Source organism: Paraburkholderia tagetis, assembly GCF_022213065.1.
Lineage (GTDB): Bacteria > Pseudomonadota > Gammaproteobacteria > Burkholderiales > Burkholderiaceae > Paraburkholderia > Paraburkholderia tagetis.
Genome location: NZ_JAKLJA010000013.1, coordinates 112,687 through 170,357, shown reverse-complemented (window position 1 = coordinate 170,357; position 57,671 = coordinate 112,687). Strand labels below are relative to the sequence as shown.

General features: G+C 62.4%; 51 protein-coding genes and 1 tRNA gene (2 of these 52 only partly in view). 29 read left to right on the top strand and 23 right to left on the bottom strand.

The features are described 5' to 3' along the window. Window positions 1-10 carry the 5' end (the start) of a diguanylate cyclase domain-containing protein gene (locus L5014_RS17820; protein ID WP_338019300.1) on the bottom strand. It extends 1,022 nt beyond the left edge of the window, so 10 of the gene's 1,032 nt are visible here — the first part of the coding sequence; it begins with the start codon at window positions 8-10; its stop codon lies beyond the left edge, outside the window. Beyond that, window positions 1-327, bottom strand: the 5' portion of a protein-coding gene (locus L5014_RS17815) for a hypothetical protein (RefSeq protein WP_238465051.1). The gene continues 6 nt to the left of window position 1, outside the view; the window shows 327 of its 333 coding nt (coding positions 1-327); the start codon lies at window positions 325-327; its stop codon lies off the left edge, out of view. Before L5014_RS17815 ends, L5014_RS17820 begins: the two co-directional genes overlap by 16 nt. A gap of 54 nt (window positions 328-381) precedes the next feature. Then, window positions 382-1,752, bottom strand: a complete 1,371-nt coding sequence (locus L5014_RS17810) for an MFS transporter (protein WP_238465050.1) — start codon at window positions 1,750-1,752, stop codon at window positions 382-384. A gap of 389 nt (window positions 1,753-2,141) precedes the next feature. Here L5014_RS17810 and ehuR point away from each other — a divergent pair, with 389 nt between their 5' ends. From ehuR to L5014_RS17755, 11 genes are all read left to right on the top strand, one after another. Beyond that, window positions 2,142-3,554, top strand: coding sequence for a MocR-like ectoine utilization transcription factor EhuR (ehuR, locus tag L5014_RS17805; protein ID WP_238465049.1), 1,413 nt, complete (start codon window positions 2,142-2,144; stop codon window positions 3,552-3,554). Window positions 3,555-3,749: 195 nt separating this feature from the next. Further along, entirely contained in the window at window positions 3,750-4,781 is a 1,032-nt protein-coding gene (gene eutB / locus L5014_RS17800) for a hydroxyectoine utilization dehydratase EutB (protein ID WP_238465048.1), read from the top strand. After that, window positions 4,771-5,796 (top strand): cyclodeaminase, encoded by a 1,026-nt coding sequence (locus tag L5014_RS17795; protein WP_238465047.1) that lies wholly within the window; start codon window positions 4,771-4,773, stop codon window positions 5,794-5,796. Before eutB ends, L5014_RS17795 begins: the two co-directional genes overlap by 11 nt. Window positions 5,797-5,805: 9 nt before the next feature. After that, window positions 5,806-7,050, top strand: a complete 1,245-nt coding sequence (gene doeA / locus L5014_RS17790) for an ectoine hydrolase DoeA (protein WP_238465046.1) — start codon at window positions 5,806-5,808, stop codon at window positions 7,048-7,050. 5 nt (window positions 7,051-7,055) lie between these two features. Further along, entirely contained in the window at window positions 7,056-8,099 is a 1,044-nt protein-coding gene (gene doeB / locus L5014_RS17785) for a N(2)-acetyl-L-2,4-diaminobutanoate deacetylase DoeB (protein ID WP_238465045.1), read from the top strand. A gap of 5 nt (window positions 8,100-8,104) precedes the next feature. Continuing rightward, complete coding sequence (locus L5014_RS17780) at window positions 8,105-8,596, top strand: Lrp/AsnC family transcriptional regulator (RefSeq protein ID WP_238465078.1); 492 nt, start codon at window positions 8,105-8,107, stop codon at window positions 8,594-8,596. Window positions 8,597-9,392: 796 nt separating this feature from the next. Beyond that, window positions 9,393-10,871 carry an NAD-dependent succinate-semialdehyde dehydrogenase gene (locus tag L5014_RS17775; protein WP_238465044.1) on the top strand — a complete coding sequence of 493 codons (1,479 nt, stop codon included), beginning with the start codon at window positions 9,393-9,395 and terminating at the stop codon, window positions 10,869-10,871. A 21-nt stretch (window positions 10,872-10,892) separates the two neighbouring features. Continuing rightward, window positions 10,893-12,287 carry an aspartate aminotransferase family protein gene (locus L5014_RS17770; RefSeq protein WP_238465043.1) on the top strand — a complete coding sequence of 465 codons (1,395 nt, stop codon included), beginning with the start codon at window positions 10,893-10,895 and terminating at the stop codon, window positions 12,285-12,287. A 301-nt stretch (window positions 12,288-12,588) separates the two neighbouring features. Continuing rightward, complete coding sequence (locus tag L5014_RS17765) at window positions 12,589-13,074, top strand: Hcp family type VI secretion system effector (protein WP_238465042.1); 486 nt, start codon at window positions 12,589-12,591, stop codon at window positions 13,072-13,074. A 12-nt stretch (window positions 13,075-13,086) separates the two neighbouring features. Continuing rightward, window positions 13,087-13,605, top strand: a complete 519-nt coding sequence (locus tag L5014_RS17760) for a DUF2778 domain-containing protein (protein ID WP_238465041.1) — start codon at window positions 13,087-13,089, stop codon at window positions 13,603-13,605. Beyond that, window positions 13,586-13,846 (top strand): hypothetical protein, encoded by a 261-nt coding sequence (locus L5014_RS17755; protein WP_238465040.1) that lies wholly within the window; start codon window positions 13,586-13,588, stop codon window positions 13,844-13,846. The genes L5014_RS17760 and L5014_RS17755 overlap by 20 nt, the downstream gene beginning before the upstream one ends. Window positions 13,847-13,961: 115 nt before the next feature. Here the strand turns inward: L5014_RS17755 and L5014_RS17750 are convergent, their stop codons facing one another. Both L5014_RS17750 and L5014_RS17745 read right to left on the bottom strand, forming a co-directional pair. Then, window positions 13,962-15,839, bottom strand: coding sequence for a methyl-accepting chemotaxis protein (locus L5014_RS17750; RefSeq protein ID WP_238465039.1), 1,878 nt, complete (start codon window positions 15,837-15,839; stop codon window positions 13,962-13,964). 160 nt (window positions 15,840-15,999) lie between these two features. Then, complete coding sequence (locus tag L5014_RS17745) at window positions 16,000-16,470, bottom strand: Lrp/AsnC family transcriptional regulator (protein ID WP_238465038.1); 471 nt, start codon at window positions 16,468-16,470, stop codon at window positions 16,000-16,002. 122 nt (window positions 16,471-16,592) lie between these two features. On the opposite strand from L5014_RS17745, the gene L5014_RS17740 reads away from it, so the two are divergent. The 4 genes from L5014_RS17740 to L5014_RS17725 all read left to right on the top strand — a co-directional run bounded on the left by L5014_RS17740 (window position 16,593) and on the right by L5014_RS17725 (window position 18,723). Further along, window positions 16,593-17,363, top strand: a complete 771-nt coding sequence (locus L5014_RS17740; protein WP_238465037.1) for an AzlC family ABC transporter permease — start codon at window positions 16,593-16,595, stop codon at window positions 17,361-17,363. Then, window positions 17,356-17,682, top strand: coding sequence for an AzlD family protein (locus L5014_RS17735; RefSeq protein WP_238465036.1), 327 nt, complete (start codon window positions 17,356-17,358; stop codon window positions 17,680-17,682). The genes L5014_RS17740 and L5014_RS17735 overlap by 8 nt, the downstream gene beginning before the upstream one ends. Before the next feature lie 21 nt (window positions 17,683-17,703). Then, on the top strand, window positions 17,704-18,546 hold the full coding sequence (locus tag L5014_RS17730) for an alpha/beta fold hydrolase (protein ID WP_238465035.1): 843 nt from the start codon (window positions 17,704-17,706) through the stop codon (window positions 18,544-18,546). Between the two features lie 92 nt (window positions 18,547-18,638). Continuing rightward, window positions 18,639-18,723, top strand: a tRNA-Leu gene (locus tag L5014_RS17725). Between the two features lie 171 nt (window positions 18,724-18,894). Here the strand turns inward: L5014_RS17725 and L5014_RS17720 are convergent. The 3 genes from L5014_RS17720 to L5014_RS17710 are packed head-to-tail and all read right to left on the bottom strand — an operon-like array spanning window position 18,895 to window position 20,658. Continuing rightward, window positions 18,895-19,167: a pentapeptide MXKDX repeat protein gene (locus tag L5014_RS17720; protein ID WP_238465034.1), complete on the bottom strand. Its 273-nt coding sequence runs from the start codon at window positions 19,165-19,167 to the stop codon at window positions 18,895-18,897. Window positions 19,168-19,214: 47 nt separating this feature from the next. Continuing rightward, window positions 19,215-20,000 (bottom strand): molybdopterin-dependent oxidoreductase, encoded by a 786-nt coding sequence (locus L5014_RS17715; RefSeq protein ID WP_238465033.1) that lies wholly within the window; start codon window positions 19,998-20,000, stop codon window positions 19,215-19,217. A 19-nt stretch (window positions 20,001-20,019) separates the two neighbouring features. Continuing rightward, window positions 20,020-20,658, bottom strand: a complete 639-nt coding sequence (locus tag L5014_RS17710) for a cytochrome b/b6 domain-containing protein (RefSeq protein WP_238465032.1) — start codon at window positions 20,656-20,658, stop codon at window positions 20,020-20,022. A 163-nt stretch (window positions 20,659-20,821) separates the two neighbouring features. On the opposite strand from L5014_RS17710, the gene L5014_RS17705 reads away from it, so the two are divergent. From L5014_RS17705 to L5014_RS17690, 4 genes are all read left to right on the top strand, one after another. Next, on the top strand, window positions 20,822-21,514 hold the full coding sequence (locus tag L5014_RS17705) for a DUF1223 domain-containing protein (protein ID WP_274389405.1): 693 nt from the start codon (window positions 20,822-20,824) through the stop codon (window positions 21,512-21,514). A gap of 180 nt (window positions 21,515-21,694) precedes the next feature. Continuing rightward, on the top strand, window positions 21,695-22,528 hold the full coding sequence (locus L5014_RS17700; RefSeq protein ID WP_238465030.1) for an ABC transporter substrate-binding protein: 834 nt from the start codon (window positions 21,695-21,697) through the stop codon (window positions 22,526-22,528). An 11-nt stretch (window positions 22,529-22,539) separates the two neighbouring features. After that, window positions 22,540-23,280, top strand: coding sequence for an amino acid ABC transporter permease (locus L5014_RS17695; RefSeq protein ID WP_238465029.1), 741 nt, complete (start codon window positions 22,540-22,542; stop codon window positions 23,278-23,280). Continuing rightward, window positions 23,277-23,984 (top strand): amino acid ABC transporter permease, encoded by a 708-nt coding sequence (locus tag L5014_RS17690; RefSeq protein WP_238465028.1) that lies wholly within the window; start codon window positions 23,277-23,279, stop codon window positions 23,982-23,984. The genes L5014_RS17695 and L5014_RS17690 overlap by 4 nt, the downstream gene beginning before the upstream one ends. 633 nt (window positions 23,985-24,617) lie before the next feature. Here L5014_RS17690 and L5014_RS17685 read toward each other — a convergent pair. From L5014_RS17685 to L5014_RS17650, 8 genes are all read right to left on the bottom strand, one after another. Then, window positions 24,618-26,372: a ShlB/FhaC/HecB family hemolysin secretion/activation protein gene (locus L5014_RS17685; protein WP_238465027.1), complete on the bottom strand. Its 1,755-nt coding sequence runs from the start codon at window positions 26,370-26,372 to the stop codon at window positions 24,618-24,620. A 24-nt stretch (window positions 26,373-26,396) separates the two neighbouring features. Next, entirely contained in the window at window positions 26,397-26,924 is a 528-nt protein-coding gene (locus L5014_RS17680; RefSeq protein ID WP_238465026.1) for a hypothetical protein, read from the bottom strand. Then, a complete protein-coding gene (locus L5014_RS17675) occupies window positions 26,921-27,208 on the bottom strand; it encodes a hypothetical protein (RefSeq protein ID WP_238465025.1) in 288 nt (95 codons plus the stop codon). The genes L5014_RS17680 and L5014_RS17675 overlap by 4 nt, the downstream gene beginning before the upstream one ends. Beyond that, a complete protein-coding gene (locus L5014_RS17670) occupies window positions 27,205-27,984 on the bottom strand; it encodes a hypothetical protein (RefSeq protein ID WP_238465024.1) in 780 nt (259 codons plus the stop codon). The genes L5014_RS17675 and L5014_RS17670 overlap by 4 nt, the downstream gene beginning before the upstream one ends. A 1-nt stretch (window position 27,985) precedes the next feature. Continuing rightward, window positions 27,986-28,255, bottom strand: a complete 270-nt coding sequence (locus L5014_RS17665; RefSeq protein ID WP_238465023.1) for a hypothetical protein — start codon at window positions 28,253-28,255, stop codon at window positions 27,986-27,988. Next, the gene (locus tag L5014_RS17660; protein WP_238465022.1) at window positions 28,252-29,607 is read right to left on the bottom strand and encodes a hypothetical protein; all 1,356 of its coding nucleotides are present in this window, start codon (window positions 29,605-29,607) and stop codon (window positions 28,252-28,254) included. The genes L5014_RS17665 and L5014_RS17660 overlap by 4 nt, the downstream gene beginning before the upstream one ends. A 272-nt stretch (window positions 29,608-29,879) precedes the next feature. After that, entirely contained in the window at window positions 29,880-30,017 is a 138-nt protein-coding gene (locus L5014_RS17655; RefSeq protein ID WP_238465021.1) for a hypothetical protein, read from the bottom strand. Window positions 30,018-30,027: 10 nt separating this feature from the next. Further along, a complete protein-coding gene (locus L5014_RS17650) occupies window positions 30,028-38,751 on the bottom strand; it encodes a two-partner secretion domain-containing protein (protein WP_274389404.1) in 8,724 nt (2,907 codons plus the stop codon). 481 nt (window positions 38,752-39,232) lie between these two features. On the opposite strand from L5014_RS17650, the gene L5014_RS17645 reads away from it, so the two are divergent. Then, complete coding sequence (locus L5014_RS17645; protein WP_238465019.1) at window positions 39,233-40,276, top strand: GlxA family transcriptional regulator; 1,044 nt, start codon at window positions 39,233-39,235, stop codon at window positions 40,274-40,276. Between the two features lie 66 nt (window positions 40,277-40,342). Beyond that, window positions 40,343-40,555 carry a hypothetical protein gene (locus L5014_RS17640; RefSeq protein ID WP_238465018.1) on the top strand — a complete coding sequence of 71 codons (213 nt, stop codon included), beginning with the start codon at window positions 40,343-40,345 and terminating at the stop codon, window positions 40,553-40,555. 87 nt (window positions 40,556-40,642) lie between these two features. Here L5014_RS17640 and L5014_RS17635 read toward each other — a convergent pair whose 3' ends face one another. After that, complete coding sequence (locus L5014_RS17635) at window positions 40,643-41,905, bottom strand: multidrug effflux MFS transporter (protein WP_238465017.1); 1,263 nt, start codon at window positions 41,903-41,905, stop codon at window positions 40,643-40,645. A 238-nt stretch (window positions 41,906-42,143) separates the two neighbouring features. Here L5014_RS17635 and L5014_RS17630 point away from each other — a divergent pair, with 238 nt between their 5' ends. After that, window positions 42,144-43,007, top strand: a complete 864-nt coding sequence (locus tag L5014_RS17630) for a 2OG-Fe(II) oxygenase (protein ID WP_238465016.1) — start codon at window positions 42,144-42,146, stop codon at window positions 43,005-43,007. Next, entirely contained in the window at window positions 43,004-43,738 is a 735-nt protein-coding gene (locus tag L5014_RS17625) for a 2OG-Fe(II) oxygenase (protein WP_238465015.1), read from the top strand. Before L5014_RS17630 ends, L5014_RS17625 begins: the two co-directional genes overlap by 4 nt. A gap of 134 nt (window positions 43,739-43,872) precedes the next feature. Here L5014_RS17625 and L5014_RS17620 read toward each other — a convergent pair whose 3' ends face one another. Further along, entirely contained in the window at window positions 43,873-44,319 is a 447-nt protein-coding gene (locus L5014_RS17620; protein WP_238465014.1) for a CBS domain-containing protein, read from the bottom strand. Window positions 44,320-44,588: 269 nt separating this feature from the next. On the opposite strand from L5014_RS17620, the gene L5014_RS17615 reads away from it, so the two are divergent. From L5014_RS17615 to L5014_RS17605, 3 genes are all read left to right on the top strand, one after another. After that, the gene (locus tag L5014_RS17615; RefSeq protein WP_238465013.1) at window positions 44,589-45,182 is read left to right on the top strand and encodes a chemotaxis protein CheB; all 594 of its coding nucleotides are present in this window, start codon (window positions 44,589-44,591) and stop codon (window positions 45,180-45,182) included. A gap of 89 nt (window positions 45,183-45,271) precedes the next feature. Then, window positions 45,272-49,363 (top strand): CheR family methyltransferase, encoded by a 4,092-nt coding sequence (locus tag L5014_RS17610; RefSeq protein WP_238465012.1) that lies wholly within the window; start codon window positions 45,272-45,274, stop codon window positions 49,361-49,363. A 39-nt stretch (window positions 49,364-49,402) separates the two neighbouring features. Then, the gene (locus tag L5014_RS17605; protein WP_238465011.1) at window positions 49,403-50,008 is read left to right on the top strand and encodes a helix-turn-helix domain-containing protein; all 606 of its coding nucleotides are present in this window, start codon (window positions 49,403-49,405) and stop codon (window positions 50,006-50,008) included. A 93-nt stretch (window positions 50,009-50,101) separates the two neighbouring features. On the opposite strand, the gene L5014_RS17600 is transcribed toward L5014_RS17605, so the two are convergent. Further along, window positions 50,102-50,788: a hypothetical protein gene (locus L5014_RS17600; RefSeq protein WP_238465010.1), complete on the bottom strand. Its 687-nt coding sequence runs from the start codon at window positions 50,786-50,788 to the stop codon at window positions 50,102-50,104. Between the two features lie 115 nt (window positions 50,789-50,903). Continuing rightward, window positions 50,904-51,377: a hypothetical protein gene (locus L5014_RS17595; protein WP_238465009.1), complete on the bottom strand. Its 474-nt coding sequence runs from the start codon at window positions 51,375-51,377 to the stop codon at window positions 50,904-50,906. Between the two features lie 552 nt (window positions 51,378-51,929). Between L5014_RS17595 and L5014_RS17590 the strand changes: the two genes are divergently transcribed. Next, a complete protein-coding gene (locus L5014_RS17590) occupies window positions 51,930-53,390 on the top strand; it encodes an MFS transporter (RefSeq protein ID WP_238465008.1) in 1,461 nt (486 codons plus the stop codon). A gap of 63 nt (window positions 53,391-53,453) precedes the next feature. Here the strand turns inward: L5014_RS17590 and L5014_RS17585 are convergent, their stop codons facing one another. Together L5014_RS17585 and L5014_RS17580 are read right to left on the bottom strand one after the other, a co-directional pair. Then, a complete protein-coding gene (locus L5014_RS17585) occupies window positions 53,454-53,738 on the bottom strand; it encodes a hypothetical protein (protein ID WP_238465007.1) in 285 nt (94 codons plus the stop codon). Further along, entirely contained in the window at window positions 53,719-54,174 is a 456-nt protein-coding gene (locus tag L5014_RS17580; RefSeq protein WP_420800085.1) for a DUF2778 domain-containing protein, read from the bottom strand. The genes L5014_RS17585 and L5014_RS17580 overlap by 20 nt, the downstream gene beginning before the upstream one ends. Window positions 54,175-54,444: 270 nt before the next feature. Between L5014_RS17580 and L5014_RS17575 the strand changes: the two genes are divergently transcribed. Both L5014_RS17575 and L5014_RS17570 read left to right on the top strand, forming a co-directional pair. Next, window positions 54,445-56,340: a potassium transporter Kup gene (locus tag L5014_RS17575; RefSeq protein WP_238465077.1), complete on the top strand. Its 1,896-nt coding sequence runs from the start codon at window positions 54,445-54,447 to the stop codon at window positions 56,338-56,340. 207 nt (window positions 56,341-56,547) lie between these two features. After that, window positions 56,548-56,745, top strand: a complete 198-nt coding sequence (locus tag L5014_RS17570; protein ID WP_238465006.1) for a DUF1328 domain-containing protein — start codon at window positions 56,548-56,550, stop codon at window positions 56,743-56,745. A gap of 35 nt (window positions 56,746-56,780) precedes the next feature. Here L5014_RS17570 and L5014_RS17565 read toward each other — a convergent pair whose 3' ends face one another. Next, on the bottom strand, window positions 56,781-57,644 hold the full coding sequence (locus tag L5014_RS17565; protein WP_238465005.1) for an AraC family transcriptional regulator: 864 nt from the start codon (window positions 57,642-57,644) through the stop codon (window positions 56,781-56,783). Between the last annotated feature and the right edge of the window lie 27 nt (window positions 57,645-57,671).

Here is a 57,671-nt window from a genome sequence, read left to right as displayed (position 1 = left end):
ATGCGCCCAAAAAACCCTGCCCGGGCCAAGAATGAGAATGCGCCTCGCCCATGCCAACTCCCCCGTTCGAATCGTGATTTTATCGACCGGCAGTTTAACTCGTGAAAACGGCTTGTTGGCGATGCAACCGGTTCCGTCCGGCGCGAATGGCCGGATATTGGCGCGATGGCGAATGCCGTGAATGCCGTGAATGCCGTGAATGCCGTGAATGCCGTGAATGCCGTGAATGCCGTGAATGCCGTGAATGTTGCAAATGTCGCGAATATTGCGAAAGGGACGGGAAACAGAAAAGGCGCTTTCCCCTATGTACGGCGAATTGCCGGGCATAAGGGAAAGCAACCTGCTCGCGCGAAAAAATTACCGCGTGAGCCGCAAAAAGCGTCAAGCGTGCCGGGCCGTGTGACCGCGATCGCCCAACGGTCGCGCTTCGTCGTATTCCTGCGAAATATCCTTGTTCGTGTAGTCGCCCATGCGCCAGGCGGCCACGAGACTCACCACGCCGCACACGAAAATATAAGCGGCGATTGCATAGCCCGTGTGGTAATAAGCAAAGAGCGCGGTGGCAATCAGCGGCGCGGGTCCGCCGGCAATCACGGAAGCGAGTTGATACCCGAGCGAGGCACCGCTGTAACGCAGCCGCCCCGTGAACGACTCGGCGATCAACGCGGCCTGCGGTCCGTAAAGCATCGAGTGCGGCACCAGCGAAAGCACGACAGCCGCGAAAATCAGCACTGGATTACGGGTGTCGATCATCGCAAAGAAAATAAAGCCGAATATGCCGGCGCAGGCAGCGCCGATCATATACATGCGCTTGCGTCCAATCAGATCGGACACGTGACCAAAGAATGGGATGGTGAAAAATTCCAGCACGGCGGCGGCCAGCACGGCCGAAAGCATCAGGTCGCGCGAGGCGCCGAGCGTCTTCACGCCATAGGCGAAAACGAAGGCCGTGAAAATATAGAACGGCGCCTGTTCGGCCATGCGTGCGAATGCCGAGAGCACAATGTCTTTCGGCTGGCGGCGAATGACCTCCATCGCCGGCGCTTTCTCGACCTTATGTTCGGCAAGCAGCTTCGCGAAGATCGGCGTTTCGAGAATGCTCAGGCGAATGTAGAGGCCGATTGCGACCAGGATGATGCTCAGGAAGAACGGCACGCGCCAACCCCAGGTGATGAAACTGCTGCCGGAGATCTGGCTGACGGCCAGCACCACCAGGTTGGAGACGAACAACCCCGCCGGCACGCCGAACTGCGGCCAGGAAGCGACGAAGCCGCGGTGCTTGTTGGTGCGCGCCCATTCCATCGACATCAGGACCGAGCCGCCCCATTCGCCGCCCACGCCCACGCCTTGAATGAAGCGCAGCACGGTGAGCAGCACGGCGCCCCAGATGCCGATGGACGCATAGGTCGGAACAAAGCCCACGGCGAAGGTGGCGAGCCCCATCAGCAGCAACGTGACGATGAGCGTGGCCTTGCGGCCGACGCGGTCGCCGTAGTGGCCGAAAATGGCCGCGCCAACCGGCCGTGCAACGAAGCCCACGGCGTAGATCAGAAACGCCTGCAGCGTACCGACGAGCGGATCCGATTCAGGAAAATAGAGCTTCGCGAAGACGAGGCCGGTGACAATGCTGTAGAGAAAGAAGTCGTACCACTCGATTGTGGTGCCGATCGTGCTGGCAATCACAGCACGGCGTAATTGACGCTGGGCTTCCTGTTCCGATAGAAAAAGCGCTTCCGATTTTTCATCACTCATTTCGCACCCCCAAAAATTAAGGGCGATAGGAGCTGGTGACTCATTGCGTGGCGAGTGGTTTCGGAGCGAGACGAATGCGCGCCACGTGGCGAGCGCGATGACTTTATCGGCAGCTATGCGCACGATGCACGCGACGGGTCGCCAGGGTGGTTTCACAATGATATATCACGTCGTGATGCATTGTGAATCCGCATGAGTTGCGCAAGAAACTCTCCCGCGCCACGGCATTCAGCGGGTATCGAGGGTAAATACCGATCTGTCGACAAACTGCGGCTGCGCATCGAGTCCGCTTATTGACCGATGCATTTTTTTTTGCCGATTGCACTAGGACAATTATCGACCGCCCCGATTTTGAGCGACCATGAGCGTTTACGGAGGAGCTCAATGAGATGGTGCGGGTGACGGTTTCAAGCAAATGGCACGACGCTGTGGAGGCCGTGCACGGCGCGGAGTCCAAATACAAACGGCTGGTGAAAGCCATCGCGCTCGACATCGAGAGCGGCACGCTCGCCTCGGGCGTGCGGCTCGCGCCGCAGCGCGAAGTGGCGGCGGCGCTCGGCATCAGCGTGCAGACGGTGACCAACGCCTACAAGGAGCTGGAGCGGCAGGGGCTGATCCGCTGCGAGGTCGGGCGCGGCAGCTTCGTGGCGGCGCGCGTGACCGAGGCGATGTCGAATTACATCCTCGACACGGCGGAGCGCGAGATCGTCGACTTTTCGATTGCGCGCATCATTCACACGCCCGAGCACGATGCGGCCTGGCGCGAGGTCTGCGCCACGCTCGCGACGCTCGATGACCAGCCGTGGATCCGCTCGTTTCGGCCCATCGCCGGCTTCGAGCATCATCGCCAGGCGGGCGCCGCGTGGCTCGCCTCGCTGAACATGCCGGTCGAGCCGGAGTCGCTGCTGATCACCAATGGCGCGGCGCAGGGCATTTTTCTCGCACTCGCCTCCACGGTCGGCCCCGGCGACACGGTGCTGTGCGAGAGCCTCACGGACCATGGCGTGATCGGTCTCGCAAATGTGCTGGGGTTCACGCTCAAGGGGCTCGAACTCGACGAGCACGGCATCCGGCCCGAGCATTTCGAGGAGATGTGCGACAGCGAGCGCGTGAGTGCGCTGGTCTGCACGCCGACCTTCAACAACCCGACGATGTCGGTGATGCCCGACTCGCGGCGGCGCACCATCGCGCGCATTGCGGAGCGCTATGGCGTCTACGTGATCGAGGACGACGTCTATGGCGCGCTGCCCGCGAAGACCTGCACGCCCATCGCGAGCCTGATTCCGGAGCTGGCGTTCTACTGCACGAGCATGACGAAGTCGGTGCTCACGGGGTTGCGCACCGGCTATCTGGCGATGCCGCGCCGGCTGGCGTTGCGGGTCGAGAGCGTGCTGCGCGTGAGCAGCTGGATGGCGACTTCGCCGATTGCGGAGATCGCCACGCGCTGGATCCAGGACGGCACTGCGCGGCGCCTCGTGGAATTGCAGCGCGAGCGCCTCGCGGCGCGCCAGGCGATGGTGCGAGAAACGCTCGGCGAATATGTGCTGGGCGCGCATCCGAACGCTTTATCGGCCTGGTTGCGCGTGCCCGATTATTGGCAGGCCGAGCGCGTGGTGCGCGAGTTGCGCAACCGGCAGATTGCCGTGACCTCGCCCGATCCGTTTATCGTCGGCAGTACGCCGCGGCCCAATGCAGTGCGGATCTGCCTCGGCGCCGAGGCGGGCGACGCCGCGTGCAGGAATGCGCTGAAGACGATTGCGGGCGTATTCGAGCAGTATCCGCACGTGCACGATTTCAGCTGAGAGCGTGGCGGGGCAAAGTCGATGCGCGCCCTGCACGCGATTCCACGCGACACCAGGCGACACCAGGCGACTCCACACGATAGCCCAGGGAAAGGCCTGGGCGAATGCGGGGTGCGGATTGTACCAGGACATTAGGAAGCCCGCTTTGGAACATTAGACTGGTTCGCACTGCATCACTCACGGAATGTGCGTTTCATGTCGCCGCCGCTTTCATCACCGCCGCTTTCATCACCGCCGCTTTCATTACCGCTCACGCTTGCCGACGTTTATCGCGCACGTCAGCGCCTCGCCGGGCGCGTCGCGCTCACACCGCTCGTGCCGTCGCCGTCGCTCTCCGCACGCATGGGCGCGCCGGTCTACCTCAAGCTCGAAACCGTGCAGCCGACCGGCAGCTTCAAGCTGCGCGGCGCAACCAACGCCATCGCGCAACTCGCCGAGCAAGGCGCGACGCGCGTGGTCACCGCATCGACAGGCAATCATGGCCGCGCGCTCGCCTATGCCGCGCGCGCGCTCGGCATCGAGGCGGCTGTTTGCATGTCGGCGCTCGTGCCGCGCAACAAGGTCGATGCGGTCGCCGCGCTCGGGGCGCGCGTGGTGATCGCGGGCAAGAGCCAGGACGAGGCGCAACTCGCCGCGCGAAGCCTCGTGCGCGACGAAGGCTATGCGTTCGTGCCGCCGTTCGACGACCTGCGTGTGATTGCGGGGCAAGCCACGATCGGCCTCGAAATTCTCGAAGCATTGCCCGATGCGGCCACGCTCATTGTGCCGCTGTCCGGCGGCGGGCTCTTTGGCGGCGTGGCGTTCGCGGCGAAGCAGATCCGGCCGTCGATTTCGACAGTCGGCGTTTCGATGGTACGCGGCGCGGCCATGCATGCGAGCCTCGCGGCGGGGCATCCGGTAGACGTTGAGGAACGCGAAACATTGGCTGACTCGCTGGGCGGTGGTATCGGACTCGAGAACCGCCATACATTCGCGCTTACGCGCCTGCTCGCGGACGACGTGGTCCTGCTCGACGAGGCCTCCATCGCACGCGGCATTGCTCATGCGTATCGCGAGGAGCGGCTCGTGGTGGAAGGCGCGGGCGCCGTGGGCATGGGCGCGCTGCTCGAAGGACGTATTCAGAACATTGCGCATGCCGATGGACCGATCGTCGTGGTCGTGAGCGGCGCGAATATCGACATGACGGTGCACCGCCGCATCGTGACGGAGGACCAATATGCATCCTGATAGCGCCTGCTTTGATAGCCAGATTACGTTGCTTGGCGAAGCGCAACTGCGCACGCTCGTCCCGCTCGATCTTGCCGCCATCGATCAGGTGGAGGCCGCCTTCGCGTCGCTTGCGACCGAAGCCGTGGTGATGCCGCCGATCCTCAATATGGCGCTCGCCGACCGCCACGGCGAAGTGGACGTGAAGACCGCGTATCTGCCGCGCTTCGAACAGTTCGCGATCAAGATCAGCCCCGGCTTTTTCAACAACCCTGCGCTCGGCTTGCCGAGCCTGAACGGGTTGATGCTCGTGCTCTCCGCGCAAACGGGCCTCACCGAAGCGGTGCTGCTCGACAACGGCTACCTCACCGCGGTACGCACGGCGGCTGCGGGCGCGGTCGCGGCGCGCTGGCTCGCGCGCGCCGATGCACATAACGCCGCCATCATCGGCGCGGGCGAGCAGGCGCGCCTGCAACTCGACGCGCTCATGCTGGTGCGCAAGATCGAGCGCGTGAGCGTATGGGCGCGCGACAGCGCGCGCGCCGAGGCCTTCGCCGCCGATGCGCAACGCCGCCACGGCGTGCAGGCGCGCGTCGCGCAGTCCGTGCACGATGCGCTCGCGCGCGCCGATGTTGCCGTCACGACTACACCGAGCCGCGAACCGCTCGTTGGCGCGCGCGACTTGCACGCGGGCCTGCACGTCACGGCGATGGGCTCGGATGCCGAGTACAAGAACGAACTCGCACCGGCGGTATTCGCAGCCGCGCGCTATGTATGCGACCGCATGCAGCAAACGCGCGTGCTCGGCGAACTCGCGCACGCAATTCGCGCGGGCGCGGTGGCCGCCGATGCGCGCTTCGACGAACTCGGCGAAATCGTCGCCGGCCAGCGTCCCGCGCGCACGCACGACGACGAAATCACGATTTGCGACCTCACCGGAACCGGCGCGCAGGACACTGCGATTGCGGCACTCGCACTCGCGCGTGCACGCGCGGCGGAAGCCGGAACGGTTTTTCACAATGCAGTCACGCTTTGAGAGGGGACGATGTCGGCAGTGAATGAAACTAAAGCGAATGTGAACAGTGCGCTCAATACCGCAGTGAGCACGGCGGCGCCGCGTCTCGCGTTCTCACGCGGCGAATACGACGCGCGCATCGCGAAGACGCGCAAGGCGATGCAGCAGGCCGGCATCGACCTGTTGATCGTCACCGATCCCACCAACATGTACTGGCTCACGGGCTACGACGGCTGGTCGTTCTACGTGCACCAGTGCGTGCTGCTCGCGCAGGAGGACGAGCCCGTATGGTTCGGGCGCGGTCAGGACGCCAACGGCGCGAAGCGCACGACCTTCCTCGCGCACGATAATATCGTTGGATATCCTGATCATTACGTGCAATCCACCGAGCGTCATCCGATGGACTATCTCGCGCGCGAAGTGGTAACGGCGCGCGGATGGGAGAAGCTGCGCATCGGTGCGGAACTCGACAACTACTACTTCAGCGCCGCCGCGTATGGCGCGCTTCAGCGTCATCTGCCGGAGGCGCGCTGGGTCGACGCCACCGCGCTCGTGAACTGGCAGCGCGCCGTGAAGTCGGCGCGCGAGATCGAGTACATGCGGGTTGCGGCCCGCATCGTGGAGAAGATGCACGCGAGCATTCTGGAAGCCGTCGAGCCCGGCATGAAGAAGAGCGACCTGGTCGCGCGAATCTACGCGGCCGGCATCACAGGCGTAGGGGGTTACGGCGGCGATTATCCGGCCATCGTGCCGCTGCTGCCGACCGGCTCCGACGCCGGCGCACCGCATCTGACCTGGGACGACTCCGCATTCGGTATGAATGCGGGCACCTTCTTCGAGATCGCGGGCTGCTACCGCCGCTATCACTGCCCGCAGTCGCGCACCGTCTACCTCGGCAAGCCGCCGCGGCATTTCGTGGATGCGGAAAAGGCCGTGGTCGAAGGCATCGAGGCGGGACTCGCCGCCGCGAAGCCGGGCAATGTCTGCGAGGACATCGCCAACGCATTCTTCGCGGTGCTGCGCAAATCGGGCATCGAAAAGAACAGCCGCTGTGGCTACCCGATCGGCGCGAGCTATCCGCCCGACTGGGGCGAGCGCACCATGAGCCTGCGCCCGGGCGAGCGCACGGTGCTCGAACCCGGCATGACGTTTCACTTCATGCCGGGCCTGTGGCTCGACGACTGGGGCCTCGAAATTACCGAAAGCATTTTGATTACCGAAACCGGCGTGGAGACATTCTGCAATACGCCGCGCAAACTATTCGTGAAGGAGTAGGGACGATGCGCGCGTCTCCCATCACCCCCACCATCGACCTCGACGCCGAGGGCGTGCAACACGGCTTTCTGAAGCTGCCTTATTCGCGCGACGATTCGGCGTGGGGCGCGATCATGATTCCGCTTACCGTGGTCAGGCGCGGCGACGGACCGACCGTGCTGCTCACGGGCGGCAATCACGGCGACGAATACGAAGGCCCGATCGCGCTCGCGAAGCTCGCGGGCTCGCTCGATGCCGCCGAGGTGAACGGCTGCGTGATCATCGTGCCGTATATGAACTATCCCGCGTTTCGCGCGGGACTGCGCACCTCGCCCATCGACGCGGGCAACCTGAACCGCAGCTTTCCGGGCCGGCCCGACGGCACGGTGACGGAGAAGATCGCCGATTATTTTCAGCGTCATCTGCTCGCGCGCGCCGATTATGTGCTCGATATTCACGCGGGCGGACGCACGCTTGACTTCGTGCCGTTCGCGGCGATTCACGTGCTGCCCGACGGTGAGCAGCAGCGGCGTTGCGAGCACGCGATGCGCGCATTCGGAGCGCCGTATTCGATGCGCATGCTGGAACTCGATAGCGTGGGCCTCTTCGACAGCGCCGTGGAGGAAGCGGGCAAAGTGTTCGTCTCGACCGAACTGGGCGGCGGCGGCACGTCCACGGCGGCGAGCGTGGCGATAGCGGATCGCGGCGTGCGCGGCTTTCTCATGCATGCCGGGGTGATCGAACGTAAAGCTAGCGACCGCGGCATGGACGCGCGCGACGGCGGCCCGCGCACGACCACGCTGCTCGACATGCCCGACGCGCGTTGCTATACGACGAGCGAGCATCGCGGGCTGCTGGAGATGTGCCGCGACCTCGGCGAAATGGTGGAAGCCGGCGACGTGCTCGCGCGCGTGCACGACATCGATCGCACCGGCGCGCGACCTGTGGAATATATGGCGCGGCGCAGCGGACTGCTCGCGGCGCGTCACTTCCCGGGGCTCGTGCAGGCGGGCGACACCGTGGCCGTGGTGGCCGACGTGGTCGAGCGCAACCTGAGCGTGGCGGTATGAATGCGATGGGCGCGATCAAGCTCGACCGCTATGACTTGGCGATATTGCGCATTCTCGAGCGCGATGGCCGCATTACCAAGTCGAAGCTTGCCGAGGAGGTGAACCTGTCGATCTCGCCTGCTTGGGAGCGTGTGCGCAAGCTCGAAGAGAGTGGCGTGATTCGCGGTTATCGCGCGGATGTCGACTGGATCGGAGTAGTGAAGGGCAGCCGCATTGTGGTGGAGGTGACGCTTTCGCGGCATACCGCGCCTGATATGCGGCGGTTCGAGGAGCGTATTGGCGCGGCCGGTGAAGTGGTGCAGTGCTATGCAACGGGTGGTGGTGTCGATTATGTGATGCATGTGATTGCGCGGGATATCGATCACTATCAGCGCTTCATTGATGGCCTGCTGATGGAGGATCTTGGGATCGAGCGGTACTTTACTTATATCGTTACCAAGGTGGTGAAGTGTGCGTCGGCGCACGCGCCGGATTGGGTTGGTGAGATGTTTGAGTGAGGGTTTGGGGTTTTTTGTATTTCAGTGTGTTCGCTTTTTTCGCTTTTTCGCGTTTCCTTGTTTTCGTGTCGGTCTATTAGCGTTGCCCCTGTGCGGGGCGGCACCTACTTTTCTTTGCAGCGGCAAAGAAAAGTAGGCAAAAGAAAGCCGCTCAAACCGCTAGTGTTACGCAGTACACCACTTGCCCATTATCGGAGCGGTTCCGGAGCGTCTGTCACCACGCGCCCTACAACGGAGTGACTAAGGGCTCATTCCTCCGGCGGCGCTTCGCGCGCCGTGGGGCATAACTCCAAACAATCAGGATGCCTGTGCATTGACGCAGTGCTTGCGCAGTCGAGTGCCCAGGCAGAACCCTTGGTTTCCCTTGCAGACCCGACCGCTGCGCGCGTAGCGAGCAGCGGGATGCATGAGTCCTTTGTTACTCAGTTTGAATGTTCGAGGTGACGGATGCTCCGGAACCACTTCGATTAACGGCAAGAGGTGGACGGCGTCACACTGGCGGTTTGAGCCGCTTTCTTTTGCCTACTTTTCTTTGCGGCTGCAAAGAAAAGTAGGTGCCGCCCCGCACAGGGGCAACGCTAATAGACCACCGCGAATACAAGGAAACGCGACCAACCAGCCCACGCACCCAGCCCACGCCCTGCATGCCCATTTAAATTATTCACGCGAACCAACCCAACTTCCAAAATAACCCCCAAAAAGCACCCTCAAAACAAAAAATTCCGCATGCGCTGCCAGCACAAAATGGACCCCATGACGTGCCATCGTCCCGATCAAAAAAGGAGGAGCAAACGACATGTTGCCCGGACATCCCATCCTGTTCAAATCGCTGTGCTACGTGGACGGCCGCTGGATCCACAGCGACAGCGCCGCCACGGTGGCGGTACAAAACCCCGCCGACCAGGCGGTAATCGGCCACGTGCCGATGCTCGAGCGCACCCAGATCGTAGCCGCCATCGACGCTGCGCAGCGCGCCTTCGAATCGTGGCGCTGGGTGCCGCAGATGCAGCGCAGCGCTGCATTGCTGCGCTGGCACGCGCTGATTCTGCGCCATCAGGACGATCTCGCCGCGCTGCTCTCGCTGGAGCAAGGCAAGCCGCTCGCGGAATCGCGCGGCGAGATTCGCTATGCGGCAAGTTTCGTCGAATGGTTCGCGCATGAAGCCAAACGGCTCGCGGGCCGCACGATTCCCACGCATATCGACGGCGCGCACCTTGGCACGGTGATGGAGCCCGTGGGCGTGGCGGTGCTCATCACGCCGTGGAATTTCCCGGTGGCGATGATCACCCGCAAGGCCGCCGCCGCCATCGCGGCAGGCTGCACCACGATCGTGAAGCCCGCGCACGAGACGCCTTATTCGGCGCTCGCGCTCGCGCAGCTTGCCGAGGAAGCGGGCTTTCCGGCCGGCGTCTTCAATGTGGTGATCGGCGAGCCGCAAATGGCGATGGAAACGCTCGTGAGCGATATGCGCGTGCGCGCCGTGAGCTTCACCGGTTCGACGCGCGTGGGTGCGCTCGTCACCCAGGCGGCGGCGCGCGCGGGCATCAAGAAGGTCGCGCTCGAACTCGGCGGCAACGCGCCTTTCATCGTGACGGAAGACGCGAATCTCGAGCAGGCCGTGAAAGTGGCCGTGGCCGCGAAGTTTCAGACCTCGGGCCAGGATTGCTGTGCGGCTAATCGCATCTTCGTGGCGCGCGCGCATTACGAGGCGTTCGTGGAGCGTTATGCGGCAGCCGTGCGCGCGCTCAAGACCGGCCCCGCGTTCGAGGCGGACGTGGAGGTCGGGCCGCTCATGCATCAGGCCGCGTTCGACAGCACCGCGGCGCGCGTGGCCGATGCACGCGAGAAGGGCGCGCGCATCGTGGCTGGCGGCCAGCCACACGCGCTCGGTGGCTGGTACTTCGAGCCCACCGTGATCGCGGATGCTGCGCCTGGCATGCGCGTCTACGACGAAGAAAACTTCGCGCCCATTTCCGCTGTTAGCGCGTTCGACACGCTCGATGAAGTCGTCGCGAAGGCGAACGATACCGAGTACGGGCTCGCGGCCTATGTGTGCGCGACGAACGTCAACACCATCTTCCAGCTCGTGCGCCGGCTCGATTTCGCGATGGTCTCGGTCAATGGCGTGAAGTTCACGGGCGCACCGATTCCGTTCGGCGGCATGAAGGCCTCGGGTCTCGGCCGCGAAGGCGGCGTGGAAGGTTTCGATCCGTTCGTGGAAACCAAATATTTTTGTCTTGGCAATCTTGGCCTGCCGCTCGCGGCAACGGCCTGAATTTCGTATCAGGAGCCCATCATGACGCAACAATTCGACGCGCTGTTCCAGCAGGATCGCGACCACTTCATGCATCCTTCCACGCATGCCCACGATCACGCGAGCGGCGCGCTGCCCGGCAAGATCGTGCGCGGCGCGCGCGGCATTCGCATCGAAGACCACCAGGGCAAGGAGTACATCGACGCCTTCGCGGGACTCTACTGCGTGAACATCGGCTATGGCCGCACCGAAGTCGCCGACGCCATGTACGCGCAGGCCAAGCAGCTCGCGTATTACCACACCTATGTGGGCCACTCGTCGGATGCCATCATCGAGCTTTCGTCGCGCATCATCGACTGGTCGCCCGCCAGCATGAAGAAGGTGTACTACGGCATGTCGGGATCGGACGCCAACGAAACCCAGGTCAAGATCGTCTGGTACTACAACAACGTGCTGGGCCGCCCGAACAAGAAGAAGATCATTTCGCGCGAGCGCGGCTATCACGGCTCGGGTATCGTGACGGGCAGCCTCACGGGTCTGCCGAGCTTCCATCAACATTTCGATCTGCCAATCGATCGCGTGAAGCACACGATTTGCCCGCACTGGTATCGCAAGGCGCCCGCCGGGATGAGCGAAGCGCAGTTCACCGCGTATTGCGTGGAGGAGCTGGAAAAGCTGATCGCGCGCGAGGGCGCCGATACGATTGCGGCCCTCATTGCGGAGCCGGTGATGGGCACGGGCGGCATCATCGAGCCGCCTGTGGGCTACTGGCCCGCCATCCAGGCCGTGCTCAAGAAGCACGACATCCTGTTGATCTCGGACGAGGTGGTGTGCGGCTTTGGCCGTCTGGGCTCGAAGATGGGCGCGCAGCATTACGGTATTCAACCGGATCTGATCACGGTTGCGAAGGGGCTCACCAGCGCCTATGCACCGCTCTCGGGCGTGATCGTGGGCGAGAAGGTCTGGGACGTGATCGCGCGCGGTTCGCAGGAGCACGGGCCGATGGGTCATGGCTGGACCTATTCGGGCCATCCGGTGTGCGCCGCTGCGGCGCTGGCCAATCTCGACATTCTCGAACGCGAGAACATCGTCGATAACGCCGCGCAGGTGGGCGCGTACTTCGGCGCGAAGCTGCGCGAGGCGTTCGATGCGCATCCGCTCGTGGGCGAAGTGCGCAGCGTGGGCATGCTCGGCGCGCTCGAATTCATGGCGGACAAGGAAGCCCGCACGCCGTTCGATGCCACGCTGAAGATCGGGCCGCAGGTGTCGGCGGCGGCGCTCAAGCGCGGTGTGATCGCGCGCGCGATGCCGCACGGCGATATTCTCGGCTTCGCGCCGCCGCTCGTGATGACGCGTGCGGAGGCCGATGAAATCGTCGGCATCGTGCGCGAGGCCGTGGATGAAGTGGCCGAGAAGAATCTGGCCGTGGCGGGTTGATGATGTGAAGGGTGCAGTTCCCGCCGATGGGCGGGAATAATGAAGCCGCCGTACACGCAGGTACGGCGGTTTTTTTTTCGAACTACGCCGACGCGCTCGGTCGGTTCCTGTGCCGAATGGCGCCCGCACCGCCAGCGCGAAGAGGAACGCCATGCATTGCCGGGGGCGCATTGTTTTAAATCAGAAATTACCGTCAAATGCAGGGCTTTTTGTTCATATTGCATCAGCGCACATTGTCGATCCAAATGAAATTGGGTAAAAGCGGTAACTCGCGTAACCTTTATCAATGAGAATTTTCGACATGCCGATCCCTGCACATATGTGGCTCAAAGACGATGGCGGTGCAAACATTAGAGGGTCATCAACCGTTCAGAATCGAGAAGGTAGCATTGAAATTATCAGCTTTGGACACGGTGTAAATCTGCCGGTTGATGCTGCTAACGGCAAGATCACGGGCGCACGTGCGCACTCCCCGGTTTCGTTCGAAAAAGAGTTTGATGCTGCGACGCCATATCTCTATAAGGCCGTGGCGAAGGGCCAAACGTTGCAGTCCGCTGAGATCAAGTGGTATCGCATTAACGATGCGGGAAAAGAGGAAGTCTATTTTGTGATGCTGCTCGAAGGCGTCAAGGTCTGCGGCATCAATCCCGGCATGGCTAATGCAAAACTTGCGCAAGCATCGGCGCTCAATCACGTTGAATCCGTCTCGATGATGTACGAGAGCATCACGTGGCACTACCTTGACGGCAATATCAAATACACCGATTCGTGGAATGAACGCGGATAAGCGGGGGTGACAATGGCCTATACCGGTAAATTTCTGGTGGATAATAAATTCCTGTCACCACTAACCATTAACGGCTTGGGTACGTTCGACGCGTATTCTGGAAATGATCGATACCGTAATCGGGGCGGCTGCACGGCCGTGCCCGAGAACGGTCCCATTCCTGCTGGTAAATACTGGATCATTGATCGTCCGACCGGTGGCATAGGCTCCATAGCTATGGCACGGATCAAAGATGAGTGGAATACCTTTTTCGGCCATCCGTCGAATCACCGTGAATGGTTCGCACTGTATCGGGATGACGGGAAGATTGACGATATAACATGGGTGAATGGCGTCAAGCGTGGGCAGTTCCGGTTGCATCCGGCAGGTGGGCACGGTATCTCGCTCGGCTGCATTACCCTGTCAAGCCGTGTCGATTTTCTAAGAATCCGTAACGCGCTGCTGTACACCATGACAATTCCTGCCGGCAATTCGGGGCTTAGCGCATACGGAACAATTGAGGTCATTACGTATGGCAACACGTGTCCGTAGGCTGTTCAAGATCGCGTTGTTCATCGGATTGATTGTCCTCTCAGTTCGCTATGTCCACCCATACCCCTATGAGTGGACAGAGACCCAGATGCGCGCATGGTTGTACACATCGCAGGCGCTAGGTATTCGCGACCCCGAGGATTTGTATTTCGTGGTGTGGCTGACAATCGAACTGATCGTTGCGGTGCTCGCCTATGTGGCGATCATAAAGCTATGGCGGTACTACCGAACGACGTCATAGGCGGACGGCAGCACACGAACAGACGCCGCGTCGGGGCGTCCGCCGTACATGCAGGTACACGCAGATACGGCGGCTTTCTTGCCTCGTGATTCGCGAAGCGAAGAAACCTCGCCTATTAAACCTCTTCCCCAACCTTGAACACCGCCACCAGCCGGTCGAGATCCGCGGCCTGCTGCTTCAGGCTTTCGGCCGCCGCCGCGCTTTCCTCCACCAGCGCCGCGTTCTGCTGCGTCACCTGATCGAGCAACTGCACTGCGTCGCCAATCTGCCCGATGCCCGCGCTCTGCTCGAGGCTGGCCGACGTGATCTCGCTCATCATGGTGCTCACGCTCTGCACCTGCGAGACCACATCGTCCATGACCTTGCCGGCGTCGGCAACGAGGCGCGAACCCGTATCCACAGTCCCGGCGCTATGCTCGATCAGCGCCTTGATCTCCTTCGCGGCCTGCGCGCTGCGCTGCGCGAGATTGCGCACTTCGGAGGCGACCACCGCGAAGCCGCGGCCCTGCTCGCCGGCGCGTGCGGCTTCCACCGCCGCGTTGAGCGCCAGGATGTTGGTCTGGAAAGCAATGCTGTCGATGACCACGATGATCTCGGAGATCTTGCGCGACGCGTCGCTGATCTGCTGCATCGTGCTCACGACCTGGCCGACCACCTCGCCGCCCTCGGCGGCAGCGGAAGACGCGCGGCTCGCCATTTGCGCGGCGGTATGCGCAGTGTCCGAGTTGTTCTTCACGGCGGCGGTGATTTCCTCCATCGACGCCGCCGTGCGCTCGAGATTGCTGGCCTGCTCCTCGGTGCGCTGGCTCAGGTCCGCGTTGCCCGTTGCGATCTGCGAGGAGCCGATGGCGATCGACGTCGACGAGGCCCGCACGCGGCGCACGAGCGTATTCATCGACGCGACGAAGCGGTTGAATGCATCGGCGAGCTGGCCGATTTCATCGGTGCTTTCGACCTTCATCTGGCGAGTGAGGTCGCCTTGGCCGCTGGCGATTTCCGCGAGCAGCGTGGCCGCGCGGCGCACTGGTGCGGCAATGGCGCGGCCCACCAGCAGGATCACCGCGAGCGCACCGGCGAGGCCCACGACGGCGGCGATGACGGTCGCCATGCGGATCGCGCGCTCGAACGGCCCGAGCATTTCGGCTTGTGGCACTTCGACCACGACATAGGCATTCAACTGCGGAACGAACGAGGTGGCGATGAAGCGCGCCCCGCCCGGCGGCGTGTAGGTCATGAAGGTGTAGCGCTTGCCGGCCAGCAATGTGGACATGGCGTTGGCGGGCATGCCGGGCAGGTCGTTGAGGAAGTGCTTGCCGTCGACCATCGCGGTATCGCGATGGATCATGATCGACCCGTCCGGATGCACGAGATACGCAAATCCCGTCTTGCCGATCTTGTAGTTCGCGACGCCCGCGGCAAGCGCATCGACGGAGAGCGCCATGGCCGCCACGCCGGTCGGGCCGCTCGCGTTGTTCAGGCCTTCCACGCGCGCGTTGATGAACATGGTGTAGGTGCCGAGGCTCACGTCGCGGTCCATGCTCACCTCATAGGGCTTGCCCGTGGCGAGGAAGGCCTGGAGCCACTGATCGTGCTCGCCGAGCTTGCGCTGCAGGCCGGCTTCGGTGAAGTAGTTGCCGCTCTTCGTCGATGCCCATTGCACGCTGACCGCCTTCTGCTCCGCCTTCACGTTCTGCGCGAGGCGCATCCATATGGCGGTGCCGGCGTCCGGTTCGCCATCGGCTTCCCATTGCTGGAGAAACGGATCGGTCGCCATCGCGCGTGCCGCGGTGATCGGCCCCGCGAGCTGGCGCTCGACATCGGCGCGTATGCCGTTCACGGCCGTGGGCAACTCGTCCTGTACCACGCGCTCGCGCACCGTGTCGCCAATCAGCCAGATGCTCAGTCCGCTTGAAATGCCGATGAAAATCAGCAAGCACGTGGTCATGCTCAGAACCAGCTTGTTCTGAATAGAAAGCTTTCGCCAGATGGACATGAGAGGGTCTCGACAACGTTTAAACGCGGGTCTGTTAAACGTTATCGGTTGCCTCGGCGAGAACTTGATCAGGCAATGCGTATATGCGGTATACGGGGTGCGCTAAACAACAGCGAACTCGATCCTGTCTCGTCCCGCGCGCTTCGCACGATTTCCGGACTCACATCGAAATCTCGGAAGTGAGCTTGATTTTCTGCATCGGAATTTCGGTTTTCACGCTCTGCACGCCGGGAATGCGGGTGAGGTATTCCATCTGGAAACGCCGGTATTCGTCGAGATCGGCGGCCACGATGCGCAGCAGGAAATCGCAGTCGCCGGCCATCAGATGGCATTCGACCACGTCGGGGAATTGACGCACGGCCTCGGCGAAGCGGTCCACCGTCTGGGCGTCCTGGCCTTTGAGCCAGACGCGCGCGAACACAGTCAGCGCCTTGCCCACCTTGGCCGGATTGAGCACGGCCACATACTTCTCGATCACGCCCGCCTCCTCTAGCAGACGCACGCGCCGCAGGCACGGCGACGGCGAAAGGCCGACCTCCTGTGCGAGATCGACGTTCTGCAAACGGCCGTCGCGTTGCAGCGCGTTGAGGATGCGGCGGTCGATGGCGTCGAGCTTAACCTGGTGTTCCATGTCGATTTTTCGCTGATCGTTGGCATTGGGTGCCAAATTTTCTTTTCCAAATGGCAACAACGCAACCCGATTCGAACGCATTCGGCAGAAAATATCTGCCCTTTGCAGGAGTCGTGAAGTCAATGAGCAGTATCCCTGGTCAAACCGCCGGTGGGCGGCAATCGTCGCGGCAATCGCATTACTCGTCGGAAGTCGCGCGCGGCATGCGCGCGGCGCTGCCCGTCATGATGGGTTTCGTCCCGTTCGCGCTGGTGCTGGGCGCCCAGGCCACGCAAAAGGGCCTGAGCACGCTCGAAGTGCCAATGATGACGGGCATGAACTTCGGTGGCGGCTCGGAATTCGCGGCGATCCGCCTGTGGACCTCGCCGCCGCATATCGCGCTGATCGTGGCGATGTCGTTTCTCGTCAATGCGCGCCATATCCTGATGGGCGCGGCGCTCGCGCCGTATCTGCGGCACGTGCCGTTGCGGCGCGCGCTGGCGTCGCTCTTTCTGATGTGCGACGAAAGCTGGGCGCTGGCGATGGCCGATGTGAAAGCGCGTGGCGCCGACCACATCAGCATGGCGTATTACCTGGGCGTCGCGGTCAATCTGTGGCTCACGTGGATCTCGTTCACGGCGCTGGGCGCGGTGCTCGGCCCCGTGCTGGGCGACGTGCAGCAGTACGGGTTCGACATGGCGTTCACGGCGGTCTTTCTGGTGCTGCTCAAAGGCATGTGGAAGAGCGCGCGCGCGAGCCTGCCGTGGTTCGTGAGCCTCGCCGTGGCGGCCGTGACTTACCTGTTCGTGCCGGGCGCCTGGTATGTGGCGGCGGGCGCCTGCGCCGGGCTGGCAGCCGCCGTGCTGATGGAGCCGCGGGCGTCGAGGGAGACGAGGGAGACGCGCGATGTTTGACTCCACGACAGCCAGCACAGCCGCCACCGTCACCACCGTCGCGACCATCGTGCTGATGGCCGCCACGACCTACCTCACGCGCATTCTCGGCTACCTGGTGCTGCGCGATCGAACGCTGAGCCCGCGCATGCGCGCGGTGATGGAAAATGTGCCGGGCTGCGTGCTGATTTCGGTAATCGCGCCGGCCTTCGTGTCGCGCCATCCCGCGGATTTGCTGGCGCTCGCGATTACACTGTTGGCCGCGACGCGGTTCTCGCTGCTGCCGACGGTGATCATCGGTGTTGCATCGACGGGCATACTGCGGCATCTGATCGGATAAACCATCGACACCTGAACGAGCATGAGCGAGACGCAAGCCACGATGCAGCACCCGCAGGACGCACAGGATCATTGGATCGAGACCGCAAAGGGCCGGCTGTTTGCGCGCAGTTGGGGGCCGGATGTTTCGCCGGACACGGCGAACGAAGCGGGCGCGCGCCGCGCGCCGATCGTTCTGCTGCACGACTCGCTGGGCTGCGTCGCGCTGTGGGGCGCTTTTCCGCAGACGCTTGCGCGCGCAACCAATCGGCGCGTGATTGCTTACGACCGAGCAGGCTTTGGCGCCTCCGATGCGCGCACGGACCGGCTGGGCGAGGCGTTCGTGCGGGACGAGGCGCAGCACGACTTTCCGGCGCTGTGCGAGCAACTGGGGATCGACCGCTTCGTGGTGTTCGGCCACAGCGTGGGCGGCGGCATGGCGATCGAATGTGCCGCGCAGCACCCGCCGCGTTGCGTGGCGCTCGTGACCGAGGCGGCGCAGACCTTCGCGGAAGACCGCACGCTGGCGGGCATACGCGTGGCGCGCGAGCAGTTTCGCGATCCCGCGCAGTTCGCCCGGCTGGCGCGCTATCACGGCGAGAAGACGCAATGGGTGCTCGACGCGTGGATCGAAACGTGGCTTTCCCCCGAATTCGCCGACTGGTCGCTCGATGCGGTGCTGCCACGCGTGCAGTGCGCCACGCTCGCGATCCACGGCAGTCTCGACGAGTACGGCACGCGCGTGCATCCCGAGACGATTGCGGCGCGCGTGAGCGGTCCGGCCCGTGCGGCGATCATGGACGGCGTGCGCCACGTACCGCATCGCGAGCAGGAAGCCCAGGTGGCGGCGATGGTGGCGGAATTTCTGCGCGAAGTCGATGGTTGAGGGTGCGTGAGCGGCACATTCGCGGGGCTGAAATTTTTTTCGATAGGGGTCTTCAAAAATCTCCGGTGAGTCGATACAATCCCGTTCCTCTTGCTCAGGTGGCGAAATTGGTAGACGCACTATCTTGAGGGGGTAGCGCCGAAAGGCATGCGGGTTCGAGTCCCGCTCTGAGCACCAGAAAGCTTTGCTTGCACCGCATGTCTGCGGACAGGCGCAAAAAAACCGGCCTCGCAGCCGGTTTTTTTGTTTGTGCTGCCCACGGCATCAGCCAGCCGATCAGCACGCCAGGCACGCAACGCGATTCAGCACACGATGCGGGGGGATCCGATCGCGCCGCGATCCGCGGGCTCATTGCGACATGGCTCCCGAAGCGGGATGGTCCATTCCCATTGCGTCATGCTTCTTCATGGACGAGCCCTTGGCCATCTTGTCATGCGCCATGGCGCCACTCTTGCCGCCGCTCTTGCTCATGGCGTCGTGCGACATGGCGCTTTTGCTCATCGTGTCCTTCGACATGCTGTCGTGGCCCATCGCGCCGCTCGCCTGGGCGAATGCGCCAGTGACACCTGCGCCGAACGTCGCGGCGCCGACAACGATAGCGGCAATCATGATCTTCTTCATTGCTGTACTCCTTGCGGGTTGGAAAGACAGAGGGGTTCGGCAAACGCTCACGCGCCGCCGAACCAGTTGTAGCCCTGATCGACCCAATAGCCGCCGGGATACGTGTTGGTGACGAAAATCTCGACGATGTGCTTCGGATTCTTGTAGCCGAGCTTGGTCGGCATGCGCAGTTTCATCGGGTAGCCGTATTTCGCGGGCAGGCGCTCGCCATCGTAGTCGAATGCGAGCAGCGTTTGCGGGTGCAGGGCGGTGGCCATGTCGATGCTCTCGTAGTAGTTGTCTGCGCAACGAAATCCCACGTATTTCGCGGTGGTGTCGGCACCCACGCGCCGCAGGAAGCCGCCGAACGGTGTGCCGCCCCAGCGTCCGATCGCGCTCCAGCCTTCCACGCAGATGTGCCGTGTGATCTGCTCGGCGTGCGGCAGGGCGTAGAGTTCGGGTAGCGTCCATGTGCGCTGGCCGGTCACGAGGCCGCTCAACTTGAGGCGGTAGCTGCCGCCATCCACGACGGGGGCTTCGTCGACGCCGTAGAACGCGTTAAAGGGAAACGGCCGCGTGATTTGTGCCTCGCTATAGGTGGGCGCGAGCTGGTGCGGATCGAAGAGCCACGCCTGCACCCGATCGTTCAGCCGCGAGACGGCAGAAAGAAACGTGTTGACGGAGGCGTCGTCGGTGATCGAGCAGCCTGTGAGCATCGAAAGACCGCCGAGCGTGAGCAGGCGCTTGCCGAACAGCCGCCGCGAGGGCATGTCGAGCTTGCCGAGTTCGCGGCGCGCATCGGCGAGAATCGCTGCGCGGTCCAGCGTGACGATTTTCCGGTTGTTCGTATTCATCTGGAATCCTCTTCAATCTTCAATGGCCGCGCAGCATGGTGAGCAACGAGCGTGGCACGAGCGCCACCATCGTTACATGCACGACAACGAATGCAGCCAGCAGCGACATGGCGCAGAAGTGCACGACACGGGCGTTGTCGTAGCCGCCCATGAGATCGCGCAGCAGCGGAAACTGCACGGACTTCCAGATGGCGAGACCGGAGAGCACGAGCACGATCAGGTCCGCGATTGCGACGAGATAGGCCAGCTTTTGCACAGCGTTGTAGTGATGCGGGTCGGCGTGCGAAAGATGGCCGGCAAGCGCGGCGCGCAGATCGACCAGGATGGCGCGTGGGCTTAGCGGAAAGAATCTGGTGAACATGCGCCGGCTCGCGAGATTGAGCGCGAGATAGACGATTCCGTTGAAGACGAGTAACCACATCGCCGCGAAATGCCATTGCAGCGCACCGCCGAGCCAGCCCCCGAGTGTGATCGACGTGGGGATGACGATGCCGGGGAAGACCGGCGAGGCGTCGTAAATGCGCCAGCCGGAAAACATCATGAGCAGCGCAGCAAGCGCGTTGAGCCAGTGCGTGATGCGCAGCCACAGCGGATGGATCGCGCGTGTTCCGGACGCGAGCGGCGGGCTTGCGTGCGTTTGACCGGTTGTTGTTTCCATGGCGAATCCCTCGTGGCGGGCAGGTACAGGTGAATTCGCTGCACGCTGGTCGACGGTTACAGCGGCGCGCAAGAAATTTTTTGCGCGCCACGCTGTAACTTTTGGCGCTTCCACGACGAACTATTGGGACTAGAGGGCAAACCACGCGTTTCGGAGGCCAGTCATGTTCGTGCGTCTTCTTTCAGCTTTCGCCTTGCTTGCGGTCCTGCCTGTCGCCGCGTCGGCCAGACCTGTCGTGGTTGAATTGTTCACGTCGCAGGGATGCTCTTCTTGTCCACCGGCCGATGCCTATTTGTCCGATCTGTCGAACAGTCGTCAGGACGTCCTGCCTCTGGCGTTTCACGTGACCTACTGGAACAGCCTCGGCTGGAAGGATCCGTATTCGCTGGAAGCCGCCACGCAACGGCAGGCCGCTTACAGTGCGCGCTTTGGCGACAGCGCCTATACGCCAGAAATGGTGGTCGATGGTCGCAAGAGCTTCGTGGGTTCGAATCGTGCGGCCGGGGAGAAAGCGATCCGGTCCGCGCAGGCCAGTGACGCAACGTCAGTGGCCGTGAGCGGCAAGCGCGCGGGCGGCACGCTATCGATCGATGTGGGGGCCGGCTCTGGAAGCGCTCAGGTACTGCTTGTCGGCTATGACCGCGAGCACATCACGGCTGTCGGGCGTGGCGAAAACTCGGGCCGCGCGCTCAAGGAAGCGAATATCGTTCGCTCGGTTCAGTCGATCGGTCAGTGGAATGGCGCTACGCTGAAGCTCCATCCAGAGGTGCCCGCGGGCGAGCGGGCGGCGGTGCTCGTTCAGGCGCCGGACGGCAGCATCATCGGCGCGGCGCGGGTCGACTACGGTACGCCATGACGCGATGTGCTCCGCAAGCACGCCGCTGCCCCAAATCTCCCGTGTCGCTTTCGATCTGAAAAAAGCTTGGTTCCTTCGCGCCCGTCGTACCGATAGGCTGTGTATTCGCCAGCGCTTGTTGCAATGACAGTCTGCAATGACAGCGACAGCGCACGGGCAACCAACGAAGGAATCTCGACAATGAAAAACAGAATCTGGGGCGCAGTGCCTGCCGCACTGTTGACGGCACTTCTGGCCGGGGCATCGAATTCCGCGCATGCGGATCGTCTGGACGATATCAAGCGGGCGGGCGTGCTGCGCGTCGCTGCATTCGACAGCAACCCGCCGTTTGGCTTTGTCGATTCAAAGGACAATCAGATCGTCGGGCTCGACGTGGACTATGCGCGCGCCGTGGCGAAAAGCCTTGGCGTGAAGCTCGAAGTCCAGCCGACCAATCCGGCCAATCGCATCGCGTTTCTGAAGTCGGGCAAGGTCGATCTGGTTTTCGCCAACTTCACGATCACCGATGATCGTAGAAAGGAAGTGGATTTCAGCACGCCGTACTTCGCATCGGGCACCCAGTTCATTGCGAAGAAGGGCGTAATCAGGTCTCCGGAGCAACTAAAGAACCTGCGTATCGGCGCGGACAAGGGCACGACCAACGAGCAGCAGGTGCGCGCGAAATTCCCGAACGCAACCATCGTCGCCTATGACGACACGCCTTTTGCCTTCGCCGCGCTGCGCACGGGCAACGTGCAGGCCATTACCCAGGACGGTCCGAAGCTGGTTGCGCTGCTTGCGCGCGCACCGGACAAGGCGAACTACGAGATTTCCTCATTCACGATCTCGAACGACTACGAAGGCGTTGGCGTGCCCAAAGGCGAAACGCGCTTGCTCGACGTGGTGAACGGTACGCTGACGCGCCTCGAAACCCAAGGCGAAGCTGCGCAGATTTACGACAAGTGGTTCGGCCCGAAGAGTGCGACGCCGTTGCCTCGTCTCTTCAAGATCGGCGATGCGCAAAAAAACGGTTGAGCGCCTGATTCATGCATAACTGGCTTGAACCGAAGTATCTCGCGTGGCTCGAACAGGGCTTCTTCGTGACGCTGATGCTGTCCGCCTGCGCGGCGTCGTGCGCGACGCCGCTGGGTTTTTTGCTGGCGGTTGCGCGCACGGCCAGCAGCAAACCCGGCGGCGCAGTTGCACGCGCGGCGGCGCTTTACGTGTTCGTCGTCCGCAATTCGCCGTTGCTCGTTCAACTGCTGTTCTGGTACTTCGGCGTAGCGGCGGTTTTGCCATCCGACTGGATGACTTGGCTTAACACGCCGCACATGGCAACGCCTGGGCCGCTCACGCTGCGCTGGCCGACCTTCGAGTTGTTCGCGGGCTGGGTGGGACTGACCTGCTACACGACCGCGTTCATCGGCGAAGAGTTTTTGGCCGGCATGCGTGGCGTGAGCCGTGCACAGTGGCACGCGGCTGCGGCGCTTGGCCTGGGCCGTTACGCGACGCTGCGCCATGTGATCCTGCCGCAGGCGTTGCGCATTGCGACGCCGCCACTCGTCGGCCAATACATGAACGTGATAAAGAATTCGTCGCTGACGATGGCGATAGGCGTCGGCGAACTCTCGTATATGTCGCGTCAGGTCGATACGGAAAGCTTCAGGACGTTCCAGGCATTCGGCACCGCCACCGTATTCTATGTACTGGCCATCGCGATCATCGAGGTTGCGCTGGTGCTCTGGCAACGCGCCGGTGTGCGCGGATTGCAGCGAGGCCGCGCGTGAACGGGTTCGAGTGGGCGCCTGCACTGCGTTATCTGCTGTTCGGGACATTCCCGGTAGGACCGCTGGGAGGCGTTGCGTTGACGATCGCGCTCTCGGTGGTATCGGCATTGCTTGCTGCGCTGGTGGGTCTCGCTGGCGGCATCGCGCTTGCCATGACGCGCGGCGTCGTTCGTCTCGCGCTGACCGCCGTGGTGGCGTTCTTTCGCGCGATACCCGTGCTGATGCTGATTTTCTGGACGTTCTTCCTGATGCCGATTCTGCTGCACGTTGACGTTCCGGGCCTCGCGACCGTCGTGTGTGCGTTGGCGCTGATCGGTGGCGCGTATCTCTCGCATTCGGTGCAGGCCGGCATTACCGCGATCGGCGCGGGGCAGTGGCAGGCCGCGTTCTCGCTCGGCTTGACGCGCTGGCAGACATTGCGCGAAGTGATCCTGCCGCAAGCCGTGCGCGTGATGATGCCGTCGTTCGTCAATCAGTGGGTGGCGTTGATCAAGGATACGTCGCTCGCGTATATCGTGGGCGTGCCTGAATTCACGTTCCTTGCCAATCAGGTCAACAACCGTTTGCTGGTGTATCCGGCGCAAATCTTTTTGTTCGTCGGGATCGTTTATCTGCTGCTATGCGGCGCGCTGCAGTGGATTGCCAATGCACTGCTCGTGCGCCGCAAGTCGTCGCGGCTCGATGCAAGCGTAGCTGCGAGGTGACGCAGCGGGACTATTCGAAAGCCGCGAGGCGCCCTGGGTATGAGGCGCCGTTAGCCGTTCCCGTCAACTGACCGGCGTTGCGGCCGAGTGCGGGCGTCCCGATCTCGCAGCAAAGCCGGAGGGGGTGCCCGGCCCGATTAGGGATTTCACCAAGTTTTCGTGAAATGGCTACCGTGCGACTCTATGTCTCAGTGCCATTCCCTACGGAGGCAGGCATGCAAGCTCAGACGCGCAAGAATGCAAGGGTCGCCGCTTTTCTGAATCGGTCGGCGTTGTGTCTGCTGATATTGCCAGCTGCTTGCCTGGTCTGGGCGCTCCAGACGTACCCTCCACAAGATGCATATTGGCTTTGCTTCTCCCTCGCGACCTATGCCTGGCCCTTTGCTGGCGTCCTTCTTTTGGTCTCGGCGGGATTTCACGTTGACACCCCCAAAAAGCGCGTCAAAAAGGGCCCCTGGTTCCGGCATGCGCATGGGCACTAGCCGCTGAGCGGTCCTGCCGGGGTTGCATCCTTCGCAATCCTGCCATCGCACCAACTGCGGAATGCCAGCCCGAGCGCCGGCGACGCGTTCAGGCTGATGGTCGAAGCGCCGAGCAGTCTGCGCCGCTCCACATTCAGCAAGTGCGACCAGCCTAGAACGCTGCCGTCATCTGAAACCCGACCGTCCATCGCGCGGTCGGGTATCCCTCTGGCTTGTAGATTGGCGTGCCCGCGAACAGGTCATACGAGACTCCGACGTACTTCGTCGGCACGCCGCCACGAATGCCAATCACCGCGCCTGCGAGTTGCGTCCCCACCAGTGCCGCCGTGTTGGGTCCGAACACGCGCCCGTAGTCGATCCCCGCATAGAGAGTCTGTCCCGTCTGGAACACGGGCCATTGCAATTCGTTGCGCCAGTAGAAGCCGCGTTCGGCCGCGAGCATCGTCTCACCGTCGAATCCGCGCACGGTGTAGCGACTGCCGATGGTCAGGCCGTCGACGTAGAACAGCGTGTCATTCGTGAACTGGCCGTGAACGGTTCCAACGTACCGGAAGCCCTGGCCGGCAATCGCGAACGGCACCGCCAGGTTCGCGTCGAGCACCGCCATGTGATAGCGATAGGTTGGACCGTCAGGATACGGGTCCGCTGTCGCGCCGAAGCCGCCGATGCCCTGACGATACGCGAGCGTGCCATCGAACTGCGCCGCGCCGAAGTAATGGCGGTCCGTCGCGCCTAGTTCAAGGAATGTGTTGTTACGCGCCTGTGTCGGTATCGTCGTGTCGTCGATGAAACTCTCGCCGAATCGCTTCGATAGCTGCACATAGCCGCCGAGCACGTCGTTCTGGCTGCGCGATATCACGCGCGCAATGCGCAGCGCGGCCGTCTGCGTATTGCCGCTCGACACGAACGTCCGATTCACGCCCGCGATATTCTGGTAGTAGGTATTCGTGTACCCCGAGAGCGTCGCGGTCCAGTATCCCCACGGGACCGAATACGATCCGTTGAAGCCGTGCGAGCCGAGCGCCTTGTTGCCGAACGACAGGTCCTGATTCGCGCCTAGCGAAAGGATGTCGTTCAGGCCAAGCGGGTTGTTGAGGCCAAGGCTGATGTTGCCTTGCCATTTGCCTGTCGCATCTGTGCCGCTGTTATCAACCGATGCGACGAACGTCCACGGCTTCGAGCGCTTGATGTTCAGTACAACGTCACTTTCTCCTGGTATTTCGGTCGGCTCGATCTTCATGTCCACGTCTTGCGACGCGACGCGCTTCATCTGCTCCAGACCTTGCTCAAGATCGCGGAGATTCAGCACGTCGCCGCTGCTCGTCGGGAAGGCGGTCTTCCATGTTCCCCAAAGCGTAGGGTCCGCAAATCGCACCTGTCGCACGATTCCCGGCACGAGCGCGAACGCGAGCGTGCCGGTCGACAGGTCTTGCGGCTGTACGAGTACGCGCGTGGTCACGTAGCCGCGGCTCAGAATGGCTTGCTGCAATCCCTTCGTGAGCACGTTGATACCTTCCTTGCCGACACACGCCCCGGAGGAAGTCCCCTTGGGGGACTGCCCCTCGTAGTGGTCGAGCCATTCGCGCGCGAATGCGAACGGGTCAAGCGGCAACGCGGACGCGCCTTTCGTGCGTGTGCCTGGCGGCAACGTCTCAGGGACATCGAGCGTAAAGCGGTCGATGCGAAAGCACGGCGATTCGTGCGGAAGATCGGGATACGCTTCGATCTTCGGCACGGTCGAGCGCACGGCAGGCGCCGACACCGCCGCCTCGCGCTGTTGCGCCTCAAGTCGTTGTTGCTGGTTCTGCTCGGTTTCCAGGCCGCCCAGGCTTTGTGCAGGCACATTGGGCGCGAGAGTGACCAGGGCTGTGAGCGGCAAAGCCGCCAGCCTCTTTCTGATTTTCATTGCAAGACAGTTCCGTAGTGGTGGTTACAGCCTTCGAAGCTGACCTTCGTGGTCGATTACATGCAGGACATTGCAGCGCTCGTCGGTTTGTATCGAAACGCCGTCGAGCAATGACAGGTCGGCATCTGGTGCGTCGAATGTCATCAGCAGTTCTTCAAGCTGCGAGGGATGCGCGACGAGCGCCAGGGGCTTGCGATGACGCGAGCCGATGTAGCGGCGGAGGCGGATTTCGATTGAGCGCCATGTCGCCCGCGTCAATTCGGTCTGGCAATAGAAACTGCGCCCGGTTATTTTGCCTATGACTGACATTAGCTCAAGCTCGAAGGGGTTACCGCATTCGTCCACCAGAACAGGCATATCGAAACGTGGGCTCGAGATTACCGATATCCCGTCCAGTATCGTGTCGTTGCTTCCTGCTCCCTTGCAAAACTCGCTCATGTGCGCGGGGTTCAGGATAAGAGCGAAGGGCTTGCGGCCGTGCTCTTTTACGTACTGTTTGATGCTGTGTTCGATGAGCGGCCCGATGCCGGAAGATGAATTGATCGCGCTCATGTTCGTTCCTCTGAGTCGTCTTTGTTAGACGCGCCTGCATCGTCCTTGACTTCGTAGTTTTCGCGCGCTTTTTTGTAGCTGTTGTCGAAGGGCCTGATTTTCAGTAAACGAGCACGGCTGCTCAAACCACCGATAGCCATAAGCAAGAATCCGAATAACGCTAGGAACACGCTCCAAGTCGAAGGTGGTGCATATTTGAATGTCCCATACGATATCCCGATGCCAATCACAATTAAAACTGTACACATCCACCCGGTCAGATTTCCGTCGTCTATAAATTTCATTTCTTTTCCGGTTGGTTAGTGATGCGGTTCCAAGAGGAATTTATGAAGTCTTGAATCGATTGAGACAAGCTGCTGCCGTTGAACTGGTTTGTGGCCTCGTTAATCACGGGGCCAGCAAGTGGGTACTTTGTTGAGAGTCGATCTGAAATCATGGCACTGCCGCCATTCGTCCAATATCGCCCCACATCAGGTTTCGCAATCTGCACTACCGCATCGGCTGCTATACCTGTCGCGGTAGCAATATAGGCTGCCGTAGCGAGCCCCGGCGCATAAGGCGACGGTATAGTAGCTCCCGCCGCAGTGATCGCCCCAAACCGACCGGCCGCCGTAGAAACGTCTCCTGCCACATTGGCCACCGTTCCCCGCACATCCATCCCGACTGGTGACGGCGTATACGTATAGGCACTCGGCACCTGCCCCGGCGTGGCCGAGTTGTAGTTCTCCATGATGAATGCCTGCAATGCCGGATTCGCCTCCGGCATGATCTGGATAATCAGCGGTTTTCCATTTGCGTTGGACAGGCCCGTATTTAACCAACTGGCGCCGGGATCGGTCGGGGTGCGTCCATTCAACTCCTCAGCCGTTCCCGGCGCCACTGTCCCGCCGTTCGCATCGGATACGCCCATAAGCCGCATCTGGTCCTCGATCTGTGCCTGGGTGTATTTTCCATCGATCGTCTCCGCAAGCTGTTTGGCAAGTGTCTTCTCCTTGGCCGTGCCGTCCTCATGCAACTGCCGGTTGTACTGGTCAGCGGCGAGGTTAATTGCTTTAGGCATATCAATTCTTAAACCACGGTCCAAACCGTGAAGGATCGTCGCTCAACATGCCGGCTTTGCTTAGCCGGGCGGGTAGTTTTCTGACCCAATACGCAACCAACACTATGCAAACTGGGCAAAAGATAAACAGCATTGCCGGCTTTTCTTCGAGCTTGAATGCGAATCGACAAAGGCCCGTCACGACCATTGCCCAGAAAATTCCCGCGCCAATAGAAGCGCCCCAAACGACGCAGGTTGACTGCACGAATGCGTAGAGTCGGTTCCAGTTCATTTCTTTTTTTCCACGTTCTGCACATCGTTCACGATTTTTGCACCCTTTGATCCCGCGTTGATGACTTGGATAGCCTGATTCGCGGCAACGGGGATTTCCCACTGGAGAACTGGAATCGTGAGCATGTTGTTAAATTTTGGGACCGTGACATCGAACATCGTGCCAGGACGATTCAAGCCGTCTGACCACCCCATCTTTAGGGGAGTTGGTGTGGTCAATGCCGCAACACTAGTCGCAAATGCAGCGCTGTCGTAAAGCACATTACCCCAAGTAGGAGAAACTATGTTGAAACCCATTCGCAGAGGGTTCAAACCGGGCTCTGGAATACCTTCGTAACGGTTGAACAGTCCATTGCTACCTTCAAAGACATCATTGAGCCCAAAAGTAATCATGGCACCACCCACGCCGCACGCAGCGCCTGTAGCGCAAGCTTTTGCTCCGGTAGCTGCCATATACACACCCAGCCCCGTCTTTGCTGCGTCCTTCGCCACGCCCAGCGGATCGCTCTGCACCATATCGCCGATTTTCTGCGTTGGCGTGTAGTCGAACAGCCCGGACTCCTTCTGGTTGTTCACCCACTGCAATTCTGGCCCGAGCTGGGACGCTTCACGCTGGCTTACGTAGTTCTTGTTGTACTCGTCACTGCCTTGCTTGTATTCAGCCCAGCACTTCACCGCATAGCACGCAGCCTTCGTCAATTTGTCCTGTTCGGCCTGGTCCCCGTTGGCCTTGTCTTTGATGGCTTGTTTTTCGTCAGGGTGGAGCTGGCGATTAAATCTGTCGACATTGGAACTGGAGAACGCCCCCGCGCCACCCGCAGCCGCACCGGCAGTAGTGGCGACAACGTTCGAAACGATGTTGCCAAGCGCGGTATTCACACTCGCATCACCAGTCGGGTTCGATGCCGCAATCGAACGACCCAGTTCATTGAGCATGGGTGCCATCTTCGAGCCAATCGCCGCACCGGCCGCACCCGCAACCGCGCTGCCGACACCCCCACCGAGACCCGCAACAACCGCAGCACCCGCCGCCTGCATCGCCGCGCGCTTGTCGCCACCCTCGGCCCATGCCGAATCTCCTGTCGCTTTGGCCTGTGCGTCCGCGTAATCGCCAATGCGCTGCGCCACCGCCTGGCCCGCGGCCTGTGCCGCCTGCATCCGGTCGGCCTGCTGGTTCAGCAGGGCATTCACGTCGGGCAGTTTCGACACCTGACCATTCGTGTCCACCGTATCGGGGGAGAGGCCCGCCACGTCCTGCCTCTGGTTCGCGCCATCCGTGATGTTGATCGTGCCGGCAGTGACCGCACTACGCGTCGTCGCGTCAGACGAGCCGCTTTCGCTTTGAGGAAGCATCGGCGAAACGCCGCCTGTGCCGCCGACCGAACCCGGCCCGACCGACTTGCCCGTATCGCCGACACCCGCGCCCGCGCTGATGCCATTGCTAATCGCTGTGTATTCCGAATGGTTCGCTATATCCCTACATCCCGACGCGTGCGTCGTTGTCGATGTACGTTTTCTCCCGACGCAACAACCACTTGCAGACCGTTTTGCCCTGACGTGCCCCTGTGCCTGCAATTTTTTGCCCCGACGCGCGTTTTTGCCCGAAGCCGCGAGTCTGCATCACATCAGCTCAGAAGCTTTTCGATAACCAAATATCCAACGAATACCATAGCTGCGCCAACAAATAGCCAGTAGATGATTTTTTCCTTTCTACTCATCCGCTTCCATTGCTCAGGTGATGGCCCTCCACCTACTGCCGGCATTTTCCACTCCTTACTTGTTTCCAGTACCTACTGGTGTCGAATGACTCCAAGGCACAACTCCATACGATAGACCACCAGGCGATCCAACTCCTATTTCAAGCGCGGTAGAACCACCATACCCATGCGTGACAGCGCCAACTACGTTAACTCGCCAAGGCGTTGGGATAGAAATAAATGCCTGGTTACCATCTCCATTTAGGAATGCATTGGTTGCATCAGCGGTTCGTGCCCCCCAAATCCAGCCCAGTGTGGCGCTCGCGCCCGGCGACCAAGAGATTGACGATGGATTAGCTTGTCCCACGCCAACAGCAAGATATTTGGTTCCATCATTCAGATTTATCGTGCCGCCGGCAGAGCCAGACAGAACACCGAAGTTCAAAGTCGCGTAATTAGGCTGGAGAGTACCAGCTGCTGCCTCCGCATTAGCCCCTTGTGCATTGATCACCGCCATCACCTGCGATTCACTGCATGGGCTCATGCCACTACATACCTGCGTAAGCAGATCGTTGTTCTTCCGGTGCGCCGACTGGTTGTACAGCTCAACGTTCGACGCCGTGGCCGCCCCCATGCCGCCGCCAACCAGCGCACCACCCACGCTCGCCGCCACGTTCGCTGCAAGATTGCCTAGCAGTTCCGAACCCGTCGCCGATCCCACGCCCTTATAGATATCGTCCAACTGGTTCGCCATCGCTGCCGACACGCCCGCGCCCGCCGCACCCCCAATGGTGCTGAATGCACTACCGCCGCCCAGGCCACCAATCAGCGCACCGCCCGCTATATGCAACTCCGTGCGGGCCTGGCCGCCTTCACTCCACGACTTCGACTCCGCAACCGCCGCCTTGTACGCCTCCATATCGCCGGCGTCCCACGCGGCCTGGGCCGCCTTGTCCGCCGCCGCTTCCTTCGCATCCGCGAACGCCCCGATGTTTTGCGCCACCGCCTGGCCCGCGGCCTGTGCCGCTGCCATCGTGTCGGCCTGCTGGTTCAGGATCTCGTTCACGTCCGGCGTGTTCGATACCTTGCCGTTCGTGTTCGTGGTGTCGCGACTGAGTGTGGTCACGTCCTGCTTCTGGGCTGGCTGGTTTGTGATATCGATCGTACCCGCACTCACCGCGCTGCGTGTCGTGGCACTCTGGTCCCCGCTCTCGTTCTGCATCATCGGAATCGCGCCGCCCGAGCCGCTCACCGAACCCGGACCCACCGACTTGCCCGTACTCCCGACGCCCGCTCCCGCACTGATCCCCGCGCTATTGGCCGAGTAGTGGCTCTTGTTTTCGAGGTCCGAGAACGTCAGCGTGCCCGTGCTCAGGCTGCTCTTCTCCGCATCCGCCGTGCTCGATATCACGCCGCCCGTCAGTCCGGTATTGCCCTTGACGTCGACGTTGAACCCGCCATCGCCCGCATTGATCCCGGCCTGCTCGTTCACGCCCGCATATTTGCCGTCCGCGTGGCCGTTCTGCGCGCTGATGCTCGCGCTGCCGCCGCCCTGGCTGATGGTAAAACCGCCGCCAGAACTGCTCTGGTGCGCCGCGCTTGTCGTCACGTCCTGCACACTCGCGATGTTCAGATTGCCGCCCACATCGGCAACCACCTTTGCGCCATTGACCTGCGATCCCATGACGTTTGTATCGCCACCGCTGATGATCGTCGCGCTGCTGGCCGCGTTCACATGCGAAGCATTCTGTATCGACGCGTCGCTGTTCGCATCGCCGTGCGCGTTCGACATCGCAGCCGAGACACCGAACCCGCCGCCCATCGTATATTGCACGCCCACGCTCGCGCTGCTTGAACTGTTCGAACTGCGCGTCGAATCCATGTCGGTCGTGTTGATGACGTTGACCTGATTCTTCGCGGCCAGGACGACATCGTTGGCGTTGACGTTCGAACCGGCAATCGTGACATTGCCCGAGCCGGGCGTGCCGTCGCCCGTCGCCACGAATGCAGCCGTGCCGCCCGCCTGCACGGTGGAGCCGCTATGGGTCGTCTGGTTTTCGCTGGCATCGCTGCGGCTTTTGTTGGTGCCAAACGAGACCTTCACGCCGATATCGGGCTTGCCGCCCTTGGCTGCCGCGGCTGCGGCACCGCCAACGTTGTATGCATCATTCGCCGCCGCGATGCCATGCAGGGCTGCCGCGCGACTGTCGCCGTTGCCGGAAGAATTCTTCGCGGCCTGTGATTCCGATATGGCATTGTTGATCGCATCGCCCACGCTGCCAGCCAGTCCTACCGTGAAGCCGCTTTGCTTCATCTCGTGCGACTCGTCGTGATGCGTCGTGCCCTGGGCCGCCTCGATGGTCACGTTCGCGCCTGTGCCCGTGACGTTCTGCGCCGCGATGATGTCGCTGCCCGAAACGCGCAGTTCCTTGCCTGCGGCCATCGACACATTGCCGTCCGTGCTGCCGACGAGGCTCGCGTTGTTCGTCGTGGCCGTGTCGTGCGTCGTGTCCTTCTGGTCGCGACTGCCGTAACTGATACTCAGACCGCCGCCGCTCAGCGCGCCGAAGCCAGACTGCTTTTCCTCGTGGAAGGTGCTGCTCCGGCTCGTGTCCTGTGTCGTGGTCACGCTCAGGTTGTTAGCTGCCGCAAGCTCCACGTCGTGCGTGGCCGCGACGGTCGAACCCGCGATGGTCATGTCATGCCCCGCAATGCCGGTGACGGTATCGCCGGCCACGGTCGAGCCAACCGTGATGACCTGATGCGAGTCCGAAGCGTCCGTGGTCTGCGTCCTGGAGAGGAAGCCGGAGGAATCGTAGTGTGACCAGGACTGTGCATCGTGCGTTTCGGTGACGCCGCCGATATTGACGTCGCCGGTTGCGGCAACGGTCGTCGCGCCAGTCGCCGCCGTGACGCTGGAGCCAAGAATGTTCAGGTTGCCGCTGCCGCCCTGGCCCGCCGCCATCGTCGTGTTGCCGACCGCGCTCACGCTGCTGCCTTGTGCCGCTTCGTCGTAGCTGGAATTCTTGCTCTGGGCGCGGCTTCCCCCCATCGACTGCCCGTTGTACGCGGCCGTATCCTTCGCCGCCGTCACGGTCATGTCGCCTCCCGCGAGCATCGCGGTATCCTTGCCCGCCGCCACGGTCGAACCGGTGAGCGTGGTGTTGCCGCCGGAGACCGTCGTCACGTTACCCGCGCCCGTTATGGCGCTGCCGACGTTCACAGTCTGCTTCGCATGACCGCCGTTGAGCCCGTCCGTTGTGCCGGCGTCCTGCGTGCTGTTCAGCGCCAGAGTGCCGGCGTTGATGTCACGGCCAGCCGCTACCGTCGTATCCCCTTTGGACGTGATAGCGGACCCGCTCATGTTCACGTCGCGCACGGCCGCGGCGGTCGTGCTGTTCGTGCCGCTGATCGTCGCCACAGACGCCACCGACATACCCGTTGCAGTCGAGGTGAACCCGGCGTTGCCGGTCACTGCGCTTGCCTGGTGCTCGACCGAGACGTTGTTGATATCGCGGCCGGCATTGACCACGGTATCCACGCCGCCAATGCGGCCACCGATGTTGTTCACGTCCAGCACGGCTGCAACCGCTGTGGTGCCGCCGCTTCCGATGACGCCCCGGTTCGTGATGGTGTTGCCAATAACGGTCGTTGCAAGGTCGCCCACGATATGACCACTGTTGTTCACGCTACCCGTCGCGTTCTGCGTGACCGTCCCGCCAGCGACGAGTACGCCGCTGTCCTTGAGGTCGACCGTGTTCGACTGCGCGAGGTACAGCTTCGGCACGAGCACGTTTTGCTGTGAACCGTCCGGCAGTGTGACCGTCTGGCTCACGAGCCAAACCATGTCAGTCGTAAGCTGCGCCATCTGCGCATCGCTCAGGCCCACGCCAACAGCGAGGTTGAACGCTCTCGCGTGGATTGCGCCGTTGTTCATCAGCGCCGTGTACTCGCTCAGGTTGTCCGAGTAGCCGGAGAGGTAGGTGCGGCCCGTCAGTTGCGTCACCTGGTTACGAATGAGCGTCATTTCGTAGTAGCCGTCGCCAAGGCGCTTCTCGACCTGCTGCGGGTTGTAGCCGAGTTGTGACAGCAGGAAGTTGCTCGATGTGGTCCCGCCCGTCGTGCCGCCGCCCGTGCCGCCGCCCGTGCCGCCGCCCGTGGTGCTGCCGCCTGCTGTACTGCCGCCCGCCGCAGGATTCCCGCCCGTGCCGCCTCCCGTCGCGGTTCCGCCGCCCGGATTGACAGGCTGCGGGTTCGTAAAGCGCGGATCGGTTTCGATAAGGTAATCGGCCCCCGGCGTCGTCACGTAGGTATAGAGCGCGTTGTTCGGCAGTTTGAGGTCAGGGATTCCGCCGCTTGCGGTTCCAAGGGTCTGAGGCTTCTTGCCGTTGCCGCTCACGTTACCGAGCTGCGTACCCGTGGCGTCGCCGCCGCTGACGCCAGCACCCGTTACCGTTGCGCCGTGCCGGTCCACGCTCGTCATGCTGATGTCCTGTGCGTTCGTCTGCACGCTCTGGTTGCCCGTGGCGATAGCCGCAATCGCGTCGGTCGTGACGGTGGCAAGCGGCACCACGGCATCCTGCACCGTCTGCTGGTCCTCGCCGCGTCCGCTTTTCTGGTGCCAGTAGAACACTGACTGCGCACGCTGTTCGCCGGTCTGCTGAAGCACCACGCCGGTATCGTTGACGCTGCCGCCATCGGCGCGGCGGATCAGGTCGCCACCTGCGGCCATGGTCGAGGCGTAATTGTTCAGACTGCCGTTGTCGGTGTTGGTGCGTATCGAGCCACCGGCCTGCATGAGCGCGTTGGTGCCCGCGCTCACGAGCTGATCGGTCTGCGTGGTCGTTGTGGTGGTGCGGGCGATTTCCACGTAATCGTGATTCCCCGGCCCGAGGTCGGTTCGTACCTGGACCTGATCGGGACGGATATGGACGTTCGGGTCGTAGTCCGGCCAGAACGTGATCGTCACGGTGCCATCCGGATTCTGTGTGAGGCTCTGGTAATACTGCGTGGGATTATTCGTGATTGTGCGTGTAGTGAGACCGGTCGCCAGCACCCGATACCGGTCGGAAAGCGGCTTCGTCAGCGAGAAGGTCTGTGCGCCCGTATCGAGGTTCGTAACCTGCGAAGCGGGCAGCGTCACCGTGACCGGAGTGGCAAGCGAGTTGCGCGTTTCCGCGCCAAAGCCACCGGCCCACCAGCGCCACGGATAGGTGCTGCTCTGGAAAAAGGCGAATTCCGGCCCCGCGTAGTTGTTCCCCATGTCGGCGGTCCACAGCGTCAGCGTCGGGCCGGTGGTCGAGACAGGCGCACCGGCCTGCACGTCCACGCCCGTGCGAACGTTATTGATCGTGGTCGCCGCCGCGTCGATGTTGCCTTCGGCCTCGATGGTCGAGGCGCTGTTCGTGATGACGCCGGTCTGGTTCGCGAGCAGTCCTTCACCGTCGCGCGTGCTGTCCCGCGCGATTTCAATGTCCCCGCCGCTATAAACGAGTGCGCCGTATTCGTTGGTGAAACTGTTGTGCGCGTAAAGGCCGACTTTCTGCGCGCCTGCAATCACTGCCGAGCCGCCGCTGTTGAGGATGTCCCATGCGTTGATCGCGACGAGGTTGCCGATGACGCCCGCCATGTTGACGAAGCTGCCGCTGTTCGTCGTGACGCTGTCGCCTTCAATACGTCCCTGGTTGTTGATGGTGTAGGCGGCGCTGATGTTCGTCGCTGCGGAAGTCATGAGGCCCGTGTTGACGACGTTCGCCCCGCTCGCGTTCAGCGCGCCCCCCGCGCCGAGCGTGCCCGTATTCGTGAGCGTGCCGCTCGCGTTCACCGACAGGTCGCCGTCTGCGTTCAGACGGTTGTTCGCCGTGTTCGTGTAGTCGCCCGCGACGTTCAGCCCGAGATTGCGACCTGCGGTCATTTCGCCGTCGCCGACGATCACGCCGCTTGCCGCGATGTCGCGATTCGCACGCACCGCGCCGCCCCAATTGGAGAATGACGCGACGTTCGCGTAGACATCGACGCCGCCCAGGATCGTGCCGCCGTCGTTATAGACTGCGGTCGACGCGCGGCCCATCGTCAGCCCTGAGCCGCCGTACATCGTGCCGCCCTGGTTGTTGATGCTGCCCGTTATCGCGAAGTCGGTCGCGCCCGCACCGACCACCTGAGCGCCGTTGCCGTTCTCAAGCGTCTGGCCGCTGAGTGTCACGTCCCCATTGCCGCCGAGCGTGCCCGCCGTATTGTTGATGTCCGAAGCGTTCGCGGTCGTTGCGCCGTCGCCCGCATTCGTCATCGTGCCATTCGCGTTGTCGATTGCGCCGGCCGTGACGCTCATCGTGCCGTGCGCGCCGTTTGCCGTGACTGCGCCGCCCGTGTTCATGAGCGTGCCGCCCACGTCCATAGCGAGATCTCCGGCCGTTTGTGCCGCGCCGCCCGTGTTGTCGAAGTCGCCGTTCGTGTTAGCCGACAGACCATCCTGGCCGTATACAAGACCGGTGCGGTTGACGATGCCGTTCGTTGCTGCGATCTGCGCTGCGTGTTGTGCAGTGATGTCGCCGTTCGTGTTGTCGAGGCTCGCGGACTGCGTCGCGACAGACCCGTTCGAAGCAATCTGACCGCCGCTGTTCGAGAGGGCATTGACCGCCGTGACGTTGAGGCTGCCCGCGCCCGCGTGCTGGATCGTGCCGTCGTCGTTCACGACCGCGCCGCCGCTCACGTTCAGGTCTTTCGCATTGCTCGCGATCTTGCCAGCGGAGTTATCCAGCGTGCCCCCCGCGCTGACGGTCTGCGTGCCAGTGCCGGATTGCGCAATGGTCCCGCCTGAATTCTTCAGGTCGCCCGACGCCTTGACCGATACCGTCGTGCCGTCGATATCACCCTTGGAGTTGTCGACGTTCGCGCCCGTTACCGTGGTCGTCGTCGCAGACATCGTTCCGTTGTTCTTCAACGTGCCGCTTGCCGAAACGGCGAGCGTGCTGCCCGCCAGTACCGCGCCCGTATTCGCGATGCCCCAGGCCTTGAGCGTGGCGCTCGTCAGCGCGTTGACCTGGCCCGCGTTCGTCAATGTACAGGCGCTTACGCTGACGTTACCGTTTCCGCCAATCACGCCTTTCAGGCCATTGGTCAGCGTGCCGGTCACGCCCAGATTCAGCCCGTCGCCGTTCAACGAAAGGATGCTGCCGCCCGTGTTGTCCAGTGAGCCGCCGCTGAAAGTCTGTTTGCCGTCTGACTGCATGACGCCGCCCGTGTTGACGGCCGCGCCGGATACCTTCGTGTCGAGCGTCGTCGCCGACACAAGCTGACCCTTGACGTTCGAGAGCGCGCCCGCCGCATGCGTCTGCGCGCCGCCCGACGAGACGCTCGCGTTGTCGGTCGTCAGCCTGCCGCTGGTGTTCGTCGCGAGCGTGCCGCCCGCCGTGACCGTCGCGCCCTTGAGGTTTGCATCGCCCGCGCTGACGGTCATGCCGATGTTGCCCACCGCGGAAGTGTTACCCCCCGCGAGATTGACCGAGCCGCCGGACATCGCGACATTGCCGCCTGCAACGTTTTGCCCGGTCGCCGACAGCGGACCTGAAGCGTTCAGCTTCAGGTCCGCCGCTTGTGTCACGACGCCGTCGCTGTTCACGCCAGATGCGAGCGTTCCCGTTGACGCGACGCTACCGGCGTTGACTGTCGTGCTCCGCTGCGCGGCGAGCGCGCCGCTGTTCGTGAGCGTGCCTGAAGTGCTCGCGCTGACGTTCTGTTGCGCGTAGGTGATGCCGCTGTTGTCGATGCCTTCGCGTGCGCTCGCGACGATATTGCCGCTCGCGTTGGTCTGGCCGGCGAGTATCAGCTTGCCCGCAGAAGTCAGTACGAGGTCGCCGTCCTGTGCGGCGAGAATGCCCTTGGTCGAGACACCGACCCCTAACTCTGTGCCGACCAATACGATACGGTTCGCGTACATTCCGCCGAGATTGCTCACGTCGATGGAGACGCCTGGCGCGGCGCTGTCGCCTGCAATCGGCGTAGCTGCAAGCGTGTCGTGGTCGATGCTGTTCGCACCCGTGACGACGTTCAGGTTCTTCGCGTAGATGGCTGCGTTCGCTTGAACCGCGCGAGCCAACAAGTCGACCTGGTCGATGTTCGATGCGTTTAGTCCCGCGCCGTTGACCGTGATGTTGCCGCCCGTGACGTTGAAGCCCGAGACGGAGCCGTCCGCTGCATAGTTCGGTGTGCCCGTCGTAAGAGTTGCCCGACTGGTATTGATAAACCCACCGCCGTTAACGGCGATGCCTGACGGGTTTGCGAGAATCACTTCCGCACGCTGGCCTGCAATCTCGACAAAGCCATTCAGTTGCGACGCGGCCGGGCTGTTGACCTGGTTGACGATGACCTTCGCGGACTGGCCCGCTGCGAAGTTCGGATTGCCCTGTACCTGGCCTGCAAGCTGCGTGCTCGTCGTCGACCCAGAATTGTTCAGGATCGCGCCGCGCGATTGCACGTCGAAACGGTGGTAGGAATTGACCGAAACGCCCGCACCCGACGGCCGGTTGACGTTTACCTGATCCAGACCATTTTGCGTCTGGATGACGTTGGGCGCGTGCGCGCCGCCGCCAACGATCTGCGCAAAAGACGGCATCGCGCCGAGTAGTGCAAGCGCGGCAAACGTGACTTGTCGCAGCGTGAATAGCGCGCCGTGACTCGTGGAATGGCGCGTGCGTGCGCGCGTTTGTCTAGTCTCTTTGCCCGCTGCGGTCGTGGTCTCCGCTACCGCAACGAGCATTCCGTGCCTGCGGTTGAATACAAGACGAAACTGCTTTTTGTTCATTTTTTGCGTTAGCTAACTTGTCACGGCCGTAAATTAGCTGCGCACACGCGCGCGACGATGTCGCATAGCGTCAGAAACAACGATTTCGAGCAAATCGACCTTGTCTGATTGGCATCGCCATTGAGAGTGATGTAGCTCGTCTGGGAGAGAAACGCCCGCATTGCACGGGCTTAAATGCGCTTTCGCTTGCGTTCGATAAACGCGTTGACGATGACCGACAACTTCCGGACGAGGTCAGGATGCTCGTGGTCAACGATGTGTCATATATATAATGCGTTAACGCCTCGTCGCGGACCACGCGCAGCGGCACGAGGGCTTTCGGGAGTACGCAAAGCGGTTGCTCGATGTCTGGGCGATCGGACTCGAAGACATCAAGCCCGACGCGAAGCCCGGCAAGTCGGCGCCGGCGCCACTACGCGAACAAATGGGTTTTTCCGACCCCGACATGTCCAGAATGCATTAACGCAGGCTTGCTCCCACGATGAACCATCCCATTGCCGACGAGGCCAGAACCCCGAGGCGCCTGCGCTTCGGAATCGTGCTGCTGCCCAACTTCACCCTGACCGCCTTCTCCGGCTTCGTGGACCTTCTGAGGCTCGCGAGCGACGAGGGCGACATGAGCAGGCCGGTGCGCTGCTCGTGGACCATCGTCGGGGAAAATCTCGTCCCGGTGCGGGCCAGTTGCGGCATTCAGATCACACCTTGGCAGACGTTCAGCGAGGTCGATGAACTCGATTACGTGGTGATCGTGGGCGGGCTGCTGCATTCGGGACCGCCGGCCAGCGACGCGACACTCGCCTTTATTCGCGCCATGGCCGAGACGCCGGCCACCCTCGTGGGCGTCTGCACGGGTGCGTTCGCGCTCGTGCGGGCCGGCGTGATGAGCGGGTATCGGGTCTGCGTGAGCTGGTTCCACTACTGGGATTTCGTCGAGCGCTTTCCGCACGTCGATGAGCGCGACCTCGTAGCCGACCGGCTTTTTGTGATCGACCGGCGGCGTATCACGTGCTCCGGGGGCCGTGCGTCGATCGACGTGGCCGCGGCCATCCTGCTGCGCCATGTCGAGGCCACGATCGTTCGCAAGGCGCTTCGCATTCTGCTGGTGGACGACGCGCAAAAAGGCAACGCGCCACAACCGCATCCGCCAGGTCTCGAGCCTGCGACGCATCCCAAGGTCAGGCGCGCCATTTTGCTGATGGAGCAGCATATCGGCCAGCCGCTGAGCCTGCCGGAGCTTGCGCGCCGGCTGGAGGTCTCGGTGCGGCAGCTCGAACGTCTTTTCACCACGGAAACCGGCCGGTCTCCCGGCGCTTATGCGAGGCAAATCCGCTTGCGGATGGCGTCGTGGCTGCTGACCAGTTCGGATCGCACGGTCGCGGATATCGCTTCGTCGTGTGGCTTTTCCGATGCCTCGCACCTTGGCCGCGAGTTTCGCAAGGAGTTTGGGGAATCGCCGAACGAATATCGGACGACGCGGCCGCCGAGTGAGCGTGACGTGCTGCCCGAGTTGCGCCAGATACATTGATTTCCTGGTGCGCGTTCGTACGCGAATCCCCTAAAATTCGTGTGCATGCTGCAACAAGGAGTCAACATGAACAGGGACAGAGCCGAGCACATTCTTATCGAGGCCGATTGGGTGGCCGAACTGGTGCTGGGCGGCTTCGATATGACGATTGAAACGTCGGAAGGACGGGCGCTCTACGAGCGTGCATTTACTGCATACGTTCGCAAAGAGATTGGAGACTTGCCCGTGGCGTCGCTATATGACGCATTGAAAAGCTCGGCGGGCGCCGTAGCGCCATAGAGCCCGTAAGCGCTGCACGCTTCATACGCGCTTCATACTTCATACGCGCTCGCCGCCCGCATTCGCGCCGGCGAGCCGATGCGGATCTCATGCGGCTTCTTCGCTGCCGCTCGCGACCGCTTCGGATTCCATCCGCTCCAGATAGCGCAGCAGTTTGGTCACCATCACGACGACCGTGAGCGCGAGGATCACGAAGAACCCCGCAAGCGGCGTGAGCACATGCACGGAAACGAAGCCCGCGAGCCCCATCATCGCGGACGATACGAGCAGCAGCGCACAGCCGAGTATCGCGCTGGTCAGGCCCGCGATATGCGGAAACAGCGAATTGCCCTTGGCCATCAGCGTGGGATACATCGCACCCGCGCACAATCCCATCACGAGCACTGGCGCAGCGAGCGTCCAGACCTGAAGGCCCACGGTTAGCGACAGCACCAGCATCGCGATCGCGGCGCCCGCCATCACGCGCGCGCCAATCCGCAGCCGCTGCTCGGGGCTCGGCAGGCCCGGGCCATGCACCCGGTTCGACAGGCCGCCAAGGAAATACATCATGCCGATGCCGAGCGCGAGGTAGCCGAAATAGGTCGGCGGCTTGTGCAGCGTGTTCAGCACCATGAACGGCCCGACGATATTGAACACGAGCAGGATGCTGTAGCAGAGTCCCTGCGCGAGAAAGCAGCTCTGGAAAACGGGGCTCGCCAGCACTTTGCCCGCGTTCGTCATGAGCGTGCGCACTTCGAGGTGCACGGGCTGCGGCAACGTCTCGCGATAGCGCCAGAGCAGCGCCCACATGATGAGCGAATAGAGCAGCAGGAACACGAGGCAGGCCTGCCAGCCGAACCAGGTTTGCAGATGCGCGCCGATCACGGGCGCGACGATAGGCGCGAGCCCCCACGTGATCGACATATAGGTGAAGGCGTGCATTAGCGCCTTGCCGCTAAACGAATCGGTGATGATGGCCTTGGCGAGCAGGTTCGTCGTGGCGATGCCGAAGCCCTGGAGGCAACGGGCCAGCACGAACGTCTCCAGGTTGGGCGCACCGAGCGACAGCACGCAGCCAATCGTGTAGACCACGAGCCCGAATGCGAGCACGCGCTTGCGTCCGTATGCATCGGCGATGGGGCCGAAGATGAGCTGGCCGAGCGCGTAGGCCGCCATGTAGCCGGAAACGCTCGACTGGATCGCCTGCGGCGAGGTCGCAAAGTAGCGCGCCATCGCGGGCAGCGCGGGCACGTAGATGTCGATCGCGAGCTGGCCCGCCGATGCATACAGGCAGATCAGCGCAAGCAGGAAGCGCGGAGAATTCGTTGCGCGCGCAAGCGTGTCTGCGCGATTGAAGGAGGGGTCGGTCATGACTGGAATGGGGGTCTTGCCGTTGGGCGCGGCTGAGCAATGTGGCCGTATGCAATGTGGCCGTATACGGCGGGCCTTATACTAACATCCCCTTTCGTTTTGGTTTGCCGGTGCAGTGTCAGCGGCAGTGGCAGCAGCGGCGCGCTGCCCGGCATGAATTGCAGCGCAAGGCGCGGAGTTTCATGCGACCGTGGTGGCGCTAGACTGGACTCGTTCGATTTTTCACCAGGAATCAGAGATGGCCGATGCGAAACAGGCCGCGCGAAGGGATGCCGCCGCAAAGGCAAACTGGGCCACGAACTGGGCCACAAATGGGGACGCGATCTGGGCAGACGCGACCGCGTCGCTCGACCGTTATGGCAATGCGATATTGCCATCCGTACTCCACGCGAAACAATGCGAGCAGTTTGCCGCGCTTTATTCGCGCGACGACTGCTTTCGCTCGCGCATCGTGATGGCGCGTCACAATTTCGGGCGCGGCGAATACAAATATTTCGCCTATCCGCTGCCGCCGTTGCTCGAGCGCTTGCGCCACGCGCTGTATCGCCGCCTCGCGCCGGTCGCCAACCGCTGGAACCGGCAGATGGGTCTCGACGTGCAGTATCCCGCCGAACTCGACGCGTTTCTCGCGCGCTGCCACGCGGCGGGGCAGACGCGGCCCACGCCGCTCATGCTCCGCTACCACGCGGGCGACTACAACTGCCTGCATCAGGACCTCTACGGCGACCATGTGTTTCCGCTTCAGGTGGCGATCCTGCTTTCGGTGCCGGGCGAGGATTTCACGGGCGGCGAATTCGTCATGACCGAAACGGGCAACCGCGCAGGCAACCACGCAGGCAACCGCGGCCAGCATGCCGATGTCGTCGCGTTGCGGCAGGGCGATGCCGTGGTATTCGCCGTCAATCAGCGGCCGGATGGGGACGGACCCACGGAAAGATCCATGAGGGGGCGCGCGGGCGTGCGCAAGGTAGCGATGCGTCATGGCGTGAGCGTCGTGCGCAGCGGCACGCGGCACACGCTCGGGCTGATCTTTCACGATGCACGCGAGCCATCGACATCGTCGTCGACTTCGGTGAAGGCATCCACATGGGAGTCGGCATGAATGCGCACGCCATGATCGAGCGTTTCGATCTCGACGTCGTCAGTGCGCAACTGGGCGCCGAAGGCTACGCCGTGCTGCCCGGTTGCTTCAGTCCACACGAAGCACGCGCACTCGCGCGGTTGCTCGACGAACCGCTCGACGAACCGCGCGATGCGCCACTCGATGCGCCGCACGTACCGGTTTCGTCCGCGTGGGCGGACACCGGCAGCGGCCAGCCTTGCTACTTTGGCGAAGACCTGCCGCCGCTTTTGCACGCGTGGCGCGAAGCGCTCTATCGCTGGCTCGTGCCCGTGGCGAACCGCTGGCATGCGCTGGCGGGCCTCGAGCCGCGCTTTCCCGCCGAACTCGACGCGTTTCTCGATGCGAACCGCCGTGCCGGCCAGCATCGGCCGCAATCGCATCTGAGCCGCCTGCGCGAAGGCGATCGTCTCGCGCTGCATCGTCACGATGAAGGCGAGCACGTGTTTCCGTTTCAGGTGGTCGCGCTGCTATGCGCGCCGCAACGGGATTTCACGGGCGGCGAATTCGTGATGGTCGAGCAGCGTCCGCGCATGCAGTCGCGGCCGATGGTCGTGCCGCTCGCGCTCGGCGACGCCGCCATCGTTGCGACCGCGCAGCGCCCGGTCGAAGGCACGCACGGCTATTACCGGGTCAAGCTCAAGCACGCGATCAGCCGCGTGCGCGGCGGCGAGCGTACAGGCCTGGAATTGCTTTTTCATGACGCGCCATGAAAAAGCGGCTGTTCACTCTGCGGCGGCGCGCGTAGCGAAAGCGGCGTGCGGCGTTCAAGGAGTCTCTCGGGATACCACAAGGATTCCAAAACGAATCTCCGAATGCGGGGTGCCGCTCCAATCCTGAACCGTGCTCAGCCAATACGCCGCTGCGAGATGTCCTCGAGCGTGTTGGCCACGCGTTCGCGCTGTACGCCGCCGCAGCGCGTGGCAATGTCGCCCAGCGAAAGCGCGCCGACCAACTCGCGCCGGTGATTCACCACGGGCAGGCGGCGAACCTGCGCCTCGGCCATGCGCCGCTGCACGATGTCGACGTCCTCGTCGTCGTAGCACCACTCGACGCCCGACGTTGCCACGCGCGCGACGGGCGCCATCGGCGGGCAGCCTTCGCTCAAGGCGCGCAACGTGAGGTCGCGGTCTGTCACCATGCCGACGATGCGCCCCCCATTGCAAACCGGCAATGCGCCAATGTCATGCTGCGCCATGAGTTCCGCGGCATGCTGGATCGTCGTTTCGGGCGCGACGTGCACGACGTTGCGCGACATGATTTCGTGGACCCGGGTCGTTGGCTTCTCCTTCATCGGCTTCTCCTTGTTCACCGTCGAAAAATCGCTTGCATCGCTCGCTTTTATCGTTCGTTTATCCATTCACTCACTGCCGCACGACGCGTTCCATGCGCGGATGCCGTGAATGTGCGCCCCAGCGTCCGCCCGGTTTGTAGCGATTACGCGTAACGTCCGAAATGTAACGGAGCCGGCAATGCTTCATGACGCAGTCATGTTCCTCGCGATAGCCGTCATCGTGCGGCACAGTAATTGCTCACTGGTTCGTTTGTCCTGATGGAGCTAATTTGACTTGCCGTGACTTCATAGCGATAGGCGCGTCGTCGGGCGGGCTCGATGTCCTGCGCACGCTGGTATCCGGGCTTCCGGGCGACCTGTGCGCTGCCGTCGCGATCGTGCAGCATGTTGGTGCACACGGAAGCGTCCTGCCCTCGCTTCTCGACGATGCCGGCCCCTTGCATGCCGCGCACGCGAGAGACGGTGAAGCTTTTGTGCACGGCAGAATCTATGTGGCTCCGCCCGACCGGCATTTGCTGGTGGAAGGGGCGTGTTTGCGGCTCGACGGGGGCATCAAGCAGAATTTCGCGCGTCCGGCCATCGATCCGCTGTTCGTCAGCGCGGCCTCGGTGCTGGGCGAGCGCGTGATTGGCGTGATCCTGACGGGCTTCCTGATGGACGGTGTGGCGGGGCTCGCGGCCATCCATGCATGCGGCGGGGCCACCATCGTCCAGGATCCGGACGATGCGTTCGCCGGCGAGATGCCCACGCGCGCGACGCCCTATGCCGACTATGTCCTGCCGGTCGTACAACTGGCGGCAAGGCTCGTGGCGCTCACCCATGAGCCAGCAATACTTTCTCATCGGCCGGGTCCGGAGGGATAATAGCTTTCTGCAAGGCTGGCGCCCAGCAGGGCGCGTGCCCGAACCGCGGCGGCGGCAGAGACGATTATCTTTCAAAGGACGAGCCAGCCATGGCGAACAAACGTGGGCCCACTTTGCCCGGACAGTCGAAGCACCCGGTCGTCGGGATCGGTGCGTCGGCTGGCGGGTTGAGCGCGCTGCTCGAATTTTTCGAAGCCCTGCCCGCACATAGCTCGATGGCGTTTGTCGTCGTGGTTCATCTCGCGCCCGATCATGTCAGCAATCTGCCCGGGTTGTTGCAGAAGGCGACGGCAATGCCCGTGCTGGAAGTCACCAAGCCCACGCCCATCGAGCCCGATCACGTCTATGTGATCGCGCCGTCACTCGACCTGACGATGGTCGACGATTATTTGCGGGTCGAGCCGATCCGGCTCGAGCAAGGGTACCGGGCCGCCATCGACGCGTTCTTCCGCACGCTGGCCGAGGCGCACCGCGAAAGATCGGTCGGCATCGTGCTGTCCGGCGCGGGCTCGGACGGTGCCGCGGGCCTTTCGCGCGTGAAGGAGATGGGCGGCATCACGCTCGCGCAGGATCCGTCCGAAGCCGAATACGAAAGCATGCCGCGCAGTGCGATTTCCACCGGCATGGTCGACTTCGTGCTCACCGCCGCGGAGATGCCGCAGCGGCTGATGGACCTGTGGCTGACCGCAAAAGAAATTCGCCTGCCGAATCTGGAGCAAGGCGCGCCGGAGCGCGAACAGAATCTGGCCAACGAGGCCGCCGAGCGCGCGCTGCGCGAGATCATGGTCATTCTGCGCACGCGTACCGGCCACGATTTCCGGCACTATAAGCGCGCGACCATCATGCGCCGGATCGAGCGCCGGCTACAGGTCAATGGCATCACCGACCTCCAGTCGTACCGCGATTATCTCCATCTGCATCCGGACGAAACCCAGGCGCTGCTCCAGGACATGCTGATCAGCGTGACGAACTTCTTCCGCGACAAGGAAGCGTTCGAGATGCTGGAGCGCGACGTGCTGCCGGCGCTATTCGCAGGGCGCAGGGAAGACGACCGCGTTCGCGTGTGGTCAGTGGGCTGCGCCACGGGCGAAGAGGCCTATTCGCTCGCGATGCTGTTGCAGGAGCGCCTGCTCAAGTCCACCGAAGGCGCTTCGTTCCAGATGTTCGCCACCGATATCGACGAACGCGCGATTGCCTTTGCGCGCTCCGGTCTATACCCCAGCTCGATTCTCGGCGATCTCACGCCGGCCCGCGCGCGCCAGTTCTTTTCGAAAGACGCCGCGCATTACCGCATCAAGAAGGAACTGCGCGAGCACATGCTGTTCGCGCATCACAACGTGCTGAGCGACCCGCCGTTCTCGCGCCTCGATCTGATCTGCTGCCGCAATCTGCTGATCTATCTGGACCGCGACGCGCAGATCGAAGTGCTCAAGATGTTCCATTTCGCCCTGCGTCCGGGCGGCATTCTTTTTCTCGGCAGCTCCGAATCGGCGGATAGCGTGAGCTCGATGTTCAGCGTGGTGGACAAGCGCAGCCGCATTTACCGCGCGAATATGGCGGTGCGCGGCGATACGCCGGTGCCGGTCGCGCTCTCCGGCCCGCTCAATGCGCGGCCCGTCGTGGCGACGGTGCAGCCGCCGGGCCGCCGGCGCTTTTCGTTCGGCGATCTGCATCAGCGTCTCGTCGAACAGCACGCGCCGCCCAGCGTGCTCGTGAGCCGCGATTCGGAAATCGTGCATCTGTCCGATCGCGCGGGGCGCTTCCTGCAATATTCGGGCGGCGAGCCATCGCACAATATCGTGGCCGCGGTGCGCCCCGAGTTGCGCGTCGAACTGCGCACCGCGATCTACCAGGCCTCGCACACGAACCGCAGCGTGGAAGCGCGGCGCGTGCGCATCGAGCGCGATGGACGCTCGTATATCGTGAACATGACGGCGCGGCCCGTGCACGATCCCGAAGCCAGCGCCGATTTCGTGCTCGTGCTGTTCGATGAAGTGGAAGACAGCATGGGCGTCTCGGAGACGAAGCCCGGCGACGCCGAGAAAGACCCGATCATCGGCCAGCTCGAACGCGAGTTGCAACGTACCAAGGAGCAGTTGCAATCGACCATCGAGCAGTCGGAAACCTCCACCGAGGAATTAAAGGCCTCCAACGAGGAGCTTCAGGCGATCAACGAGGAATTGCGCTCGGCCACCGAGGAGCTCGAAACCAGCAAGGAAGAGCTGCAATCGATCAACGAAGAGCTGAGCACCGTGAATGCGGAGCTCAAGTCGAAGGTCGAGGAAACGGGCAAGATCAACGACGACTTGCAGAACCTGATTGCCGCGAACGATATCGGCACGATCTTCGTCGACCGCAATATCTGCATCAAGCGCTATACGCCGCGCGCCACGGATGTTTTCAGCATCATTGCGTCCGATATCGGGCGCTCGCTGCTCGATATCACGCACCGGCTCGAATACGACAAGCTCGCCGACGATGCCGCCGAAGCGTTCGATTCGCTGCGCCTCATCGAACGCGAACTGCGGAGCACCGACGGGCACTGGTATCTCGCGCGCTTCGTGCCGTACCGCACGACCGAGGACCGCATCGACGGCGCGGTGCTTTCGTTCATCGACATCACGGGCCGCCGCCATGCGGAAGACCAGTTGCGCGAAGGCGAGCGGCGCATGCGCATCGTGGCCGAGGGAACCCGCGACTACGCGATCATCACCTTCGACGACGACGGCATGATTACGAGCTGGAATGCAGGCGCGGAGCGCATTTTCGGCTATACCGAGGCGGAGGTGATCGGCCAGTCCGCCGATCTGCTTTCGACCGAGGAGGACCGCGCCAGCCACGCCGCGCAGCGCGAATTTGCCGAGGCGCGCCTGAATGGCCGCACCGAGGAAGAACGCTGGCACATCCGCAAGGACGGCAGCCGCTTCTTTGCGAGCGGCGTGCTTTCGCGTCTCGACGAGCCGGGTTTGAGCGGCTTTGCGAAGATCGCGCGCGACCTGAGCGAATTTCCCACGACCACCTCGAAGGCGGGCGGCGCGCGTATCGAAGCAGCAAGGGAAGCGGGCGAGCGCGACGCGCAGCGCCGCCGCGACGAGTTTCTCGCGGTGGTGTCGCACGAGCTCAAGCATCCGCTCAATCTGATTTCGGCCAGCGCCGAGCTGATTGCGCGCGCGCCGGAGACGCGGCGCAACCTGAACCTCTCGCGGGCCACCGACACGATCCGGCGCACGGTGATCGGCCAGGCGCAGATCATCGACGACCTGCTCGACATTTCGCGCGTGCGCACCGGCAAACTTTCGGTGGTGCGCACAGTCGTGGACATGCGCGAGATCGTGCAGCGCGTGTGCAGCGCCGTGCGCGAGGAAGCGCAGGAGCGCGGCATCGCGCTAAACCTCATGATTAGCGAGGCGCCCGTGATCGTTCACGCCGATCTCACGCGCGTGGAGCAGATCGTCTGGAACCTGATCAGCAATGCGCTGAAGTTCACGAAGCAGGGCGCCGTGAACGTCGCGCTGAAGGTGGACGAGCGTGCGCAGGCGGTGCTGCAGGTGGCCGATACGGGCAGCGGAATCGAGCCCGCGCTGTTGCCGCATATCTTCGAGATGTACCAGCAGAGCCGCGACTCGACGATGCGACGCGCGGGCCTTGGCATCGGCCTCGCGCTGGTGAAGGATCTGGTGACGCTGCACGGCGGCACGGTGCAGGCGCAATCGGAGGGCATCGGGCACGGCACGACTTTTACCGTGACGCTGCCCACGCATTGGGCGGCGGTGGAGACGCAAACGGATCATGCCGTGAGCGTCGATTCGCTGCACGGGCTGCATATCCTGATGGTCGACGACGATCCGAGCACGGTCGAAACGTTCAAGCTTTTGCTCGAAGGCGAGGGCGCGACCGTGCAAACGGCTACGAGCGGCGAGCAGGCGCTGAAAATGCTCAATGGGAACGCGCCCGATGTTGTGCTGTCCGACCTGGGCATGCCGGGTATGGATGGCATGGAATTCGTCGCGAAGCTGCGCCAGACGCCCGCAATGAAATCGGTGATCTGCATTGCGCTCAGTGGCTTCGGTCATGAGGCGGAAATCCGGCTGGCCGAAGATGCGGGCTTTAACGCCCACCTGAAAAAACCCGTGCTGCTCGACGACCTGCTTGCCGTGGTGACGCGTCTGCGAAAGGGCTGACGCCTTGCTACGAGCGCTCGCGCCGTATTGGAGAGTCTATTGCCGCAGACCTACTTCTACATCAACGGCCCGAGCGATCGCCGTTTTCCCGAGCAGGAACTGATTCGTCTCGACAAGGCCGGCTATACCGTCGTGCTCGGTCGCGTAGCGGTCGACAACGTGCAGCCGTTCGTCGGCACGGAGGAGCGTGTGGCATTGAACGGTCTCCTGCGACGCGTTGCGCCCGGCGACGAGATCGTCGTGCTCGATCTGCCGTGCCTCGGCAGCAGCGCCCGCGATGTGCTTTCGACCTTGCTGAAATGCCGCAAGGAACGGATTGCGGTGCGTTGCGTCGAGTTCGGCAACGTGGATCTCGCGGGCCGTCCCGAACCTCAGGCGGTCAAGATGCTCAGGGCGCTCGTGCGCCTCGAAACAACCACGCGAAGCGAGCGCAGCAGCACGAGCCTGAAGCTCGCGCGGCAGAGCGGCCGGCCCACGGGGCGGCCCGGTTCGCTTTCGGAGCAGGACCGGGATGAGGTCATCGGCCTGCTCGGCGAGGGCGTTTCGGTGAGCGAGATCGCGCGTCGTTTTGAAACTTCGCGTCAAACCATCATGCGCATACGCGCTCATCGCGCGCCGCCGCGGCAGCGACCGTCCAGTAGATAGCCAGAGTAGATAGCCAGGCATCCGATGTATTTTTCGTAGCCATGTCGCCGGCGCTTGTTTCTCGCCGCTCACGGCGCTTTCAGTGCCGGTCTTTCAGTGTCGGTAGATGTCCGATATTTCGTCGGCGGAGCGGTGCCGGGTCACGGCGGTGTAGCGCAGGCGGTTGGCCTTTGCCTTATGCCGATGCGCGCGCGGGGCGGGCCGCTTCGTTTCCGGCGGCATGATGGAGACCTCGCGCATGTTGCGCGTATTGCCTTTTATCGATGGCGGCGCCGGCGGCGCGTTCGTCGGAACCCATCCGCCCTTGATCATCGCCTGGGCGAGCAGCGCTTTCGTCTCCTGCGTATTGCCGCGTTGCGCGATGACGCCGCTGGTGGCTTCGATCACGCAATCCCATTGGGCGGCAGCCGCGCATTCGTGCGCCCGCGCGAGCAGGGTATCGGGGTCGTCGGCGGGCGGCGCGGGTGTGGGTGCGGGTGTGGGTGCGGGTGTGGGTGTGAGGGCGGATGTGAGGACAGGCGCCGGCGTGGGCTCGGACGCACTCGCGAGCGGACTCGCAAGCACGGTGCTGCCGGGCTCGGCGCGCTTGCTATCCGGATGACGTACGACGCCATACTTCAGGCCGATCGCAACCATCAGCAGAAAGAACGCGAGGCTCATGGCGAGGCTGATCCATGCCCCCCCGGTCAGACGGGCGGGATCGGGGTTTCTTTCGGAGGCGTCGCGCCGGGGTTCCAATACCTCGTCCGGCTCTCGCTCCGGAGGGGGCGGCATCGTCATGGAACGAGTCTCCTCTTGCGTTAAACCTCGGGCCGCGAGGGCTTGGTAGCCTGCTCGCGTGCGCCACGCCATTGAGCACGTCCAATGCCTGATACTTCATACGAGTCTGCACGCCCTACCACTTGATCTGGGCGTTCATGGTGCCGGTCTGCACGACCTCGAACTTCATTTCGCCGCGCCAGGTGCCTTCGATCCGGTAGTCGGCTTCGGGTACGGAGAAGAGGCACTGAGGACCTTGTGCAACGAAGTCCATCAGCACGCGCCCGTGCCGTTTCACCTTGACGGCAACATTCGAGAGCGGCGCGCCGTTCGATGCGGAGACGAACGAAACGCCCATGTTGAACGGGTGCCCTTGAGCAGGGGACTTTTCGTGCCCATCGATTCCGGGTTTGCCGCAGACGTAATAGAGCATCGTTTGCCCCGCCGCCGGATTCGCGGCGGGTGCACTGGATGCGAGCGGGGAGCCCGGCTGCGCGCCGGACGTTTCGGAAGGCCGTGCCGCCTGTGCCGAATCGGGCTGCACCGGGGTACAGGCAACAAGGAGGATTCCGGAAAGTACCAACAGATGTTGCTTCTTGAAGACCACCATGATGGACCTCCTTGGAGGGTGCAAAAAGCATGGAAATCGACGGAGCGAAACACCGCTCCTGCGGGAAGCGCCGGCGTGCAGCGAGCTTTTTCCCAGCGAAAAGGGACGAGCGGGATTCATGACGGCCAGCGCGTCCGGCGCCGTGTGCACGGCGGCTTCGCAATGAAGCAAAAAAAGAACCCGCCTATCAGGGCGATATGGCGGGCGCAAGACATTGGGCACAGGCTGCTGTGCCCAAAGGGCCGATTGCCATACGAGATATGGCAACCGCAAGCAAGGTAGCAAATGCGCGGACAGCCGTCGATGTCCGGAAGTCGTAGCTAGCGGACGTGCGCCATTGGCGTGACTTTCGGCCGACCCCTCGGGCTGACCCTTGGCCTGACTTGCGGCCTGATATCGGTCTGAAGCGCCATGATTCGCGCATGCGCTCATGACGCCTGCGTTCTGTCACGATGCCGCTCGCCTTCTATGGCAAGGGATTTTGTTCAAGTCTACTGAGGAGAACGGCTGCACGACGTCCCGTGGCGCAGCCGTTCTTCATCAAAGGACGCCATGCGAACCGTTTCCGCTTCTCCGTCGCCCCAATCGCGCGCGACTGCCGCCGCACGGCTCGAACGCCTGCCGTTTTCCGGCTATCACAAGCTGATCTTTCTTATCATCGCGCTTGCCTTCTTCTTCGATTCGGTCGATCTCGGCACAATGACCTTCGTGCTTGGCTCGATCAAGAAAGAGTTTGGCTTGTCGAGTGCGCAGGCCGGGCTCGTTGCAAGCTCGAGCTTTTTCGGCATGACGCTTGGCGCCGCAGTGGCGGGACTGCTCGCCGATCGCTTCGGCCGCCGCCCCGTGTTCCAGTGGAGCATGGTGCTGTGGGGCATCGCGTCGTATTTGTGCTCGACGGCGCACGACGTGAATACGCTGATCGTGTACCGGATCCTGCTCGGCTTCGGTATGGGGATGGAGTTTCCGATCGCCCAGGCGCTGCTTTCCGAGTTCGTGCCCTCGGCGCAGCGCGGCCGCATGGTCGCGCTGATGGACGGCTTCTGGCCGCTCGGCTTCATTACCGCCGGCATCGTCGCGTACTTCGTGCTGCCGTCGCTCGGCTGGCGCAGCGTGTTTGCGCTGCTCGCGATTCCTGCGGTGTTCGTGCTGGTCGTGCGCCGGATTGTGCCGGAATCGCCACGCTGGCTCGAGCATCGCGGGCGCTTTGACGACGCGGATCGCGTGGTCTCGGACGTGGAGTCGCGCGTGATGCGCTCCACGGGATTGTCGAGCCTGCCCGCGCCAGCGCAGTTCGCACAGCCTGCGCAACCCACGTCTTCGCATGGTCGTGGCGGCGCGCTGCGCGAAATCTGGAGCCCGGCCTACCGGCGCCGCACGACGATGGTCTGGCTCCTCTGGTTCTTCGCGCTGCTCGGCTTTTATGGGCTCACCTCGTGGCTCGGCGCGCTATTGCAGCAGGCCGGCTTCGCGGTCACGCAGTCGGTGTTCTATACGGTGTTGATCTCGCTGGGCGGGATACCGGGATTCCTGTGCGCGGCGTGGCTCGTCGAGCGCTGGGGCCGCAAGCCCACCTGCATTGCATCGCTCGTGGGCGGTGGCGCGATGGCGTTCGTCTACGGGCAAACGGCATTGCATGGGACGAGCATCGCATTGCTGATCGGCACGGGACTCGTGATGCAGTTCTTCCTGTTCGCGATGTGGGCCGCGCTTTATACCTATACGCCCGAGCTTTACGGCACCGGCGCGCGCGCGACAGGCTCGGGCTTTGCCTCGGCGATCGGGCGGATCGGCTCGCTGATCGGCCCCTATGTGGTGGGCGTCGTGCTGCCGCTGTTTGGTCAGGGCGGGGTATTCACGCTTGGCGCACTGTCGTTCGCGGTCGCGGCGCTTGCTGTTTGGGTGCTTGGCATCGAGACGAAGGACGCGTCGCTCGAAGCGCTCGAGTCGTCCGAAGCGGGATTGGGCGGCACGCCGGCTGCCGGCGACAAGGCATGGGAAAAGCAGGTGGATTAGCGCGGGGGAATGGAAGCGGCTAATGAGTGGGTGCGCTTTCAACCCGGGCGAGTCTCAAACACGCTACCGGCGCCCTGCTGCGGTACTCACGCGCTTCGCCCAACAGTAACGGCAGAGTTTGATGAGTGCCGCATAGACTATGGTCGCAACAATGATGTCGATAATCACCATTGCGAAGATATAGAAAAGCTCGTAATCGGCAACACCGAAGGTGTCGGAAATGAGAATCAAATAGTGTTGCTGTTGCAATGTCATGGGGAGCGGGTAGGTATGAACATATCTACCCGCCAGAAAAAATAATCCGCAAAACAGAACCACCTTCGAAATCCTACGGGCAAGTTTTTCCATTCGCAACTACCTCTATCCAGCCATATGCGTGCAAGCCTGAATTCCCAGCCGCGATTGTCGGTGTTTGCAATAACGCATGTCTAAGTCTACGAAAATCTGCGAGACTTTGTAGCGTGATGCAACCGAACGAATTTCCGCCTCCTCCGCTCGGATGCAGTCTAAAATTCCCCCGCTTTATACCATTTATCCAAGTCCAGTCATCAATCAGGCCATCATCTCGATAGAGGGCGAGCCATTCTGCGTGGTTGGTCGGTGCGCCCATGACGGCATTCCAGGTATCTTTAATCCATGCCTCTGTCTGAGAACCGAATCCACCACGAGGCCGGTCAACTATCCAGTATTTCCCACCTGGTAATGGTCCCTTATTCGCAATCATCGTACATCCGCCACGGTTTCGATAAACATCGTCGCCAGAAAATGCGGGGATAAATAACAATTCCAGTAGCTAATTTGATCTTGGATAAGTGCACGCGAATCGTCAGTTGCTCCGTGCAAAGCCCAGAACTCCAACGAAGGCGGTGGAGCAAAGAAGCGTTCGTTTAAAAAATGTAACTTCCCGAAAATAGCGGGAAAAGCCTATAAAACTAAAATAATTCTTAGCGTCTGAGTTCGTCGCCGGGCTTGCACGGGCAACGTACCCCAGGCTCATGGGAGACAGGAGGCAGACATGGGACACTCCACATCCGCCACGCACTCGGCCGACTCCATGCATGACGGCGACTCGCACGAATCGCATCCACAGGCCATCGGCGGCCTCGCACTGGCCGCGCTCGGTATCGTCTACGGCGACATCGGCACAAGCCCGCTCTACACGCTCTCCACCGTGTTCGATCCTGCCAATGGGCTCGCGCTCAATGCTTTCAATATTGTCAGTATCGTCTCGCTGATCTTCTGGTCGCTGATGATCGTCGTCTCGCTCAAGTACGTCGTGCTGATCCTGCGCGCGAACAACCACGGCGAGGGCGGGATCATGGCGCTGCTCGCGCTGGCCGCTTCGTCGGTCTCGCACAAACCCCGGCTGCGCCATGCACTGCTCATCGTGGGCGTGATGGGCGCGGCACTCTTCTTCGGCGACAGCGTGATCACGCCGGCCATCTCCGTGCTGAGCGCCGTGGAGGGACTCGAAGTGGCCGCGCCGGAACTCAAGACCTTTGTGATTCCGGTGACGCTCGCCGCGCTGATCGTGCTCTTCGTTGCGCAAAAGCACGGCACGGGTGGCATTGGCATCGTGTTCGGGCCGGTGATGGTGCTCTGGTTCGTGGTGATCGGCGCGGCGGGAATCGCCAATATCGCCGCTGCGCCCGTCGTGCTGGTGGCGCTCAATCCGTTGCGCGGGCTGATCTTCTGCCTGCATCACCACTGGCTTGCGTTCGTCGCGCTCGGCGCGGTCGTGCTCTCGCTCACGGGCGCGGAGGCGCTCTACGCCGATATGGGCCATTTCGGCAAGCGGCCAATCCGGCTCACCTGGTTTGGCGTCGTGTTTCCGGCGCTCGCGCTCAACTACCTCGGGCAGGGCGCGTTGTTGTTGGCCAATCCAGGCGCCATGCAGAATCCGTTCTACCGGCTCTTCCCGCAATGGGCGATCTTTCCGATGATCGTGCTCGCCACGCTCGCGACGGTCATCGCTTCGCAGGCCGTGATTTCCGGCACGTACTCGATGGCGATGCAGGCCATGCATCTATCGTTTCTGCCGCGCATGAACATCGTGCACACGTCCGAGTGCGAGATCGGGCAGATCTACGTGCCCGGCATCAACTGGATCCTGCTGGCCGCCGTGGTTGCCGCCGTGGTCGGATTCGGCTCGTCCACGGCGCTCGGTTCCGCATATGGCATTGCGGTCACGGGCACGATGCTCATTACCACGTGCCTCACGTTCTTCGTCGTGCGCTACGCATGGCATTACAACTGGACGCTCTGTCTGCTCGCGACCGCGTTCTTTCTCGTGATCGACACGCTGTTTTTCTCGGCCAATCTGCTGAAGATCGTGCAGGGCGGCTGGTTCCCGCTGGCGCTTGGCGCGGTCATGTTCACGATCATGGCGACGTGGGGCCGTGGCTGGCAAATGATGATGGCCGAAGCGCGCGTGCGCGCGGGCAAGAAGCCCCTCAAGCCTTACCTCGGCTCGCTGCTTGCCAGCTCGCCTACGCGTGTGGGCGGAACCGCAATATTCCTCACGCCCGATCCCAATTCCGTGCCGCATGCGCTCATCAACAACCTGCGCCATAACCACGTGCTGCACGAGCGCGTGGTCTTTCTCACGGTCGCGACGCGGAGCGTGCCACGGGTGCCCGAAAGCGAACGCGTGAAGGTAGCGCAACTGAATTCGGGCTGTTATCAGGTGACCGTGGATTACGGCTTCAAGGACGACGTGAATCTGCCGCAAGCGCTAGCGGCCACGAAGACGGCGGGGCTCGCGCTCGATTCGCAGGAGACCTCGTGGTTCCTGAGCCGCGCGCTCGTGGTGGCGACGTCGGGCCGCGGCATGGCGTTCTGGCGCGGACGGCTCTTTGCGGTGATGCTGCACAACGTCGGCAATATTGCGGCGTACTTTAAATTGCCAGCCAATCGGGTAATCGAATTAGGCGCGCGCGTGGAGATCTGATCGAATTCGAAGCATTCACCGTGGACGAAATAAGCCATCGGCGAATGCTTCGAATAACACAAGCCCTGCCGCGAGAAAAAGCGCTTGACGTGGAATACAGATTTTCAACATACGCGGTGAATCATGCTATGAGCGCGAGAGTATCGGTTTACCTAATGGAGCGGATCGATATTTCGCCTTGGACTTTATCGGCTGTTTAATGGATGATTGAATCCGTCGATTAGTGCAGATGTTTTAGATAGCGAAGTGATATATCCCGTTGTATTTTTCTTGATCGCGGCCGCCTCGGCCGATTTGGCCTTTGGCCGCTTTGCCAGACAGACCGCGCATTTTGCCGAGCCGGTTTTCGTCATCTTCCTGATTCTCTTCGCGCTGGCGCTGGATTTCCGCAGAAGGCGGCGCTAGATGCGTCTTGCCATCTGGATGGCTGTTTCCCCGTTTCAGGAAGGGGGCTTTGCCAACCAGTCGCGGGGAGACATTCCCACCTTGGCCGAGAATGCGCGTGATAGCGCCGAAGGATTGGCATATCCGAGTTCCGCAGCCAGCATCTTGATTGGGCGACCTTCGCGCAGCCGGCTTTGCGCGAGCGCGATGCGCCAGCCGGTCAGATAGTCAGCAGGCGTTTGGCCAACCACTTCGCGGAAAGTGTTGGCGAACGCCGTTCGGGACATGCAGGCGCGTTCGGCCATGCGCTCCAGCGTCCAGGGCTCGCCGGGGCAGTCGTGCATGGCCACCAGGGCACGCGCGAGGCGCGGGTCCGACAGCCCGGTGATGAGGCCCGGACGCACGCCCGCTTCCTGCGGATGGTCCAGCAGCCAGCGCAGCAGCTGGAGCACCACCACCTCAAATAGCCGATCGGCTAACAGCCGCTGACCGCAGCGCACACGGTCGGTTTCGGCGAACAACAGCTCCAGCGCAAGATCCAGCCCGGACACCCTCGCCAACGGCAGGGCGATCAAAGGCGGCAGTGCCCGGGCCAAGGGATTTTCCGGGCCGCCATCGAAGATCAGCCGCGCACAGGTGAAATCGGAACCCTCCACGGGAGGGTTGTGAAAGCGGTGCGTGAACGGGCGCGGGTAAAGCAACAGCGCAGGCTCATCGAAGCGAATTCGCCTCGGCACGCCATGCGCGGCGGGATGGCTCACCTCCAGCCTGCCCCGGCGCAGGACGTGCAAGTAGCCGTATCCCTCGCGGGCGTCGAAGTGGCTGAGCCCGCACAGCGCGCCAGAGTGATGCAACTGAGCCTGGACCCGGAAGCGTTCGAGGAGGCCCGACAGGCGGTCGATGGGTGCAGCCGTTTGCATATGAACGAATAGGTATGTTTGGTGGAC

Coding starts and splice junctions, on each gene's coding strand:
- L5014_RS17600 (WP_238465010.1), bottom strand. CDS start 50,788: ATGACGATGCCGCCCCCTCCGGAGCGAGAGCCGGACGAGGTATTGGAA.
- L5014_RS17795 (WP_238465047.1), top strand. CDS start 4,771: ATGCATCCTGATAGCGCCTGCTTTGATAGCCAGATTACGTTGCTTGGC.
- doeA (WP_238465046.1), top strand. CDS start 5,806: ATGTCGGCAGTGAATGAAACTAAAGCGAATGTGAACAGTGCGCTCAAT.
- L5014_RS17670 (WP_238465024.1), bottom strand. CDS start 27,984: ATGCCTAAAGCAATTAACCTCGCCGCTGACCAGTACAACCGGCAGTTG.
- L5014_RS17810 (WP_238465050.1), bottom strand. CDS start 1,752: ATGAGTGATGAAAAATCGGAAGCGCTTTTTCTATCGGAACAGGAAGCC.
- L5014_RS17635 (WP_238465017.1), bottom strand. CDS start 41,905: ATGACCGACCCCTCCTTCAATCGCGCAGACACGCTTGCGCGCGCAACG.
- L5014_RS17650 (WP_274389404.1), bottom strand. CDS start 38,751: ATGAACAAAAAGCAGTTTCGTCTTGTATTCAACCGCAGGCACGGAATG.
- L5014_RS17590 (WP_238465008.1), top strand. CDS start 51,930: ATGCGAACCGTTTCCGCTTCTCCGTCGCCCCAATCGCGCGCGACTGCC.
- L5014_RS17740 (WP_238465037.1), top strand. CDS start 16,593: ATGAGCAGTATCCCTGGTCAAACCGCCGGTGGGCGGCAATCGTCGCGG.
- L5014_RS17745 (WP_238465038.1), bottom strand. CDS start 16,470: ATGGAACACCAGGTTAAGCTCGACGCCATCGACCGCCGCATCCTCAAC.
- L5014_RS17630 (WP_238465016.1), top strand. CDS start 42,144: ATGGCCGATGCGAAACAGGCCGCGCGAAGGGATGCCGCCGCAAAGGCA.
- L5014_RS17780 (WP_238465078.1), top strand. CDS start 8,105: ATGGGCGCGATCAAGCTCGACCGCTATGACTTGGCGATATTGCGCATT.
- L5014_RS17710 (WP_238465032.1), bottom strand. CDS start 20,658: ATGGAAACAACAACCGGTCAAACGCACGCAAGCCCGCCGCTCGCGTCC.
- L5014_RS17750 (WP_238465039.1), bottom strand. CDS start 15,839: ATGTCCATCTGGCGAAAGCTTTCTATTCAGAACAAGCTGGTTCTGAGC.
- L5014_RS17695 (WP_238465029.1), top strand. CDS start 22,540: ATGCATAACTGGCTTGAACCGAAGTATCTCGCGTGGCTCGAACAGGGC.
- L5014_RS17775 (WP_238465044.1), top strand. CDS start 9,393: ATGTTGCCCGGACATCCCATCCTGTTCAAATCGCTGTGCTACGTGGAC.
- L5014_RS17730 (WP_238465035.1), top strand. CDS start 17,704: ATGAGCGAGACGCAAGCCACGATGCAGCACCCGCAGGACGCACAGGAT.
- L5014_RS17625 (WP_238465015.1), top strand. CDS start 43,004: ATGAATGCGCACGCCATGATCGAGCGTTTCGATCTCGACGTCGTCAGT.
- L5014_RS17735 (WP_238465036.1), top strand. CDS start 17,356: ATGTTTGACTCCACGACAGCCAGCACAGCCGCCACCGTCACCACCGTC.
- L5014_RS17680 (WP_238465026.1), bottom strand. CDS start 26,924: ATGAGCGCGATCAATTCATCTTCCGGCATCGGGCCGCTCATCGAACAC.
- L5014_RS17660 (WP_238465022.1), bottom strand. CDS start 29,607: ATGCTTCCTCAAAGCGAAAGCGGCTCGTCTGACGCGACGACGCGTAGT.
- L5014_RS17705 (WP_274389405.1), top strand. CDS start 20,822: ATGTTCGTGCGTCTTCTTTCAGCTTTCGCCTTGCTTGCGGTCCTGCCT.
- eutB (WP_238465048.1), top strand. CDS start 3,750: ATGTCGCCGCCGCTTTCATCACCGCCGCTTTCATCACCGCCGCTTTCA.
- L5014_RS17755 (WP_238465040.1), top strand. CDS start 13,586: ATGGCAACACGTGTCCGTAGGCTGTTCAAGATCGCGTTGTTCATCGGA.
- L5014_RS17620 (WP_238465014.1), bottom strand. CDS start 44,319: ATGAAGGAGAAGCCAACGACCCGGGTCCACGAAATCATGTCGCGCAAC.
- L5014_RS17770 (WP_238465043.1), top strand. CDS start 10,893: ATGACGCAACAATTCGACGCGCTGTTCCAGCAGGATCGCGACCACTTC.
- L5014_RS17685 (WP_238465027.1), bottom strand. CDS start 26,372: ATGAAAATCAGAAAGAGGCTGGCGGCTTTGCCGCTCACAGCCCTGGTC.
- L5014_RS17595 (WP_238465009.1), bottom strand. CDS start 51,377: ATGGTGGTCTTCAAGAAGCAACATCTGTTGGTACTTTCCGGAATCCTC.
- L5014_RS17760 (WP_238465041.1), top strand. CDS start 13,087: ATGGCCTATACCGGTAAATTTCTGGTGGATAATAAATTCCTGTCACCA.
- L5014_RS17585 (WP_238465007.1), bottom strand. CDS start 53,738: ATGGAAAAACTTGCCCGTAGGATTTCGAAGGTGGTTCTGTTTTGCGGA.
- L5014_RS17765 (WP_238465042.1), top strand. CDS start 12,589: ATGCCGATCCCTGCACATATGTGGCTCAAAGACGATGGCGGTGCAAAC.
- L5014_RS17655 (WP_238465021.1), bottom strand. CDS start 30,017: ATGCCGGCAGTAGGTGGAGGGCCATCACCTGAGCAATGGAAGCGGATG.
- L5014_RS17715 (WP_238465033.1), bottom strand. CDS start 20,000: ATGAATACGAACAACCGGAAAATCGTCACGCTGGACCGCGCAGCGATT.
- L5014_RS17610 (WP_238465012.1), top strand. CDS start 45,272: ATGGCGAACAAACGTGGGCCCACTTTGCCCGGACAGTCGAAGCACCCG.
- L5014_RS17720 (WP_238465034.1), bottom strand. CDS start 19,167: ATGAAGAAGATCATGATTGCCGCTATCGTTGTCGGCGCCGCGACGTTC.
- doeB (WP_238465045.1), top strand. CDS start 7,056: ATGCGCGCGTCTCCCATCACCCCCACCATCGACCTCGACGCCGAGGGC.
- L5014_RS17575 (WP_238465077.1), top strand. CDS start 54,445: ATGCATGACGGCGACTCGCACGAATCGCATCCACAGGCCATCGGCGGC.
- L5014_RS17640 (WP_238465018.1), top strand. CDS start 40,343: ATGAACAGGGACAGAGCCGAGCACATTCTTATCGAGGCCGATTGGGTG.
- L5014_RS17675 (WP_238465025.1), bottom strand. CDS start 27,208: ATGAAATTTATAGACGACGGAAATCTGACCGGGTGGATGTGTACAGTT.
- L5014_RS17665 (WP_238465023.1), bottom strand. CDS start 28,255: ATGAACTGGAACCGACTCTACGCATTCGTGCAGTCAACCTGCGTCGTT.
- ehuR (WP_238465049.1), top strand. CDS start 2,142: ATGGTGCGGGTGACGGTTTCAAGCAAATGGCACGACGCTGTGGAGGCC.
- L5014_RS17645 (WP_238465019.1), top strand. CDS start 39,233: ATGAACCATCCCATTGCCGACGAGGCCAGAACCCCGAGGCGCCTGCGC.
- L5014_RS17565 (WP_238465005.1), bottom strand. CDS start 57,644: ATGCAAACGGCTGCACCCATCGACCGCCTGTCGGGCCTCCTCGAACGC.
- L5014_RS17700 (WP_238465030.1), top strand. CDS start 21,695: ATGAAAAACAGAATCTGGGGCGCAGTGCCTGCCGCACTGTTGACGGCA.